General features: G+C 47.7%; 59 protein-coding genes and 1 riboswitch (1 of these 60 running past the window's edge). Of the genes, 4 read left to right on the top strand and 55 right to left on the bottom strand.

Going from position 1 to position 57,671, the window contains the following annotated elements; genetic code table 11:
* The 15 genes from QP794_RS31165 to spoIIE all read right to left on the bottom strand — a co-directional run.
* Positions 1 to 733, bottom strand: partial view of an anthranilate synthase component I family protein gene (locus QP794_RS31165; protein WP_285080634.1) — the 5' end (the start) only. The gene continues 839 nt to the left of window position 1, outside the view; the window shows 733 of its 1,572 coding nt (coding positions 1-733); its start codon is at positions 731 to 733; its stop codon lies beyond the left edge, outside the window.
* Complete coding sequence (locus QP794_RS31160) at positions 730 to 861, bottom strand: hypothetical protein (protein WP_285080633.1); 132 nt, start codon at positions 859 to 861, stop codon at positions 730 to 732. Before QP794_RS31160 ends, QP794_RS31165 begins: the two co-directional genes overlap by 4 nt.
* Positions 862 to 873: 12 nt before the next feature.
* Positions 874 to 1,812: a cysteine synthase A gene (gene cysK / locus QP794_RS31155; protein ID WP_285080631.1), complete on the bottom strand. Its 939-nt coding sequence runs from the start codon at positions 1,810 to 1,812 to the stop codon at positions 874 to 876.
* 338 nt (positions 1,813 to 2,150) lie between these two features.
* The gene (locus tag QP794_RS31150) at positions 2,151 to 3,101 is read right to left on the bottom strand and encodes a peptidyl-prolyl cis-trans isomerase (RefSeq protein WP_285080630.1); all 951 of its coding nucleotides are present in this window, start codon (positions 3,099 to 3,101) and stop codon (positions 2,151 to 2,153) included.
* A 24-nt stretch (positions 3,102 to 3,125) separates the two neighbouring features.
* A complete protein-coding gene (hslO, locus tag QP794_RS31145; RefSeq protein ID WP_285080629.1) occupies positions 3,126 to 4,016 on the bottom strand; it encodes an Hsp33 family molecular chaperone HslO in 891 nt (296 codons plus the stop codon).
* A 95-nt stretch (positions 4,017 to 4,111) separates the two neighbouring features.
* Positions 4,112 to 4,882: a type III pantothenate kinase gene (locus tag QP794_RS31140; protein WP_024633734.1), complete on the bottom strand. Its 771-nt coding sequence runs from the start codon at positions 4,880 to 4,882 to the stop codon at positions 4,112 to 4,114.
* A 6-nt stretch (positions 4,883 to 4,888) separates the two neighbouring features.
* Positions 4,889 to 5,755 (bottom strand): carboxylating nicotinate-nucleotide diphosphorylase, encoded by an 867-nt coding sequence (gene nadC / locus QP794_RS31135; protein WP_285080628.1) that lies wholly within the window; start codon positions 5,753 to 5,755, stop codon positions 4,889 to 4,891.
* Positions 5,752 to 7,371 (bottom strand): L-aspartate oxidase, encoded by a 1,620-nt coding sequence (gene nadB, locus QP794_RS31130; RefSeq protein WP_285080627.1) that lies wholly within the window; start codon positions 7,369 to 7,371, stop codon positions 5,752 to 5,754. Before nadB ends, nadC begins: the two co-directional genes overlap by 4 nt.
* Positions 7,372 to 7,407: 36 nt before the next feature.
* Positions 7,408 to 8,346: a quinolinate synthase NadA gene (gene nadA / locus QP794_RS31125; RefSeq protein ID WP_024633731.1), complete on the bottom strand. Its 939-nt coding sequence runs from the start codon at positions 8,344 to 8,346 to the stop codon at positions 7,408 to 7,410.
* Positions 8,347 to 8,643: 297 nt separating this feature from the next.
* Positions 8,644 to 10,689, bottom strand: coding sequence for an ATP-dependent zinc metalloprotease FtsH (gene ftsH / locus QP794_RS31120; RefSeq protein WP_094938994.1), 2,046 nt, complete (start codon positions 10,687 to 10,689; stop codon positions 8,644 to 8,646).
* A 101-nt stretch (positions 10,690 to 10,790) separates the two neighbouring features.
* Positions 10,791 to 11,330, bottom strand: coding sequence for a hypoxanthine phosphoribosyltransferase (gene hpt / locus QP794_RS31115; protein ID WP_024633729.1), 540 nt, complete (start codon positions 11,328 to 11,330; stop codon positions 10,791 to 10,793).
* 53 nt (positions 11,331 to 11,383) lie between these two features.
* Complete coding sequence (gene tilS, locus QP794_RS31110; protein WP_285080626.1) at positions 11,384 to 12,823, bottom strand: tRNA lysidine(34) synthetase TilS; 1,440 nt, start codon at positions 12,821 to 12,823, stop codon at positions 11,384 to 11,386.
* Between the two features lie 44 nt (positions 12,824 to 12,867).
* Complete coding sequence (locus QP794_RS31105; protein WP_285080625.1) at positions 12,868 to 13,815, bottom strand: serine/threonine protein kinase; 948 nt, start codon at positions 13,813 to 13,815, stop codon at positions 12,868 to 12,870.
* Positions 13,799 to 14,551, bottom strand: a complete 753-nt coding sequence (locus QP794_RS31100; RefSeq protein WP_285080623.1) for a vWA domain-containing protein — start codon at positions 14,549 to 14,551, stop codon at positions 13,799 to 13,801. Before QP794_RS31100 ends, QP794_RS31105 begins: the two co-directional genes overlap by 17 nt.
* Before the next feature lie 85 nt (positions 14,552 to 14,636).
* Entirely contained in the window at positions 14,637 to 17,144 is a 2,508-nt protein-coding gene (gene spoIIE / locus QP794_RS31095) for a stage II sporulation protein E (RefSeq protein WP_024633725.1), read from the bottom strand.
* An 83-nt stretch (positions 17,145 to 17,227) separates the two neighbouring features.
* On the opposite strand from spoIIE, the gene QP794_RS31090 reads away from it, so the two are divergent.
* Positions 17,228 to 17,650 carry a hypothetical protein gene (locus QP794_RS31090; RefSeq protein ID WP_285080622.1) on the top strand — a complete coding sequence of 141 codons (423 nt, stop codon included), beginning with the start codon at positions 17,228 to 17,230 and terminating at the stop codon, positions 17,648 to 17,650.
* Here the strand turns inward: QP794_RS31090 and QP794_RS31085 are convergent.
* The 13 genes from QP794_RS31085 to pth all read right to left on the bottom strand — a co-directional run bounded on the left by QP794_RS31085 (position 17,647) and on the right by pth (position 31,038).
* The gene (locus tag QP794_RS31085; protein WP_024633724.1) at positions 17,647 to 18,174 is read right to left on the bottom strand and encodes a S1 domain-containing RNA-binding protein; all 528 of its coding nucleotides are present in this window, start codon (positions 18,172 to 18,174) and stop codon (positions 17,647 to 17,649) included. The two genes, QP794_RS31090 and QP794_RS31085, sit on opposite strands and share 4 nt — an antisense overlap.
* A 198-nt stretch (positions 18,175 to 18,372) precedes the next feature.
* The gene (locus QP794_RS31080; protein WP_024633723.1) at positions 18,373 to 18,708 is read right to left on the bottom strand and encodes an FtsB family cell division protein; all 336 of its coding nucleotides are present in this window, start codon (positions 18,706 to 18,708) and stop codon (positions 18,373 to 18,375) included.
* A 12-nt stretch (positions 18,709 to 18,720) separates the two neighbouring features.
* Positions 18,721 to 19,290 carry a spore cortex biosynthesis protein YabQ gene (gene yabQ / locus QP794_RS31075; RefSeq protein WP_053778919.1) on the bottom strand — a complete coding sequence of 190 codons (570 nt, stop codon included), beginning with the start codon at positions 19,288 to 19,290 and terminating at the stop codon, positions 18,721 to 18,723.
* Positions 19,287 to 19,571 carry a sporulation protein YabP gene (gene yabP, locus QP794_RS31070; protein ID WP_079347447.1) on the bottom strand — a complete coding sequence of 95 codons (285 nt, stop codon included), beginning with the start codon at positions 19,569 to 19,571 and terminating at the stop codon, positions 19,287 to 19,289. The genes yabQ and yabP overlap by 4 nt, the downstream gene beginning before the upstream one ends.
* Positions 19,572 to 19,750: 179 nt before the next feature.
* On the bottom strand, positions 19,751 to 20,029 hold the full coding sequence (locus QP794_RS31065; RefSeq protein WP_024633720.1) for an RNA-binding S4 domain-containing protein: 279 nt from the start codon (positions 20,027 to 20,029) through the stop codon (positions 19,751 to 19,753).
* Positions 20,029 to 20,301, bottom strand: a complete 273-nt coding sequence (locus tag QP794_RS31060) for an HU family DNA-binding protein (RefSeq protein ID WP_017691362.1) — start codon at positions 20,299 to 20,301, stop codon at positions 20,029 to 20,031. Before QP794_RS31060 ends, QP794_RS31065 begins: the two co-directional genes overlap by 1 nt.
* A 301-nt stretch (positions 20,302 to 20,602) precedes the next feature.
* Entirely contained in the window at positions 20,603 to 22,096 is a 1,494-nt protein-coding gene (gene yabN / locus QP794_RS31055; RefSeq protein ID WP_285080621.1) for a bifunctional methyltransferase/pyrophosphohydrolase YabN, read from the bottom strand.
* 252 nt (positions 22,097 to 22,348) lie between these two features.
* Positions 22,349 to 24,166: a putative polysaccharide biosynthesis protein gene (locus tag QP794_RS31050; RefSeq protein ID WP_285080620.1), complete on the bottom strand. Its 1,818-nt coding sequence runs from the start codon at positions 24,164 to 24,166 to the stop codon at positions 22,349 to 22,351.
* Between the two features lie 190 nt (positions 24,167 to 24,356).
* Entirely contained in the window at positions 24,357 to 24,899 is a 543-nt protein-coding gene (spoVT, locus tag QP794_RS31045) for a stage V sporulation protein T (protein WP_024633717.1), read from the bottom strand.
* A 319-nt stretch (positions 24,900 to 25,218) separates the two neighbouring features.
* On the bottom strand, positions 25,219 to 26,361 hold the full coding sequence (locus QP794_RS31040) for a peptidylprolyl isomerase (protein ID WP_094938998.1): 1,143 nt from the start codon (positions 26,359 to 26,361) through the stop codon (positions 25,219 to 25,221).
* On the bottom strand, positions 26,345 to 29,872 hold the full coding sequence (gene mfd / locus QP794_RS31035) for a transcription-repair coupling factor (RefSeq protein WP_024633715.1): 3,528 nt from the start codon (positions 29,870 to 29,872) through the stop codon (positions 26,345 to 26,347). The genes QP794_RS31040 and mfd overlap by 17 nt, the downstream gene beginning before the upstream one ends.
* 276 nt (positions 29,873 to 30,148) lie before the next feature.
* Complete coding sequence (gene fin, locus QP794_RS31030) at positions 30,149 to 30,379, bottom strand: anti-sigma-F factor Fin (protein ID WP_024633714.1); 231 nt, start codon at positions 30,377 to 30,379, stop codon at positions 30,149 to 30,151.
* Positions 30,380 to 30,477: 98 nt separating this feature from the next.
* Positions 30,478 to 31,038: an aminoacyl-tRNA hydrolase gene (pth, locus tag QP794_RS31025; RefSeq protein ID WP_024633713.1), complete on the bottom strand. Its 561-nt coding sequence runs from the start codon at positions 31,036 to 31,038 to the stop codon at positions 30,478 to 30,480.
* Positions 31,039 to 31,362: 324 nt separating this feature from the next.
* Between pth and QP794_RS31020 the strand changes: the two genes are divergently transcribed.
* Complete coding sequence (locus tag QP794_RS31020; RefSeq protein WP_024633712.1) at positions 31,363 to 31,563, top strand: hypothetical protein; 201 nt, start codon at positions 31,363 to 31,365, stop codon at positions 31,561 to 31,563.
* Positions 31,564 to 31,672: 109 nt separating this feature from the next.
* Here QP794_RS31020 and QP794_RS31015 read toward each other — a convergent pair whose 3' ends face one another.
* The 13 genes from QP794_RS31015 to QP794_RS30955 form a co-directional block, all read right to left on the bottom strand.
* Positions 31,673 to 32,626 (bottom strand): ribose-phosphate diphosphokinase, encoded by a 954-nt coding sequence (locus tag QP794_RS31015; protein ID WP_017691370.1) that lies wholly within the window; start codon positions 32,624 to 32,626, stop codon positions 31,673 to 31,675.
* Between the two features lie 101 nt (positions 32,627 to 32,727).
* On the bottom strand, positions 32,728 to 34,119 hold the full coding sequence (gene glmU / locus QP794_RS31010; RefSeq protein WP_373456374.1) for a bifunctional UDP-N-acetylglucosamine diphosphorylase/glucosamine-1-phosphate N-acetyltransferase GlmU: 1,392 nt from the start codon (positions 34,117 to 34,119) through the stop codon (positions 32,728 to 32,730).
* Between the two features lie 390 nt (positions 34,120 to 34,509).
* Positions 34,510 to 34,794, bottom strand: a complete 285-nt coding sequence (gene spoVG, locus QP794_RS31005) for a septation regulator SpoVG (RefSeq protein ID WP_017691372.1) — start codon at positions 34,792 to 34,794, stop codon at positions 34,510 to 34,512.
* A 188-nt stretch (positions 34,795 to 34,982) separates the two neighbouring features.
* A complete protein-coding gene (gene purR / locus QP794_RS31000; RefSeq protein ID WP_024633710.1) occupies positions 34,983 to 35,810 on the bottom strand; it encodes a pur operon repressor in 828 nt (275 codons plus the stop codon).
* A gap of 98 nt (positions 35,811 to 35,908) precedes the next feature.
* The gene (gene ispE, locus QP794_RS30995; protein ID WP_090905253.1) at positions 35,909 to 36,763 is read right to left on the bottom strand and encodes a 4-(cytidine 5'-diphospho)-2-C-methyl-D-erythritol kinase; all 855 of its coding nucleotides are present in this window, start codon (positions 36,761 to 36,763) and stop codon (positions 35,909 to 35,911) included.
* A gap of 149 nt (positions 36,764 to 36,912) precedes the next feature.
* On the bottom strand, positions 36,913 to 37,086 hold the full coding sequence (locus tag QP794_RS30990) for a small, acid-soluble spore protein, alpha/beta type (RefSeq protein WP_024633708.1): 174 nt from the start codon (positions 37,084 to 37,086) through the stop codon (positions 36,913 to 36,915).
* Between the two features lie 246 nt (positions 37,087 to 37,332).
* Complete coding sequence (gene veg, locus QP794_RS30985; protein WP_024633707.1) at positions 37,333 to 37,608, bottom strand: biofilm formation stimulator Veg; 276 nt, start codon at positions 37,606 to 37,608, stop codon at positions 37,333 to 37,335.
* Positions 37,609 to 37,761: 153 nt separating this feature from the next.
* Entirely contained in the window at positions 37,762 to 38,658 is an 897-nt protein-coding gene (yabG, locus tag QP794_RS30980) for a sporulation peptidase YabG (RefSeq protein WP_285080619.1), read from the bottom strand.
* A 60-nt stretch (positions 38,659 to 38,718) separates the two neighbouring features.
* A complete protein-coding gene (gene rsmA / locus QP794_RS30975; protein WP_285080618.1) occupies positions 38,719 to 39,621 on the bottom strand; it encodes a 16S rRNA (adenine(1518)-N(6)/adenine(1519)-N(6))-dimethyltransferase RsmA in 903 nt (300 codons plus the stop codon).
* A gap of 4 nt (positions 39,622 to 39,625) precedes the next feature.
* A complete protein-coding gene (rnmV, locus tag QP794_RS30970; protein ID WP_024633704.1) occupies positions 39,626 to 40,171 on the bottom strand; it encodes a ribonuclease M5 in 546 nt (181 codons plus the stop codon).
* 155 nt (positions 40,172 to 40,326) lie between these two features.
* Positions 40,327 to 41,511 carry a resuscitation-promoting factor gene (locus QP794_RS30965; RefSeq protein ID WP_285080617.1) on the bottom strand — a complete coding sequence of 395 codons (1,185 nt, stop codon included), beginning with the start codon at positions 41,509 to 41,511 and terminating at the stop codon, positions 40,327 to 40,329.
* Positions 41,512 to 41,784: 273 nt separating this feature from the next.
* Positions 41,785 to 42,038: riboswitch (cyclic di-AMP (ydaO/yuaA leader) on the bottom strand.
* A gap of 241 nt (positions 42,039 to 42,279) precedes the next feature.
* Positions 42,280 to 43,050: a TatD family hydrolase gene (locus tag QP794_RS30960; RefSeq protein ID WP_179132708.1), complete on the bottom strand. Its 771-nt coding sequence runs from the start codon at positions 43,048 to 43,050 to the stop codon at positions 42,280 to 42,282.
* A gap of 329 nt (positions 43,051 to 43,379) precedes the next feature.
* The gene (locus QP794_RS30955; RefSeq protein WP_285080616.1) at positions 43,380 to 44,660 is read right to left on the bottom strand and encodes an HD domain-containing protein; all 1,281 of its coding nucleotides are present in this window, start codon (positions 44,658 to 44,660) and stop codon (positions 43,380 to 43,382) included.
* A 318-nt stretch (positions 44,661 to 44,978) separates the two neighbouring features.
* Between QP794_RS30955 and QP794_RS30950 the strand changes: the two genes are divergently transcribed.
* On the top strand, positions 44,979 to 45,233 hold the full coding sequence (locus QP794_RS30950) for an AbrB/MazE/SpoVT family DNA-binding domain-containing protein (RefSeq protein ID WP_024633700.1): 255 nt from the start codon (positions 44,979 to 44,981) through the stop codon (positions 45,231 to 45,233).
* Positions 45,234 to 45,519: 286 nt separating this feature from the next.
* Here QP794_RS30950 and rsmI read toward each other — a convergent pair whose 3' ends face one another.
* From rsmI to QP794_RS30890, 12 genes are all read right to left on the bottom strand, one after another.
* Positions 45,520 to 46,401 carry a 16S rRNA (cytidine(1402)-2'-O)-methyltransferase gene (rsmI, locus tag QP794_RS30945; RefSeq protein ID WP_285080615.1) on the bottom strand — a complete coding sequence of 294 codons (882 nt, stop codon included), beginning with the start codon at positions 46,399 to 46,401 and terminating at the stop codon, positions 45,520 to 45,522.
* Complete coding sequence (locus QP794_RS30940; RefSeq protein ID WP_285080614.1) at positions 46,402 to 47,181, bottom strand: tRNA1(Val) (adenine(37)-N6)-methyltransferase; 780 nt, start codon at positions 47,179 to 47,181, stop codon at positions 46,402 to 46,404.
* A gap of 85 nt (positions 47,182 to 47,266) precedes the next feature.
* On the bottom strand, positions 47,267 to 47,635 hold the full coding sequence (gene yabA / locus QP794_RS30935; protein ID WP_024633697.1) for a DNA replication initiation control protein YabA: 369 nt from the start codon (positions 47,633 to 47,635) through the stop codon (positions 47,267 to 47,269).
* 28 nt (positions 47,636 to 47,663) lie between these two features.
* Positions 47,664 to 48,464: a PSP1 domain-containing protein gene (locus QP794_RS30930; RefSeq protein ID WP_024633696.1), complete on the bottom strand. Its 801-nt coding sequence runs from the start codon at positions 48,462 to 48,464 to the stop codon at positions 47,664 to 47,666.
* Between the two features lie 117 nt (positions 48,465 to 48,581).
* On the bottom strand, positions 48,582 to 49,553 hold the full coding sequence (holB, locus tag QP794_RS30925) for a DNA polymerase III subunit delta' (RefSeq protein ID WP_285080613.1): 972 nt from the start codon (positions 49,551 to 49,553) through the stop codon (positions 48,582 to 48,584).
* 9 nt (positions 49,554 to 49,562) lie between these two features.
* Positions 49,563 to 50,006 (bottom strand): YaaR family protein, encoded by a 444-nt coding sequence (locus QP794_RS30920; protein WP_024633694.1) that lies wholly within the window; start codon positions 50,004 to 50,006, stop codon positions 49,563 to 49,565.
* A gap of 264 nt (positions 50,007 to 50,270) precedes the next feature.
* On the bottom strand, positions 50,271 to 50,600 hold the full coding sequence (locus tag QP794_RS30915; protein ID WP_017691391.1) for a cyclic-di-AMP receptor: 330 nt from the start codon (positions 50,598 to 50,600) through the stop codon (positions 50,271 to 50,273).
* Positions 50,601 to 50,660: 60 nt separating this feature from the next.
* Positions 50,661 to 51,308, bottom strand: coding sequence for a dTMP kinase (tmk, locus tag QP794_RS30910; protein WP_094939465.1), 648 nt, complete (start codon positions 51,306 to 51,308; stop codon positions 50,661 to 50,663).
* Positions 51,309 to 51,533: 225 nt separating this feature from the next.
* Positions 51,534 to 52,226, bottom strand: a complete 693-nt coding sequence (locus QP794_RS30905) for an LrgB family protein (protein ID WP_285080612.1) — start codon at positions 52,224 to 52,226, stop codon at positions 51,534 to 51,536.
* On the bottom strand, positions 52,196 to 52,624 hold the full coding sequence (locus QP794_RS30900; protein ID WP_285080611.1) for a CidA/LrgA family protein: 429 nt from the start codon (positions 52,622 to 52,624) through the stop codon (positions 52,196 to 52,198). The genes QP794_RS30905 and QP794_RS30900 overlap by 31 nt, the downstream gene beginning before the upstream one ends.
* Before the next feature lie 53 nt (positions 52,625 to 52,677).
* Entirely contained in the window at positions 52,678 to 54,507 is a 1,830-nt protein-coding gene (locus tag QP794_RS30895) for an aminotransferase class I/II-fold pyridoxal phosphate-dependent enzyme (RefSeq protein ID WP_285080644.1), read from the bottom strand.
* A gap of 342 nt (positions 54,508 to 54,849) precedes the next feature.
* Positions 54,850 to 55,035 carry a sigma factor G inhibitor Gin gene (locus tag QP794_RS30890; protein ID WP_024633689.1) on the bottom strand — a complete coding sequence of 62 codons (186 nt, stop codon included), beginning with the start codon at positions 55,033 to 55,035 and terminating at the stop codon, positions 54,850 to 54,852.
* Positions 55,036 to 55,628: 593 nt separating this feature from the next.
* On the opposite strand from QP794_RS30890, the gene QP794_RS30885 reads away from it, so the two are divergent.
* A complete protein-coding gene (locus tag QP794_RS30885) occupies positions 55,629 to 56,153 on the top strand; it encodes a hypothetical protein (RefSeq protein ID WP_024633687.1) in 525 nt (174 codons plus the stop codon).
* 273 nt (positions 56,154 to 56,426) lie between these two features.
* Here QP794_RS30885 and QP794_RS30880 read toward each other — a convergent pair whose 3' ends face one another.
* Both QP794_RS30880 and QP794_RS30875 read right to left on the bottom strand, forming a co-directional pair.
* The gene (locus tag QP794_RS30880; RefSeq protein WP_285080645.1) at positions 56,427 to 56,570 is read right to left on the bottom strand and encodes a hypothetical protein; all 144 of its coding nucleotides are present in this window, start codon (positions 56,568 to 56,570) and stop codon (positions 56,427 to 56,429) included.
* Positions 56,571 to 56,903: 333 nt separating this feature from the next.
* Complete coding sequence (locus QP794_RS30875; RefSeq protein ID WP_024633686.1) at positions 56,904 to 57,341, bottom strand: hypothetical protein; 438 nt, start codon at positions 57,339 to 57,341, stop codon at positions 56,904 to 56,906.
* Positions 57,342 to 57,671 lie beyond the last annotated feature (330 nt).

The raw sequence follows: 57,671 nt of genomic DNA, 5'->3' as shown, positions 1-57,671 counted from the left end.
GCCACCCTTCGGTTTCTCGCTCCGAGTCCGCTGTCTGTGGAGTACGATGGATCTGACTTTTGCGATGCTCCAGTGCCTGCTGTTGATCTTCTGCCTGCGCAAATCCCAGAATATGCAGCCATCGCTGCTTCATGGCTGCTGCTCGTTCTTCTGCTTCCGTGTAAAGTCTGCGAAGATCGGCCTCCGTCTGATTTGGCTGCACAGGCATGTGCACCATACAGAACAAGGCCTGCTGCTCATGATCATATGCCCATACTTCTTCAAAACGCATCCACCAATAATCCGGCAGAGCCGGGTTATCTTCAGCCAAGGTCGGCAGCTTCTCCAGGGATCTGGCTACGTCATAGCTTAGATACCCTGCACAACCACCGCCAAAATCTGGGGCCCCGCTCACCTTTGGTGCGCTGTATGGCGCAGCCCATCTTTTTAATACATCAAGAGGCTTACCGTTGTCTGTTGACGTGGATCCCTCTTTCAGATCGTGAATAACAGCTTCATTCCCTTTACCGGAGATAACGGATACAGGGTGTAATCCAAGGAAGGTGTACCTGCCCCCCTTACCGTTCTCCAGCACCATTGCATAAGGGGATGCCTGCTGCCAGGCCCCTTCCCACGTTAACGGTAAACCGCCATGATACGGCCCCTTATCCGACTTGATCATGTAAGGCATCATGGTCCAGCCTTGTCCTGCCCATTCGGTCCAGTCGGCGTATGTTGTCATCAGGTGTGTCATTGCGGTTTGCCGCCTCCATCTGTCGCTAGTTCTATTGTCTGATAGTATACTAAAGCACCGCTGCTTTTAAAAGCATTCAGCAAAAAATCCTCCACACCCGGCATGCGGGCAAGGAGGACTTGTTTCATCTCTTGTTAATCTTAAGATTCGAAGTTGTAAAGTGGTGTGCTCAGGTAACGTTCGCCGTTACTTGGTACGATAACCACAACACGTTTGCCTGCACCCAGCTGTTTAGCCACTTGCAGACCTGCACGAATGGCTGCACCGGAAGAAATACCGGACAGGATACCCTCTTCCTTCGCTACCTGACGAGCAGTCTCGAATGCATCATCATTTTCAATGTGAATGATTTCGTCATAGATTTCCTGATCCAGAATCTCAGGGATAAAGTTGGCACCGATCCCCTGAATTTTGTGAGGACCTGGTTTGCCGCCTGCCAAGATTGGCGAAGCTGATGGTTCAACGGCAACAATTTTAATCTCAGGGAAGGCTTCTTTCAACACTTCACCTGTACCTGTAATCGTTCCGCCTGTACCGATTCCTGCGATGAAAGCATCCAACGTACCGCCTACAGATTGAATTGCTTCAACAATCTCAGGGCCAGTCGTTTCACGGTGGATCTTCACGTTAGCTTTATTTTTAAATTGATCAGCCATGAAATAGGATGGATTTTCCTTAAGCAATTCCTCAGCTTTTTTAACTGCACCATTCATACCTTCGGCTCCCGGTGTGAGCACAAGCTCAGCTCCGTAGGCGCGAAGCAAGTTACGACGCTCCATGCTCATCGTTTCTGGCATAACAATAACAGACTTGTAGCCTTTGGCTGCAGCCACCATAGCCAGTCCGATTCCGGTGTTACCACTTGTTGCTTCGATGATGGTATCACCTGGTTTCAGCTTGCCTTCTTTTTCCGCTTCTTCCACGATGCTAATCGCGATACGGTCTTTTACGCTTGAACCTGGATTCTGGTATTCCAATTTCACGAACACTTCAGCACTGCCTTCAGGTACAATACGGTTCAGACGAACAAGCGGAGTACCTCCGATAAGTTCTGTTACGTTATTAACTACTTTAGCCATATGAATGCCCTCCTTAGTGGGATGAATACTACTTAAGTCCTGTTGCCATATACATGTGTGGCCGAGCAGCCTCTAGATGTTATAAAAGAACTACGGAAATCCGTTAGTGGGTCCATTCCGCTACAACAAACCGGACAGGGCCTGAGGTTTCCGAAGATTTCTTTGTTCATATAAATCGTTTTATTCCGAGTAAACGAGTAGGTATTTGATTATTTTTATCTTATCAACGTTATACCCTATTGTCAATATGAGTACTCAAAAAAATACTCCGCCTTGGGCCCTAAGGCCGTAGACAGAGTATTTTTATCACGATGCAGCAATACGTGCGCTTGCAGGATTCAGGATGCCGGAATCTCAGCGATGACGACAGCCTCATACTTGTTGCGCAGCCTTTCCTCCACCTGGGGCAGTGGATCAGCCTGGCTCAGAGCCAGCTGCATCCGAATCTCTTCGCGGACCTCTTCTGCAGGTTGCACCTGACGCTCTTGTTTGTCGTTCACTTTAATGATGGCGTAGCCCTCTTCCACCTTCACTGGCCCTGCAATATCGCCAACGTCCAGTTGAGCGGCAAGTTTGAGAATTTCTTCGGACTGGAACGGATCATTCTGCTCAATCCAGCCCAGCCGCCCACCCTCATCGCGAGAGTAGCTATCCGTCGATTCACTGCGTGCAGTTTCTTCAAAGTCTGCTCCCTTGTCGAGCTCATCCAGTACCGATTCTGCTTGTTCCTCTTCCTTCAACACAATGATGGACAGATCGTATTTCTCCGGTGAAACATAGTCTTCATGGTGTTCGTTCCAGTAACGCTCGATATCTGTATCCTTGATCTGGATACCGCTTGTGGCAATTTTCTCAAGCAGAAGTCGGTATCCCGCCACCAACTCAAGATCCTGCCTGGATAAACCGAGCTGGGACTGCATTTCGTCAAAATAAGCCTTCTCCGAGTCATATCCATCCATGGCCGCAGCAATTTCTTTCGCAATTTCCTTGGGACTTACCGTCAGATTACGGTCCACCGCTTCTGCATAGACAGCTTTGCGGTTGAGCATCTGGAGCAGCAATTCACTGCCATAACGCCGTTTCAAAGCCTCAGTCCATTCCTTGTCCGTGATGACCTCGCCATTAATTGTTGCTACAGCACTTCCATCTTCCTGATTGGCATCCTGAGACGAATCTGCCCCATCACGTCCAGTCCGCAAGCCTTGCACAATCATTACCGAACCCATCACCAGCATTCCAAGCGTCAAGACAATTACAGCCGTCCATAACCCTTTTTCCTGTCTTGTCATTCCGCGTCCCGTCCCCGCATAGAATCAGTTCTTGGCTTGCTCTAGAATGGTCTCAAGTTGTTCCTTGTTAAAATCGTAAGCTTCGTTACAGAATTGGCAGACCACTTCAGCCTGGCCTTCTTCCTCAATCAATTGTTCCATTTCAGATTGACCCAGACTGATCAACGTTTTCTCTACCCGCTCACGTGAACACTCACAGTGGAAATGAATATCCATTTCGTCCATGATATGTACATCCGGCAGTACGCGGCGAAGTAACTCCTCCAGTCCATGTCCCTCATCCAGCAGCGATGTTACCTGCGGCATTGTACCGATGGCCTTTTCAATCACGGTAATCTCATCATCCGTCAAACCTGGCAGCAACTGAACAATGAATCCACCGGCTACAATCACCGAATTGTCGGTATCCACCAGTACGCCAACACCTACGGCAGAAGGCGTCTGCTCCGATTTGGCAAAATAGTACGTAAAGTCTTCACCAAGTTCTCCCGAAATAATCGGTACACTGCCGCGATAAGGCTCTTTCAGCCCCAGATCCTTGGTTACGTTCACGAATCCTTCTGTTCCAACCGCGCCAGCAACGTCCAGTTTGCCCATACTATTGCTCGGCAGATGGACATGCGGATTGCTTACATAGCCACGTACTTCACCCTTCGCATTAGCATCGGCAACAACCTGTCCAATGGGACCATCGCCTTTGACCTGAATAGTCAGCTTCTCTTCTTCCTTAAGCATAGCACCCATAATGGCTGCTGCTGTAACCGTACGCCCCATAGCAGCTGTAGCCGTGGGAAACGTATCATGTCTTCTGCGCAGTTCCTCAACCAGTTCCGTCGTCTGCACAGCAAAGGCTCTAACTCGTCCATTCATTGCTGTACCGCGAATTAACCGGTCTTGCTTGTTGTTGTTTTCCAAGTCATTCAGCCTCCTTTGGCGTAATTGCCAGTTATAGAAAAAACGGCATAACATATACGACTGTAACCCCAGCCCGCTGTTTGCCGTCTCTGTTCTTACCTTTCCCGGTTCCGCTCATAAACGATACGCAGCCCTTCAAGCGTAAGCAGCGGATCCACTTCATCGATGCTGCGTGTTTCTTCTGCAATCAGCTTGGCAAGGCCTCCGGTTGCAATGACTCTGGGTTTGGCTCCCATTTCCTCGCGAATACGCTCCACAATGCCGTCCACCTGTCCTGCATAACCATAAATAATGCCGGCCTGCATGGCATGAATGGTGTTGCGACCAATAACTTTCTTGGGCTTCTCCAGTTCAATGCGAGGCAGTTTGGATGCTCGTTCATAGAGCGCTTCGGTTGCGATATGGATGCCGGGTACGATAGCCCCGCCCAGATAATTTCCTTTCTCGTCAATACAGTCAAATGTAGTCGCTGTACCGAAATCGACCACAACGAGAGGGCCGCCATACTTCTCAACGGCTGCTACTGCATTAACAATGCGATCCGCGCCAACTTCACGCGGATTCTCATACCGCAGGTTCAGGCCGGTTCTTATACCAGGCCCAACGAGTAACGGTTTTTTGCCTACGTATTTCTCACACATGGCTTCAATCACATTCACCAGTGGCGGAACCACGGATGAGATGATCACACCTTCAATGTCGCGTGTTGAAATACCCGACATATGAAATAAATTATAAATCAATACGCCGTATTCATCCACTGTCGACTGACGGGATGTGCTCAGGCGAAAATGGTGGAGCAACTCCCGGCCCTGATACACGCCGAGTACGATGTTGCTGTTGCCCACGTCTACCACAAGAATCAAAGAGGTTCACCCCTCTTTCTTTTCGTTTAAATCCAGGCTGATATCCAGGCTCTCAAAAGAGTAGGTTAACCTGCCAACTGAAATTACATCCACTCCGCTCTCAGCAATACCACGAATGGTATTTAGCGAGACGTTGCCCGATGCCTCAACCTTCACATGCGGAGCCTGCTCACGAATAAGAGCAACAGCCTCACGCATCCGATCCGGGTGCATGTTATCCAGCATAATGATATCTGCTCCAGCCTGCAAGGCTTCTCTGACCTGTTCCAGGTTTTCGGTCTCTACTTCAATGGTCATCGTATGTGGAATGACGGCTCGCGCACGCTGTACCGCTTCGGTAATTCCGCCTGCACCCTTAATGTGGTTATCTTTAATCATGACCGCATCATAGAGGCCGAATCGATGATTTGCTCCGCCACCAACCCGCACTGCATATTTTTCAAGCAAGCGGTGTCCCGGTGTTGTTTTACGAGTGTCGACCAGTCGTGTAGAAAGGCCTTCCAACGCATCCACATAAGTACGTGTGCGGGTAGCGACACCCGACAAGCGCTGCAGCAGGTTAAGAGCCAAGCGCTCTCCTGTAAGCAAGCTATGTGTGCTGCCTTCTACCTCAGCCAATATCGTACCATGCGTAACTGTATCACCGTCTTTTACCATCGGTGTGAACACAAGGCTGGGATCCACTACCTGAAACACCAGTTCTGCTACCGTAATTCCTGCAATGATCCCATTGTCTTTGGCATGTATAACAGCTTTGGACTGACTGCCAGCGGGAATCGTCACACTTGTGGTAACATCCCCTGCACCGACATCCTCACGAAGCCAGTTTTTGATTGATTCGATGAGTCCTTCATTATATCCGTTCAGTATCATGACATCAATTCCTCCACAATCGCTTGTTCTCGCTGCTGCAGACTATGCTTCTGCCACACGGCATCGTCACGCTGCGGGAAATCCTCACGGTAGTGGGCTCCCCGACTTTCCTCACGGTGTAATGCTCCCGTGGTAACCAACCAGGCACAGGTCAAAAGGTTGGCATATTCCATCTCTTCTTTGTGAGTAAACTTCTGATCAAAAAATTGCAATTCCTGTTGCAGTTTCTCCATCGCCCCTTGCAGGTTTGCGCCATTTCGGCGCAGTCCCACCTGACGCACCATCATTTTTTGCAGACGCAAGCGTCTTTCGGACACCGGTTTCTGCTCTTCCTGTCTTCCCCTGAGAAAGCTTGTTGATGCGGGAATCGTTGTCTGTACAGGAGCAAGCGGAGGCAGAGACTGAATACGATCAACAATTCTCCGTCCAAATACGATCGCTTCGGACAGAGAGTTACTCGCCAGTCGATTAGCTCCATGTACTCCTGTAGAAGATACTTCCCCGCAGGCAAATAACCTGCCGATACTGCTCTCTCCGCTAAGATCCGTCTTCACTCCGCCCATCATGTAATGTGCAGCAGGAGCGACTGGAATCCAGTCTGTTGTCATATCCAGCCCGTAACGCATGCAAGTCTCATAAATGGTAGGAAACCGATGTTTAATCATCTCTGCCGGCTCATGAGTGATATCCAGATATACAAATGTACTGTTCGTCGATTCCATTTCACTGACGATAGCCCGAGCTACGATATCACGGGGTGCCAGTTCAAGCTGCGCATGATACCGTTCCATGAAGCGCTCGCCTTTCACATTGCGCAAATAGGCTCCTTCGCCACGTACAGCCTCGGACACCAGGAAGCGTGGTGCGCCTGGATAACAAAGGGAGGTCGGGTGGAACTGAATAAACTCCATGTCCCGGACAACCGCTCCGGCTCGATAGGCCATCGCCACACCATCTGCAGTGGCCACTTCCGGATTAGTTGTGTATCGATACAATTGCCCAGCCCCGCCAGAGCATAGTACGGTTGCCTCTGCCTTCACAAATACTTGCGAACCATCAGCCTTCTGAACCAACGCACCTATACATTCTCCCTGCTCTGTAATCAGGTCAATGACAAAATGCTCATCCCACACTTCAACCCCAGGATGTTCATTCGCCTGTGCAGCCAGCGCACGTACAATCTCATATCCCGTTGCATCCCCATTGGCATGCAAAATACGGCGGTGGCTGTGCGCACCCTCCTGCGTCAACGCCAACTCGCCGTTCTCCAGATCAAACAAAGTACCCAGACGAATCAGTTCCTTAACTCCGTCCGGGCCCTCGTTCACCAATGCTTCTACTGCTTCGGAGCGGCATAATCCCGCTCCTGCAACAAGTGTATCCTGCAAATGGTAGGCAGGTGAATCATCCTCAGCAATAACCGCAGCAATGCCCCCCTGCGCATACCGGGTGTTACTTTCCAGTAACGACTTCTTCGTGATCATCAACACACTGCGTTGTTCGCTCGCCTTGATCGCAGTAAACAAACCAGCAATGCCTGAACCAATAACCAGCACATCCGTCTCCACCATCGGCAGCGCGGACAGATCAAAATCCACTAAATATTGCGGTATCATGTTAGTTCACCTGTCTTGGAGCAAGAGTAGCGCATGCTACTTCACCAGTAACATGCGCTCTAGTGATTCTCTGGCTTTATCTGCAACGGCTGGTGGCACGTAAATTTGCGGCTTCATCGTTTCCAGACATTTAACCAGCTTTTTCAAGTTATTAACCTTCATGTTCGGACATACGAGGAACTTGGTAGCAAAGTGGAATTGTTTATCCGGGCTATCCAGACGCAGCTGGTATCCTGTACCATCCTCGGTGCCTACGATAAATTCTTTAGCGGACGAATTTTTACAATATTCCAGAATGGCGGTTGTGCTACCTACGAAATCACCCATCTCGACAACTTCAGGACGACATTCCGGGTGAACAACGAACTCGGCATTAGGATGCTTCGCTCTCATCTCAACCACGTCTTTAACCGTCAGCATATCGTGGGTATTGCAGTAACCTTCCCAGATAATCATTTTCTTGTCTGTATGTTGTTGAACATAATGTCCCAGATTTTTATCTGGCACCCAGATGATTTCATCGGAATCAACAGATTGAATGACTCTGACAGCATTGGCCGATGTACAACAGATGTCGGTCTCCGCCTTGATCTCAGCTGATGAATTGATATACGTTACAACTTTGGCATTCGGGTGCTGTGCTTTCAATTTACGTAAGCCTTCAACGTTCACCATGTCTGCCATTGGGCAGCCTGCACGCTCGTCAGGGATAATCACCGTTTTGTTAGGAGCAAGAATTTTAGCGCTTTCACCCATAAAATGAACCCCACAGAAAACGATAACATCCGCATCCGTTTGTGCTGCTTTCTGAGCCAACAGGAACGAATCTCCCCGGAAGTCAGCGACCTCCTGCACCTCGTCACGTTGATAATAATGGGCTAGAATAATGGCATTCCGTTCCTTCTTCAACTCCATCAGCCGCTCGCGCAGCTCCCGGTTCATCTCAGCCTTGCGCTCTAAAGCCAGAGCTTCCACCTGTGATCCTCTCCTTATCGGGACAGCCTCATACGCTGTTTCATATGGCAAATCCAAGTCGTTATTTTCGCTTGAGAAACGAATCACAAGCGGTTTAACACCTAATGTACACAACGTTCACGACTCTGTCAATAAATGAAAACGACCCAGAACAAGGGCATAACCGCCCATTTCCTACGTAGTACGCCCTAAAGCTCCCGGTTATCATTATCTCTACAATTTGAATCAATCCATAAAAAAAGAGAGCCCGCGGGCTCTCTTTTTCATCTGTCACTATAGACAGATGGTTGTTATACATTAAGATGTTGGCTTCGTCCCACCATCATCCGGGTCATTACTGCTTCCTTTGTCCAGATTCGGAGCTTCGTTAGGAATATCTCCGGCTGGTGGTTCAGGCGTTTCATCTTTGCCTTGGATACGGACGCGTACATCACCGATGTTGTCGATGATCGCTTCTCCGCCTTCGCTAGGCGTGCCTTCTCCATCGTTGCTGTTCTCATCTTTTGGAGTCAGGGCACCTGTCTCGATCAATTGCTTGATCTGATCCATTTCCAATGTCTCCACTTCCAGCAACGTCTGAGCAATCAGATGCACTTCTTTCGAATGCTTAACGAGCAAGTCTTTACACTTCTCATAGCATTCGTTAATGAAGCGTTGCATTTCCTGATCGATCTCGTAAGCAATGGAATCCGAGTAATTCTGTTCGTGACCGATGTCACGACCCAAGAATACCTGTCCCTGCGAACTACCGAACTGCATAGGTCCCAGCTTCTCACTCATACCGTACTCCATAACCATGCTACGGACGATACCCGTCGCTTGTTGGAAGTCACTGTAAGCACCTGTACCGATTTCACCGATAAACAGTTCTTCGGAAACACGACCGCCAAGGAGTCCAGTAATTTTGTCCAGCAATTCTTGCTTGGTAACAAGCATACGATCTTCTTTTGGCAACATGATTACATATCCACCCGCACGTCCGCGCGGAATAATGGTAACTTTATGTACCATATCGGCATGTTCAAGGAAGTAACCTACAATGGTATGGCCTGCTTCATGATAAGCAACAATACGTTTCTCGCGGTCACTGATAACACGGCTTTTCTTCTCCGTACCAACGATGACACGGTCGATCGCCTCGTCAACTTCTTTCATGGAAATATCTCTCCGATTACGACGTGCCGCAATCAATGCCGCTTCATTCAGGAGATTTTCCAAATCTGCACCGGAGAATCCTGTAGTACGCTTCGCAATGATGTCCAGCTTCACATCTTTGGTAAGTGGTTTGTTGCGTGAGTGTACTTTCAGAACAGCTTCACGACCTCTCACGTCAGGGCGATCCACCGTAATTTGACGGTCAAAACGTCCTGGACGCAGCAAGGCAGGGTCCAGAATGTCTGCACGGTTCGTAGCTGCAACGATGATAATACCTTCATTGGCTCCGAAACCATCCATTTCAACGAGCAACTGGTTGAGTGTTTGTTCACGTTCGTCGTGACCACCACCAAGACCAGCACCACGCTGACGTCCTACAGCATCAATCTCATCGATAAAGATGATACATGGGGCGTTTTTCTTCGCATTTTCAAACAAGTCACGCACACGAGATGCACCGACACCGACAAACATTTCAACGAAGTCAGAACCGGAAATGCTGAAGAATGGTACACCTGCTTCACCGGCAACAGCACGAGCGAGCAAGGTTTTACCTGTACCCGGAGGGCCTACAAGCAATACGCCTTTAGGAATTCGTGCACCTACTGCTGCGAATTTACGAGGATCCTTGAGGAAGTCCACGACTTCAACAAGCTCCTGCTTCTCTTCGTCAGCACCCGCAACATCTTCAAACGTAATCCGTTTCTTCTCTTCGTTATAAAGACGGGCACGGCTTTTACCAAAGTTCATTACTTTACCGCCGCCGCCTTGAGCCTGATTAAACAGGAAGAAGAACAGCAGGAACATAATGATCAAAGGAATAAAGGAAGTCAGCAACGTCAACCAGATGCTGTCACCTTTCATAGGCTCCTGATGATATTGGAATTTGTTTGTTTCGCTTGCAACTACAAGCTCACTAATTGCCTCATCCGTAGGAGGAATATACGTTGAGAAATTTTCTGATTTGGCTCCGTCAGGCTTCTCCCTGTATTGACCGGTCACGAGGTACGTCTGACCGTTGAATTGAACCGTCAATTCAGAGACGTTATTGGCCTTGATCGCCGTGCGCAACTGATCATATCTAGGATTATCGGTGGCTTCGCCGCCATTGCTGACGAACTGGACTATCCCCACCACAACTAAAAAAAGAATCAAATAAAAACCAGAATTCCGGATGAACCGATTCATCCCCTACCTCCTCTCGAGACACTTTAATTATTTTAACATAGCCCGACATAGCTTCTCAACAGAAGCCACCAACAGATATGGGCTTGGAACTAGCTTTAGCATTAGTTACTGTAAACTTCCGGTTTCAGAATCCCGATATAAGGGAGGTTCCGGTACTTCTCGGCATAATCGAGGCCGTAGCCAACGATGAATGCATCCGGAATGTCAAAGCCGGTGTAATGGGCTTCAAGTTCGACTTTGCGACCTGAAGGCTTGTCAAATAGCGTAACCACACGGACGGATTCAGCACCGCGGTTCTGCAAGAGTTCGATCAGATAACTGAGCGTGAGTCCACTATCAATAATGTCCTCTACAATTAGAACCTCGCGTCCCTCAACGGATTCATCCAGATCCTTAATGATTTTAACCACGCCAGATGATTTGGTGGAAGCGCCATAGCTCGATACTGCCATGAAATCCATCTCAACAGGTACCGTAATGTTCTTAACCAAATCAGCCATAAATATAAACGCACCCTTGAGCACACAAATGACCAAAGGATTGCGATTTGCATATTCGGCACTTATTGTTGCGCCTAATTCCTTGATTTTACTCTGAATTTCTTCTTCACTGATCAATACTTCCTGAATGTCGTTCTGCAACTGTGCGAACCTCCTAAGTTATACATATGAAAGCCTTACCTGAACCATAACCACTACCCCTGAATCGCTGAATCGCCTACAGTCATGTACAGGATTGCGGAAGTATCCTCCCTGACAGGAGCTACACTAGACCGGCGAACACCCGGTAACCAGATGATATTGCCTGCTCCATCACATACCACGGGAACCCGTGAACGGACAGAAGGGGGAATTTTCTCATCGATGAAAATATTTTTCACCTTTTTGCTTCCGTTTAATCCCATCACTTTCATGGTATCTCCAGGTAACCGTGAACGCACAACCAGCGGCATAAGCAGTTGATCCGCATCAAATGCGGCATGATCCGCCGATTCCGGTACATGATAGTCCTCGGGAATCATCGGAACGAGCCGAACATGCCGGTCGATTTCCGCGAGAGAAAGCTCATAAGTTCCGCTCCATTGAGCAAGACGATATTCGTAAGATTGACCCTGTACGTCAGTCCGTATGCCGAAAGAAATCAGATCATACTCCCGGGTGCAGGCGAGTGTCTGTCCTATATCCAGGCTCCAGGTCGTCGCATCAGGCTGAATAACCTTGCGGCGAATGGTTTCAATACGGGTAAAGTCGACAAAATCACTGTCCAAAGGCAGATAATTCAATATTAGTTTAATCAACCTTCGTTGTAAAGCGACATGTAACTTCAAAAAGGAAGGCACCTCAAAGGTTTGCCTTCCGCCGTTCGCCTGCACTAGACACCTGTATGCGTCATATGCACCTTGTTCCATGAAATCGTCTTCATCACCCACAATTTCGGCAAGTCGATTCAAAGACGGCGTCAACTGTCCATTATATTGCCCCAAAAAAGGAAGCACATCCAAGCGAATGGCATTACGCCGATATTTACGCAGGGAATTGCTTTCATCATTAAAATACAGAAAACCCTGGTTATTACAAGCTTCTACAAGGTCTGTCTTGTTTATACGAAGGCATGGACGAATAAGTTCCACATTTTTTTCTCGCCTTTTAAACTTCATTCCCGCGAGACCGGAAAGACCACTACCACGCAGCAAATGGAGCATTACCGTCTCTGCCTGATCATCGGCATGATGGGCCAGTGCAATGCTCGCCGCATCATATTTGGCTGCCACTTCATGCAAAAACGCATATCGCTTGTTGCGCGCAGCCTCTTGAGGACCTTGACCGGTAAGCTTCATATAAGAAGGTACATCGGCCTTCACCCATTCAAAGGCAATGCCAAGCCGGTGTGCAAGTTCCTTCATCATCTCGGCTTCATGATCGGATTCACTCCGAAACCCATGATGTACATGGGCGCAAATCAATTCCAGCGGGACATGCCTGATACTGATCTCATGCATGATATGCAAAAAAGCTACCGAGTCCGGCCCGCCCGATACTGCGACGACAATCCGATCCCCGGGAACCCATAACTGATGCTCTTCCGCTGCATCCAGCACGTTATTCACCAGCTTGTTCCAGCGTAAAGCCTCCATACCTGTTCCTCATTCCTTACGTTATGTATATGCACGCTCACAGGTCAGAATCGCAGTGCATAGATGAGTACCCCAATAAGTAATATAACGGATACAGCAAATGCATTTTTGAGCCAACGCGGTGTAGTACTTTTGGAACGGCGACGAAGAGGAGAAGGGCGTGCCATCATCTCTTTCCAGACTTTAGCCGCTTGTCCCGCATCCTGAAACTGACCTCGTAATGCCTGAATGGTCCAGTTGCGAAATGGACGCAGGCGTTCGCTGCGCTCCACGAGGGCTGTGAGCTGGTTCACACTTCGAAGTTGTGGTAGTCCTTCTGCAGCCAGCGCTTTGAGTGCATCGGCTTCAAGTACATGAATGAGTAATAACGCAAAAGCAAACACATCATAGGTTCCATCTGCTGTCCGGCTACCGGCATTCCAGAATCCGCGATCATACCATTCCGTGAACTGCTTGACGCTCCGGCCAATGGATGTCACTCCACCGTAGTCGATAAGCTCTACCTGCCCATAATCGGATACCAGTACATTTTGGGGTTTAAGATCGCCAAATACCCATCCAGCCTGATGCAATTGAGCCAGCTTCTGCAAGAGTCTGAGCCCAACCAGAAGTGTCCAGTCCGTTCCCTGTCGCCGAATAAAGTGGTGCAGAGACTCCCCCCGAACGTAACGCATCACATAAAAGGGAATGTCACGACCACGAATGGCGTAGTCATCCACATCTTTCAGATAGGAAGGAATACCGCTCTGCCGAAGGGCCTCATGATTACGCTGTAATTGAAAAGATTTGAGCACATTAATTTCCGATTGCAGATCTACAGGGTCAAATCCCATTTTAAGCGCATAATGTTTGCCATTCTCACCCCGCTGGACAAGAAAAACGATGCCGTTGGCTCCTTTGCCCAGCAGCTTCCGAATCGTATAACGGCTGCGATTCCATTTCCCTATTATGACTGTTCCTGGCGGGAAAGAGGCGTCAGACAACGTTGTCACCGAGCATCCCTTCTCTTTCAATGCGATAGTTCCCTTCTATTTCCTGCTGTCCCTCCAGTGTACCATAACGGTAAAAATCAATCACCCTTTGAATCGCAGGACCTGTCGGCGTCGCTCCCTTCATTTGCAAACGTCCAAATAGCGAACGAACACGGCTCAGATCAACTGTCCAGTCGATATCCATGACAGCTTCTTCTCCGCTATGTCGTCCAGGAAAATGAAAGACGGAAAGATGGCTCTGACCCATACGTGCCTGCAAGCTAAGCATTAAATCCCGAATCCCTTCCTCCACAGCAGCCAGCTTCGGCTTCATACTGGCACTCACGTCAATGAGAAGCACGACCTGAAGTGGCGTTGTCTCGGCCATATCATCCATCACTTCAACAACCTGCGCCCGTTTTGCCGGTTCAAGGTCTGTTACTGTTTTCGGCTCGTGTTCTCCCAAAATTTGTGTTAACTCTCTATTAACCGCCTGTTGAATGGTCTGAACCACCGTTTTTCTTGTCATCATCTGCATCGTATGAGCAAGCTGTCTTGTGCCTACGATCTGACTGATTCCACCTCCGGCTTTGGCAATATCCTCGATCTCCCGACTGCCCAACTCACCAATGGTTCCATAATCAATAACACCGACCACGTTGACCGTAATTCCCTCTTCCCGCGCTTCCGCAGCAGCCAGCACGGGGCTTGTGCCTACATTGGAACAACCGTCGGTGATCAACAAGATTTGTTTCATCCGATATCCCTCCGTTTTGGGTTACTCTCCAACTCTATGACTAGCATTGCCAGAATGAAGAGACTTCAAACAGAGGAATATGCAATTAACTGACGGTGCGCGGACGTTCCATCCGGCTTATTCCAGGTACTCTCAATGTGGCCCACTCCGGGCGATAATGTTCTATTTTGCCTACAATTACAGTCATATCATCATAGATCTCATGCTGCTGATAACGAATAACACTTTCAAGCAGGCAGTCTGCTACCTCCTGAGGATCATCGCTATCAATTTCCTGAATGAGCCGCTTCATCCATAACTCTTTATTGACGGCATATCCCGGCGCATCATAGATGCCATCTGTCATCATAATTAAAACATCCCCTGGCTGAAGCTGTACGGTTACCAGATCCACCTCAATATCTTTGATAATTCCAATCGGCAGATTGCTTGCCGAAACCTGGATAACCTCCTGCCCTCGTTTAATAAAACTTGGAGTCGATCCGATTTTCATAAACGTGGTCTCTGCCGTATATTCATCGATCAGAGCCATATCCACCGTTGCATACATTTCTTCAGGAGAACGCAGCAGCAGAACGGAATTCACCGATTTGATCGCCAGCTTCTCATCCATGCCCGATTGTAACAACTGCTCCAGTATATTTAGCGCAGCACTGCTCTCCATACGTGCCCGTTCCCCATTGCCCATGCCATCGCTAAGCGCAACCGCAAATGTACCATTGCCGAGTTCAACCGTGCTGAAGCTGTCCCCGGACATCACATCTCCCCCTTTGGCAGCAGCAGCAACACCCGTTGTTATTTCAAACGTTTTGGCAGATCCAAAGGTGACTGTCGCCAGCCCCTGGCGAGGATCGAGCATCGTCTCATTCAAGACGGCAATATGCTCGTCCAGTACATCCGAGATCAGCGGAGCGATCATTTTCCGGCATTCGTCAAATCCGCGTGTATACGCATGAACAATCTCAATCTCCACATTCCCCGCTTCCAGATTAATGATTTCAATAGAATGTATGGACAGACCCAACGATTCAAGCGCATCCCGAATCTGTTCCTCCTGCTGCACCATCTCATCACTTTCCCGTTGAATTTCTTTCGCCAGGTCCTCCATCACCTGGGATACTCCTGATAATTGCTCTGCAACCAGCTGTCGACTATCTATAATCTGACGTTTCCATTGCATGTTATGTTGATGCAGACCATACTGGGCGCGCATCACTTCAAGTACCTCCTCCGGTTTCGCACATACCCTGTTCCATTCCACCGGAATCTGCTTGCCTGACATCTCCGGGTTGGCTTCAATGGAACTCATCACATCCGTCATATATTTATAGGTTTGAATAAACTTCGCATCCCAGCATTGGGCCTTCTTAAAGCAACCCGAACAAGTCCCTTCGGCTACGGCATTCATGAAATGCTCCATCCCGCCTTCGTTCTGTACCGGCTCCCCCGCGCCGGACATCTGATCGAAGCTGCGTGACAGCTGGCGGAATACCTGCGAGAAGCGGGTAACCCGTTCTGCGGTGACATCCCGTATTCTCTTCGCATATTCATGCTGCGATTTTGTGTGATCCTGTGTACCAGGAACATATTTGGATATGGCCGTCAGCATGCTTTTTGGCGTCAGCATAAACAGAACGATGGCTGCACACGTTTCCCATAAGGAGTTCATGACATCTCCCGGACCACCCAGATAGATGGATAGAATGGAGGAACCCAGCAGCATACCTAACGCGACCGCAGCACGTTTCCCCTCCCGAAGCATACCCGCAAGCATGCCTGCAAAAGCAAGCAGACTCATCTGATATACCGCCGACATGTCGGCCAAACTCAGAATGAGGCCAGTAATGACCCCAACCGAGGCTCCCAGGGGGGCTCCGCCCACCAGGGCAAAGATCAGAATGAGATACCGGGAGAGCATATGCTCGACGGACAGGGACTGAATCGTCCAGCCCACGGCTCCCGTCATCACGGAGGCCAGCAAGATGATTAAACAGAGGATCTCCTCGTTCTTTAGGTTGAATTTTTTTTTGCGATACGTGAAGATCGGTATGGCTTGTATGAAAACCAGGGTGAGCACGAAGCTGAGTATGGAATCCATGGTCAGCATTAGCATTGCATACCAGCTGAAAGACGGCCCTATCACGACGGCGAATAACTTGACCATAAAAGTAGTCGTAAACACCATCGTTGGCGCATAAGATAATTCAGCGCGGTCATAAGACTCCAGTCCTCTGAACAACAGATAGAAGATGGCGATCTCCGAAGCAACAATCAGTGGTACCGGAAACGGGGCAAAGAGACTGCCTGCCAGCAATGCGGCACCTACCGGAATAATGTAATCCCTGCGCATGAAGGCTATTACCGCAAAGTAAGCAATCGCAAAGGGCGATAATTCATTCAGAATCATGGCCTTGCCCAGCAAAAATCCCATAAAGGTGAGAAGCAGCACCCATTTACGTGCAGCAACGATCTGGACGGCCTTGCGGGAGCTAATCCACTGCTTAAGACGTACTGACAGCTCCTCCCGAGCTTCCGTACCTCCTTTACCAGCTTTCATTCCCGGAAATTGAATGACATTCCACTTTTCCATCATCCTCAAGGCACCCCATTCGATTAATTTAATTTTCGTGTTTCGTTCTCGATGGTTCTGATTATAGATAGAATAGAAGACGTAGTTTGTCAGAATTGGTGGGCAGGCTTCAAAAACTTTACGACAAAAGAAACAGATGCGGCGCGGTGGTGCGGAACCCCCGGCCTTATTGTGGTTTCATCCATTTGGCAGATCCCCCGCCGACAAGGCGCTTGTCTGATTTTGAACCAGAAGCCCTTCGGCTTCGCCACGATATGAGCAGGATACCTGTGGAATGCCACGGAAACCTGTCGGTAAAAAATGGTAGACGACAAATGTTCTTATGTACTTTTTTTCCTGTGCAGAAAAGCTGGGGATATGGAACTTCACTTTACAAAAACGGCTATGAATCCAGTCTATTGTCTATAACTGACCCGTTAAACTCCAAAATTGAAAACAAACGCAAAAAAACCGCCAGCCCCAAGGCTAACGGTTTTTCTTATATTTTAAATCAGGTTGAACCAGATTAAACGCGCTTGGCTCCACGGCCACCACGTTTGCCTTCTGTGTTCTTCTTCAACGAAGAAATCCGTTCTTCGCTATCTTTCAGGAAGCGTGACATTTTATCCTCAAATGAAGGTTTGCCTGCTGCGGGCTTGAAAGAACGGCCTCCGCGGTCACGGTTAAATCCACCACCACCGCCGCCACGACCTTGGCCACCACTTGGGCCTCCGCCGCTGAATCGTTCGCGATCTCCTCCACTGCGTTCCGGTCTAGGAGCTCTTGGGGGTCTGGACTGTGTTTGTTGCTCAACCGGTTTGTCAACAGCTTGCTTAATGGAAAGCCCAATCTTGCCATCCTTGTCAACGTTGATGACCTTAACGGTAACGAGGTCATTAAGCTTCAGGTGGTCGTTGACATCTTTGACATAATTGTCGGCGATTTCCGAGATGTGAACGAGACCCGTGACACCTCCTGACAGATCCACAAATGCTCCAAAATGCGTGATGCCTGTCACCTTGCCCTCTAACTTGGTGCCCACTTCAATTGCCATAGAATAAAATGATCCTCCCTTAAAAATATACAACCCGATTTTTTGAATGCCAAAATCAATGCTGTGCTAATTTAATTATACCTTATGCCGCAAACCAAGGTCAACTGAGCACTACCCCTGAAGGAAGCCTATTTTTTCCGGTATAACGGCTTCAGACATATAGATAACAATCCTTGCTCGATAATGAGCCAAATTACATCAGTTCCCTGACTCTTCAACCTGAATTGGTGTTTCCTCAGGCAGATAGTATCCTTTTTTTCGAGCCAGCTGTCCTATGTATTCGGGATCCTTCAACCGGCTGACTTCATACTTCAACTGATCCAGCTTCTTCTCTGTTTCTTCCTTTGAAGCTTGCTGTGCCGCCAGGTGAGAACTCTTGTCCGAAATTTGTGCAGTCTGCACAAGGAACGTATACCCTGCCCAAATGATAAACACGACCATAAAAGTCATCCAGAGCATGAGACGCCTTTTTGCACCAGCAGATTTTCCTTGGCCTGCTTGTACTTTTGATTTGCTCATAGGTGTTTTACCCATTATCGGACCTCCTTAAAACCAGCGTTTCCACATCGCTGCGATACTTGAACCCGCACGGATCATCCAACGCGGCGTAACCCAATGTTTTAGGATTGGCCTAAACATCCAGCGGAACAACTTGCCGAAAGGTACCAAACATTGCAGCACCAGCTTACCCAGGAATAACAGTATGGCGAGTACAAAACCAATTAATACGCGCACTAGCTTGTAAAGTCCTTTAGCGGGCATAACGATCAGGATGTTAAGGATATGTCCACACCAATGAATCAGCGTTCTTGCGAGTTTAATTAACATTACCACAAAACGCTGAGTTGTAACACTTAAAAGCCAAAAATAGAAGCAAACCCCTATAATCAGCCCCAAAAAGACATAAAACCGCAGCTGTCCGTGGTTCCCGGCATACAGCATCCGGAAGACGAACAGCGCGGAGGCGACCCAATACAACAGATCTAACGTGTGGACGCTCCATCTCGGGAACCGCAGCTGACCGGACAGTACCCGGTAACTGTCGTAGGCCATCCCCATCACGGCTCCCGACATCAGCATCCACATCAATGTGATCCATTGAGTATCCGGACTCATCGGAACATCTTGCCGAACAGGCCTTTACTGTTCTTCGACTGGGAACCGGGGTCCAGGTATTGAAGAGAGCTGACAGTGCCCTCGATGGATAATAAACCGTCCTCCAGGCTTAAGTTTTTGATATGTAAATTGTGCCCCCGGATGGTCAGATGCCCAAGTTCAGTTTGCAGCAAAAATTCCTCACTGTCGAAGCTCTCCACATTGGAGACACCCGTCAGATCCAGCAGTTTCCGATTCTGCATGCTCAGATGATGCTGTTTCGTCTTACTTTGCTCAACCATGGCATGTACCCCTCCTTCTTACCCCTAGCTTATGGATCAAAAGTACAGAATAGAACCAAGGTTGGATGAAACCGAATATCTGGATAAAAGATCAACACAAAAACGCCCTTCCCTGTACGGGAAAGGCGCTTCTCTTCATTTTGCAATGAATGGGTACAAACGTATATCAGGCATCCCTGTTACCAGTTCAGCCCGTTATCCTTGGCGATCGGCTCTTCCTTAACCAAGGTGTAGAGGCTGCTCGCCTCATCCTTCTTGGTACTCTCGGCAAGACGTTCCACCTTCACAGTGACCAGCTTTTGACCGAACTGAACCGTCAGCTCATCGCCCACTTTGACAGCGGCGCTGGGCTTCGCTTCACGTCCGTTCACCAGCACACGTCCCTGTTCAGAGACGTCCTTGGCCACAGTGCGGCGTTTGATCAGCCGGGAGACCTTCAGGAATTTATCAAGACGCATTATTTTACGGCTTCTTTAAGTTTGTTGCCTGCTTTGAACGCAGGAACGGTGGACTCAGGAATCACGATTTCATTCCCTGTTTGCGGGTTACGTCCGGTACGACCGGAACGTTTGCGGGTCTCAAAAGTGCCAAAGCCGATCAGTTGTACTTTGTCTCCGCTGGCAAGTGCATCTGTAATTTCTCCCAAAAAGCCGTTCAATACGGACTCAACGTCTTTTTTAGTCAAACCGCTTTTGGTGGAAATGTTGTTAATCAGATCTGTTTTGTTCATTTTTAAAAGCCTCCCAAATTGAAAAAAAAGTATCTGCGAATCCATGACAACAGATCTGCTGCTGCTGGCTCCGCGCAAGGTTACTACACATGTATTCTGGCTTGGCATCTGAAATCCTGCCTCGGTCTTCGACTTTTTTCACTTTTTGTCGGTCCTGCCCAAGAACAGTCTAAGTCCAGTACCCGAAACACCTCTTCGTTAATCACACGCTTTCTCGTGTAACTGCCCGAGATGCTTCGACAACACGATACGCATGATGCAACTAATGATATCGGATCATCGTCCAAAATGCCAGAGCCCTTTACAATCCAGCCTTCTTCGCTGCCTGCCAGTATTGCTCCATTTCATCAACATTACTGTCTGACGGAGTTCTTCCCTGTTCACGCAGACGCTCCTCGATATACTGGAAACGCTGAATGAATTTTCGATTCGTGGCGGCAAGTGCCTCCTCCGGATCTGTATCAATAAATCTCGCTACATTGGCAGCCGCAAACAATAAATCGCCCAGTTCAAGCTTCCGCTCTTCCGCAGACTGATTATGCTGTACCGCTTCTTTCAGCTCGGCCAGTTCTTCCTCAATCTTGGCAAAGACACCATCCACGTCATCCCAATCGAAGCCGACTTTGGCCGCTTTTTTCTGTAATTTGTACCCTTTCATCAAGGCAGGCAAGTCACGCGGAATACCGTCCAACACGGAAATCTGCTGCAGATCCTGTCCCTTGCGCTTTTTTTCCTCTGCCTTCATCTGTTCCCAGTTTTGCAATGCTTCATTCGCATTCTCTGCCTGTTGTTCGCCGAATACGTGTGGATGACGGAAGATTAGCTTGTCGTTCAATCCTTCAATAACGTCATACACGTTAAACGTGCCAACCTCCTCTTCCATCTGGGAGTGCAGCAAAATCTGCAACAGGAGATCACCAAGCTCTTCCTTCATGTGATCAGGGTCATCTTCATCAATCGTTTCAATGACTTCATAGGTTTCCTCGATCAGGTTTTTGCGAATTGACTGATGGGTCTGCTCCTGATCCCAAGGACAGCCACCTGGACTGCGAAGAATATTCACGATTTCATGCAGTCGTGCGAAGGAGCGTCGACGAAGCGCGTCATCCGTATTTTTTGGTACATATATTAATGATAAATTACCGTACCCTTCAATCCGGTCCAGATCATGCAGCGGTACCTTGTGAATGATCTCCTGTCCCTGTACACCCAAGGCATGTCCAACAAATACCGGATAATCGTCAGGGTAAACGTCCATCAGGCACAGTTTTACGTCGGAAGCGGTAAACACATCATAGACTTGTCCGATCAAGGTATGGAGTTGTGGCTGCACCAGTTCCGTATTCAGACTGCTGGCATCGAGAAGCTGAAAACCTTCAATAGGATCAAATCCAAGACGAATAAACGCTTCATCCAGGAAACTCTCACCGCCCATGACACGAAGCGAAATGCCCATTTGCGGGCAGCGCTCCTTCAACAGGCGTACGCTCGCTTCAGCGACCATGGGATGGCCTGGCACGGCATAAACAATCTCGGTACCCGGCTCGCCTTTACGTGCGGCCTCAATCAGTCGGTCTGCAATTTCGTCGTACACTTCCGGAAAAGAATCCTTCGCCTCATAGATGGCATCAAAGGATGTCATCTCCATTCCTTCCTGCTTCAGATCATTCAATACGGGATGATCCAGTGTGCGCACATACAGCGTCGCTGCATGTTTCATTTTTTTGATGATTCCTACCGTCAGCTGATCTGCATCTCCAGATCCAAGACCGACTACTGTCAAAGCTGCACTCATGTTTATAAGCCTCCATCCGAACTTTCCTGTTCCGACTCTCCATCCTTCGTCAAACCAATGGTAGATGGGCCATACATAAAGCGGAACAGGGCTCTATAATTACACGTATTATACCAGAATTAGACGTTATCCTATAATTGCATTTGCATATGATACGGTCTGACTCATTCAATCTCTGCTGCTCCGCTTTATAATGTGAGAGGCGGGATGAATGGACGGCGTAGCGCTAAGTGGAACAGCGCAACGCAGAGTTTAGCGCAGCACACGCAGTCTGCGCAGCAGCTTGGCCAGCAGCGGCCCCAGCTTGGGCACAGCCGCCAGCTCTGTGGCGGTCAGCAGCCCCGTCCGGGCCGCTAGCAGCAAGAACACGGCTGAGCCTGCGGCTATGCCAAGCAGGCTCACGCCCATCGCGGCCAGCCGGCGATCGGCCGCGATACCGATGCCGCCGAGCAGCGCTTCGGCGGCCCAGGCCGTGCCCGCCGCCGCCAGGCTCATGGCGGCGATTACCAGCGCCGGCTTCGCCAGGACGGCGCCAGGGGTCGGGCGCAGGGCGACAAGCCGCGCCAGCAGCGCCACATTCAGGCCAGCCGCCAGCATGTAGGCGACTGCGCCTGCCAGGGCCGCGCCGCTGATGCCCAGCGCCGGCACAAACATGACGTTCAGCAGCGCCTTGACGCCTGCGGCGGCCAGCATGCTGAACGCGGGTGCGCGCACGGCGCCGAGGCCTTGCAGCAGCGCCGCCGCGATAATGCTGACGGTGCTGCCCGCTGCAGTCAGCGCCATATACCGCAGAGCTTCGGTGCCTGCGGCATCCCCGTACAGCATGCGGTTAATCGGTTCCGCCAGCACCGCCAAACCGGCGGATGCCGCCAGACCGATCAACCAGAACCAGCGCAGCGCGAGGCCTGCTTGCTGCCTCACGGCTCCCGGCCCGCCCTTCAGTCGGGCTTCGGCCATCGCCGGAATAAAGAGCACAGACAGCGACGTGGCAAGCATCGTCACCAGCTGAACCAGCGGTAAGCCCCGGTTATAAATCCCGAAGGACACCATGGATTGAAGCTCATCCAGCCCCTCTCGTCTTAACAATCGCGGCACCGTAAAGGTATCCACCAGATTCATCAATGGCACAGCCAGTGATCCGAGACAGACCGGAATGGCATACATCAGCAATGTTTTGATCCAATCCCGGTTGGATCGGCGCTGTTCAGGAAGAGGGCTGCTGCCTGTGGTGCTGTATTCTTTTGTTCCCTCCACCTGTACAAGTAACGATCCATCTGTTGCAACTTCATTGCTCCAGTTGTCCCTTTTAACGCCGCGAGAAGATTTCTGCATTCCCTCTCCGCCTGGAACAGCTGTCACATCAAGCGGTTTTCCCGTTACCGATTCAGCACCTTGCATAACAGCGGGCCGTTCTCTGTTTTTCCGTCGATGATGGTACACATACCCAAGCATGGTGACTAGCCCGGCTAGCCCGCCTGCCACTGATCCAAGCATGGCTCCAGCCGCTATAGTCTCCAATGAGGCGTCTCGCCCCATGAGCCACAGCAACAGAACAATCATCACGGTGACCCGAACTGTCTGCTCCACCACCTGGGATACTGCTGTAGGCACCATTTGCTGCAAACCCTGAAAATATCCGCGCAGCCCTGTCATCACGGGTACAAACAACAAAGCCATAGAAGCTGCCCGAATGGACGTAACGACACTTCCGTTGCCAATCCAATTGGCAATAAGCGGTGCGCCTGTATACATCAATAAGGCCAGCACCAGTCCTATCCCACCGAGCAGCATCGAGGATAACCGGATAATTCGTCTGCCCTCCTCCGGTCTGCCCAGAGCATTCTGCTCGGCTACGAATTTGGATACAGCCACTGGCAATCCGGCGGCAGCAACAGTAATGATGAGCATATAGAACGGGTATACCGTATTGTAGATGCCAAAAACACCGTCTCCCCCAAGATTCTGTAGCGGTATCTTCTGAAAAGCACCAATGATTTTGGATATAATGGCGGCAAGCCCAAGCACAAATGCACCCTGAAGCAATCTTGAGCCTGTAGACGACTGATTCATAAGTCCCTCCTGCGTATGTCCATGCATTCTTTCCTTCAACGTATACCTAGCTATTATACCTGTCCAAAGGCGCACAGACTAACCCTTCAAGGCATCTTGCCCTTCAGGATATCGCTCAGAAAGTCTACAGCTTTCCTAAAATGCAAAAAACTCCTGTATACCCTCAGGGCACCAGGAGTTGATCTGCTGTTTATTGCTCCATCTGTTTGCCAAGGAAGCCGGCAGCCGTCTCGGACATTTTAATTTCCATCTGAGACATCTTCACCGATTCATCCTTGTTGAAAAGGATAACCGTTCCGATGGGGTCACCACCCGAAATGATCGGGGCAATAACAAACGATGATAACGTCTCGTCATGATCTTTGCTAAGCTCATAAGAACCATTGTTGGTTTCCAAAATTGTCTTTCTATTTTCCATGCAACTCTCCAGCAGTGGCCCTACCTGCTTGTCCAGATACTCTTTCTTGGAGCCACCTGCTACCGTAATAATCGTATCACGGTCAGAGATCATCGTTACATGGCCTGTGCTTTCATACAGCGATTCTGCATATTCTTTGGCAAAATCACCAAGTTCGCCAATTGGCGAGTATTTTTTAAGAATAACCTCTCCATCGCGGTCCACAAAAATCTCAAGTGGATCGCCTTCACGGATACGTAACGTACGGCGGATTTCTTTCGGAATGACCACTCGACCAAGGTCATCAATACGGCGGACAATACCAGTAGCTTTCATTTCACATGTTGCCCCACTTTCTCGAGAAGATTTTTCAACTACTGTTCCTTAATGGGTAGAGGAAAGTCCCAGAACGTTTAGTGTGATATCTTGACAATAGTATTTATCTGTTCCCATTTCCTTATACATACTTTGGAGAATATAGTTGTGTAAACTTCCACAGAAGGCGACCATGTACCCACTTCGCTCCATAGATACAAGGAAAAGCAAGAGGCAGGCCTTAAGTCCCCCTCTTGCTTTTCTGTATAGTTGTCCATATTTGAAGCGTTCAGTGTATCATCCAGACAAACGTATTTGCTGAATGTATGCACTCGCTATCTTATTTACCGCTTGTATCTGTACTTTCATCTGTTTTTGTTTCCTTGTCGGTTCCAGTTGTTCCTTGATCCGTTTTGGTATCTGTACCCGCATCGGTTTTTTCACCCTCAGTACCCTTTTCCGTTCCAGTACCGGTTGTGCCTTCAGTCGTGCCTTCTTCAGCCTTGTCTGTTTTCGGCAGTTTTACTTCTTTTACGATTTTGTCCAGTTCACTGGTCATGAAAGTATCGATCTCAGCAGCAGCCAATTGACTTTTCAGCGTTTCTTTTTGTTCAGCAGTCAATTTCGCGTAGTCCGCTTCTGTACGTTTCTCTACCTTCATAACGTGATAACCATATTCAGTCTCTACAGGATCACTGATTTTGTTCAATGGCAGCGTTTTGGCCGCTTCCTTGAACGCCTCTACCCAGCTGGCTACAGGTGTATCTTCATACAAGCCGCCGTTTTCTGCAGAACCTGTATCTTCGGAGTATTTCTTCGCAATTTCAGCAAAGTCTGCTCCGCCGTCCAATTTTGCTTTCACTTCTTTGGCAAGTTTCAATGCATCTTCTTTTTTACGCTCTTTTTGCGTTTTTGGATCAGTAAAGTTGATCAGTACGTGACGAACGGAAGCCGTCGTGAACTGATCTTTATTTTTCTCGAATTCAGCTTTAATCGCATCTTCAGTAACGCCTGTTTCTTTGTCCTTAATTACCGTCATGATGCGAGTCATGTAATCCTTGATGTTCTGGTCTGTCAGATTCTGAGCTTTCAGCATCTCAGTCCATTGGTCCGCTTGAACCGAAGCTTTCATTTTGTCGAATTGCTCTGTCGCTGTTTTGGCACCCTCGGTTTTGGCTGCATCACTTGCTTTTCCACTCAAATATTCATAAGCAACTTCCTGTTTCACCAGGTATTCCTTGAAATCATCCATATCCATCATTTGTGCATATTCCGGATAGAGGAATTTCATGACCCGTTGCTCCATGTCAAATTCATTGGCTGTAATTGTACCGCCTTCATACGTAGCGACTACAGCACTTGTATCCTTTGGTTCCGTTGTTGCTTCTTCCTTCTTGCCACAAGCGGCAAGCAGTGATAAGGACAGTACTGCTACCATACTCACAGACAGTACCTTCCCTACTTTTTTATACTTTGCTAACATCCTTTAGTTCCCCCTTTGATTTAAAAGCACTTTTCATGGACTCCAGAAATTTCTCTACCAGCTCCATCAGTTGCTTGTCCCCAAGCCCTTTGCCTTTGACATGAATAAGCATATGGGGTCCTTGTTCAAATTGTACACGTCTTTCGAACTGATTTCCAATGTGTGCGATTTTGGAGAGCTCAAAGGCATGTTCACGGCCTTCGTAGAACTTCACTGTAAGATCGTCACCGCGTTGGGAAATTGACTCAATACCGTAGATCTTGCCATAGACTTTCATTCTGGCTACCGCCAGCAGGTTAATCACGGCTTCCGGAAGATCGCCGAATCGGTCAACCAATTCGTCTTCCAGTTCCATCGCATCATCGAAGGAGGCAATAACCGCCACTTTTTTGTAAATCTCAATCTTCTGAATACTGTCATAAATATAATCAGACGGCAAGTACGCATCGATACTGAGATCCAGCGTGGTATTCCACTGATCGGATGGCACCGGCTCTTCGCCGAGCATCGTAACTTTACGTTTGTTGATTTCCTCTGCCAGCATCTGAGAATACAGATCGAATCCGACAGATGCAATGAAGCCGTGCTGTTCAGCTCCGAGCAGATTGCCCGCGCCGCGGATCGACAAATCGCGCATCGCGATCTTGAATCCGGAACCCAGCTCGGTGAATTCCTTGATCGATTGCAGACGTTTCTCAGCGACTTCGGTCAGCACTTTGTCCCGTTGGTACGTGAAATAGGCATACGCAATCCGGTTGGAACGACCCACTCGTCCACGCAGCTGATACAGCTGGGAGAGCCCCATTTTGTCCGCGTCATGCACGATCAGGGTATTTACGTTTGGAATATCCACCCCGGTCTCGATGATGCTTGTGCTGACGAGCACATCATATTCGCCATCCAGGAAGTCCAGAATGGTCTTCTCCAGCTCCGTTTCCGACATCTGCCCATGTCCCACACCAACCCTGGCTTCAGGAACCAACTCGGATATCTCCGCGGCCATCTCCTGAATTCCCTGTACACGGTTATACAGGTAGTAAACCTGACCGCCACGAGCCAGTTCACGTTCAATGGCTTCGCGAACAAGCGCCTGACTGTGTTCAACAACATAAGTCTGGACCGGAAAACGATTTTCTGGTGGTGTCTCGATAACCGATAGATCCCGAACACCCAACATGGACATGTGAAGGGTACGCGGAATCGGCGTCGCTGTCAGTGTCAGCACGTCCACGTTTGTTTTCAGCTTTTTCAGTTTTTCCTTATGCGTTACACCGAAGCGCTGTTCTTCATCTACTATTAAGAGTCCAAGATCCTTGAAGACCAGATCCTGTGATAATAACCGATGGGTACCGATGACGATATCGACGGTGCCTGCCTTAATGCCTTTGGCCGTCTCATTCTGTTCTTTACGTGAACGGAATCGGCTAAGTACATGGATGTTGAATGGATAACCGGAGAACCGCTCACGGAACGTTTCATAATGCTGCTGTGCCAAAATCGTTGTAGGGACTAACACAGCAACCTGTTTCCCTTCAATGGCAGCCTTAAATGCAGCACGAATAGCGACCTCGGTCTTACCGTAACCGACATCTCCACACAATAAACGGTCCATCGGACGATTTTGTTCCATATCCTTCTTGATTTCTTCAATTGCACGCACCTGATCACGTGTCTCATCATAAGGGAACATGTCCTCGAACTCCTGCTGTTCCGCAGAGTCTTTGTCGAAGCCAAAACCTTTGGACGTCTGGCGTTCCGCATAAAGCTTGATTAGATCATCAGCAATATCCTGAACAGATGTGCGGACTTTATTTTTAACCCGTGTCCACTCATTACCGCCCAGCTTATATATTTTCGGCTCTTTCTCTTCTGAACCGACATATTTCTGAATCAGATCAATCTGCTCAATCGGTACAGACAGTTTGTCTCCACCCGCATAGAGAATATGCATGTAGTCCTTGTGAATACCGCCAACCTCAAGTGTACCGATCCCGAGGTACTTACCAATCCCGTGATTTTGGTGAACGACATAATCGCCCACTTTCAGCTCACTATAGGATTTAATTCGTTCAGCATTGTCCACATTTCGAACCGGTTTGCGCACTTTGCGCTGCTTCTGCGAGAACATCTCGCCTTCGGTAACAACAGCCAGATGAATAGAAGGCATTTCAAATCCAGTTTGCAGATTGCCAATCAGCATTTCCGGCTCAGGTATATCATAATCCATCAGTACCCGGCGCATGCGATCAAGTCTTTCCTCACCGTTGGCCAGCATGAGCACCTTAACTCCGGCTTTCTGCCAGCGCTCCATCTCTGCTTTGAGCACGTTCATCTGACCATGGAAGTCCTGCATACCGCGACTGATAAAATTGAGGATGTTCTGCGGTTGGGTATGAGGAACCTGACGCAAAAAGATGGACATAAACAGCGTTTGGAAAGGACGCTCGTATATCAGATCATCTCCATCGGCTGACAGATGCAGGTCTGGAAGGGTCTTCCCATTTTGCATCAAATGCAGATTCCACTCCGACTCATCCCGGTCAAGCTGTTTCGATGTCTCCGCCAGCCTTGCTGGCTCGTCGAGTACAAGCAACGTATCTTCCGGCATGTAGTCGTAGATGGTCTTATTCTCCGGATAGAGCGGTGAAATATATTTATACATTTCAGAGAAATACACATGCTCCCGAAGAAGCTCGATCTCGCGATGGATTTCTTCTCGCAGACGAAGCTTCGCCTGCCGGTCTGTCATTTTCTCCAACTGCTGCTCAAGCAAAATAACAGCTGCATCCGCAGCCTTTTCCATACGTTCGCGATCTGCAATTAACTCTTTGCACGGCAGTACCGTGACTTCGTCAATTCGTTCAATGGAACGCTGGTCTGCCGGATCAAATGTCCGGATGGAATCGATCTCATCGTCGAATAGTTCCACACGATACGCAATGGACGATGTGACTGGATAGAAATCAATAATCCCTCCACGTACACTCATCTCGCCGCGAGATTCTACACGCTCCACGCGTTCATATCCGAGCTTCACCATCTCCAGCAGGAATGAATCCAGCTCAAGCGTGCTGCCTTGTTTAATTGTAATCTGAGCATTAGCCATCACTTCCGGAAGTGGAACATAGCGCCGTACCCCGGAAAAAGGAATAACAACAACGCCCCTGAATCCCTGGGCGCAACGGACCAACACATCAATACGCTGTCCCAATGTTTCTGGACTGGAGACAGCAGCCTCTGCGGCAACAAGTTCGTTGGCAGGATAGAGCAGCACCTGATCAGGTGAAAGCGCTTCCTGTAAATCTTCTGCGATTTTTTGAGCGGAAAACATATTGTGTGTCACAACGAGCAGGGGACGGTTCATTTCCTGATGTAGGGCAGCCAGCATAATCTGACGCGCCGATCCGGATAAGCCCGAAACCAATTGCTCCTTCATGCCGGATGTAATCCCGGTCGTAATGGACCCGAAGTCCGGATCTTTGGAAAAAGCCTGTATAAGTGCTTGTAACAAAAGGGGCACCTCTCTTATAACTTACTTGAGTATCTCACGCCTGCGCGCAGTTCATCATATTAAAATTGGATACAAATCCCTTTTTGTCCTGTTTCATCATAAAGGATTAATCGCTACTTTGCCACATCGGTTTGATGTGGCTGAGCGCGAATTAGGATATAGTCTGGTTTCGTCCCAACTGAAAAGAAGCCTCAGCAGGCTGCCAAGGCTATAAAGGTGGAGCGGTATTCCGCAGCCGCCATCATCTGTCATAAGTTCTTGCTGCAGGCGAGATCGTTATTGAAGCGGGCTCGCAAGCAGGCTCAGCTCAGGATTGAATTCCAGAGCTTCTTTGCAATAATCACATGTAATCCGGACCGTAATATCACCACCGGAATTATACGCTATTATATCCCTCCGCTCGTCGGGGGTCAAGAAATGAAAGCCCAATTGCGCTTCCGTTATTCGGGCAGAATCGATTCGTCCAATAAAAGTACGGCAATGCCTGCACACATAATTCACTGACATGTTTATGCCTCCTGAACATGGTTTATACGTTCAGTATGCCCATTAAGACCGAATCGAACCCGAATCTTGATCATTTTTCCAGCTTCACTTGCAAGGGTTTACCCGTTGAACTTCGCCATCGTTTGCTCAAACGTATGATCCAAACTATACTCCAGTGCATCACAAGTCTGTTCAATGGTTTGATCGAGCGCTTCCTTTTCGTTCTTCATAAACTTCGACAGTACGTAGTCTACAATGGCATGTCCCGGTTCTGGTCGGGATATTCCCATCCGTACCCGGTTAAACTGCTGTGTACCGGTATGCTGAATAATGGATTTGATTCCATTGTGACCACCCGCACTGCCCTGGTATCGCAATCGGACTTTGCCTGTTTCCGTGTCCATGTCGTCATAGACGACAATCAGGTCTTCCAGGCTAACTTTATAAAAATCCATATAGGCCCTTACCGATTCACCGGAAAGGTTCATAAACGTCATTGGTTTAATCAGCACCGTTTTGACGCCACCAATTACACCTTCTCCAATCAGCGCCTTGCATTTGCTCTGCGTTATGGAGATATGATGACGCTCTGCAAGTCGATCGAGTGCCATAAAGCCGATATTATGACGGGTTTTAGCGTAGTTCGGGCCTGGATTCCCGAGGCCGACAATCCACTTCATCTTGTTCCCTCCTTCGGATCAGCCTAAGGTGAAGCATAGACTTCGATTGTTATATTTCATATAATATCAACAAAGTGAGATTCGAATTGGTTATATAATTTGAACGATTATTACACCTAATCACTCCGATTGCAGTACCATCTTTCGATCGCTCTTATCCCCAGATTTTCTTTATTCCCTTGATCCAAGGGGAAAATCCGGTGATAAAGGCGCACGCTCCGCTTCTTCAGATTGGTTCTGCACTCTCCGTTTTGGTGTAAACGTAGTTTCAACTTATATCATGTTTATAGCTTTTATTCATCAACCCAGGAAGGTGAGCGGGTTTTGCGCGAAGACAACGGACAACTGACTCAACATAGCGATTTTATCTATCATCTGGAATATCACGTACCTGTACAGGTATATGACCGCGACACCCATATTGAGATCGGACTAATCACACGTTTCGATAATCAATTTGTCGAAATTGCCGACACTCTTTTTCATCGGCGCCGGTTCCGTTTTATCTCCCGCCCCGGATACTGAAATTCGGCAGGCACCTGTTTTCACTTCCCATATAACGGCACGCCGACAGGGGTTACATTTTCCATTGATCCGGAAAACGTAACCCCTCTACTACTTTATGCAGACATCCTTATTCAATTTCAAACAGCTTGCTGATTGACAATTCCTCATGAACCCGGATAATGGCTTCTCCGAGCAAAGGTGCTACAGACAACACTTTAAGTTTGCTTGTCGGGTTAGCATGCGTAATCGGAATAGTATCCGTTACAATGACTTCCTTCAGCGGTGCATTCTCCAAGCGTTCCATCGCAGGTCCGGACAATACCGGGTGAGTACAGCAAGCGTATACTTCCTTTACGCCGCCTTCCATCAGAGCATTCGCTCCCAGTACAATCGTTCCCGCCGTATCAATGATGTCATCGATCAGAATTGCTGTTTTACCTTCGATGTTACCGATAATGTTCATCACTTCGCTGACGTTCGGCTCTGGACGACGTTTGTCGATAATTGCGAGAGGTGCATTCAGGAAGTCCGCCAGTTTCCGAGCGCGTACTACGCCGCCGTGGTCAGGCGATACAACAACCGGATTTTCGATCTGTTTCGAGCGGAAATATTGAGCCAGAATCGGCACGCCGAGCAGGTGATCGACCGGGATGTCGAAGAATCCTTGAATCTGCATGGCATGCAAGTCCATCGCAATTACACGGGTTGCACCCGCTTTTTCGATCAGGTTAGCAACCAGTTTGGCTGTAATCGGGTCACGCGAACGTGCCTTACGGTCCTGTCTGGCATAACCATAGTACGGAATGACGACGTTAATCGTCTTGGCAGATGCCCGTTTAAGCGCATCAATCATAACGAGCATTTCCATCAGGTTGTCATTAACCGGCAAGCAAGTAGACTGCACAATATAGACGTGACAGCCCCGAACACTCTCAGAGAGTTTCACTTGGATCTCACCATCACTGAAGCTGGTTGTGTGAGATTCACCCATAGGAATTCCGATATAATCAGCAATTTGATGGGCAAGCTTGGGGTTAGAATTGCAAGTAAATATTTTTAATTTCGAATCAAAATAAGTCATAAAATAAAAACCCTCCGTGCTGGTTCATTGGAATCTATAAGCGTCTGCGACATGTCGGCACCCCCCGATGTTCGGAAGGCAATACTTAATATCAATACCCCTTATTCGGGTTTGGCATTTTGTTTCTTGGCTTTGGCACGACCGCGAATTTTCTCCGCATACCCAGGTTTGTTCTCCTGGCGCGGGCGGGCAATCGCAAGATCGTTGTCGGGAACAGAATGGGTAACGGTAGAGCCCGCAACAACATATGCGCCTTTTCCTACCGTGACAGGTGCAATTAGATTGACGTTGCTGCCTACGAAAGCATCATCTTCAATCGTCGTTACAGCTTTATTATATCCATCATAATTCACCGTTATTGCCCCGCATCCAACATTTACGTTTTTCCCAACTTTAGCATCACCAATATAACTGAGATGAGATACTTTGGAGCCTTCATCAATTGTAGCATTTTTCACTTCAACAAAGTCACCAATTTTTACGTTGCGGCCCAGTTTGGTGCCTGGACGTAAATAAGCAAATGGACCTACGGTTGTTTCTGATCCAACCTCGGCCTGAGACAGTACAGAATGCTTGATTGTTACCCCATCCTGAATGGTACTGTCTTCGATATCTGCCTGCGGACCAATATGGCATGCTTCACCAATAGTAGTCATACCTTTGAGTATGGTACCTGGATACAATACTGTATCTGATCCAATGGTAACATCCGCCCCGATATATGTCGATGCCGGATCGATGATCGTAACACCGTTCAACATATGTCTTACCGCCAAACGTTCACGCATGAACGCTTCTGCTTGTGAAAGGGCAAGACGATCATTAACCCCGATGGATTCCGCAATGTCATCTGACATATAGGCTTCTACCACTTCTCCATCATTACGGAAAATGCCAACTACGTCAGTGAGATAGTACTCTCCCTGCGCATTTTGGTTCGTCACTTTCTCCAATGCAGCGAACAGCTTGGCATTATCGAAGCAGTACGTACCTGTGTTGATTTCGTTCACAGCATCTTCCTGCTCCGTGCAATCCTTCTGTTCCACAATGCGCTGTACAGACCCATCTTCTCCGCGAATGACGCGGCCGTACCCTTTGGGATTGTCCAGTTTTGCTGTGAGTACCGTTGCTGCTGCTCCGCGACTCTCATGGAGCTTCATCAGTCCTTCCAGCGTCTCGCTGGTCACAAGTGGTGTATCTCCACAGACAACAATGGTAGACCCTGCTTCACTGCCGAGCAGAGATTTAACCTGCTTCACCGCATGCCCTGTTCCCAATTGTTCAGCCTGAAGCACGTACTCTGCTTTAGAACCCAAAAATGACTGCACCGCTTCGGCTCCGTGGCCGACCACAACGACGCTGCGTTCAACGCCTGCGCGAAGAGCTGCATCCAGCACGTGACCCACCATCGGTTTACCGCATACGGGATGCAGTACCTTGTACAATTTCGATTTCATCCGTTTGCCTTGCCCTGCTGCAAGAACGATTGCCATTCTTTTCAAAATTTACGACCTCCTGTTCTGAAAAACCCATCGTTTTGACCTTACCTGTATATATCCGATGAGTAACGTTCAGCCGGCTTTTGCCGGTCTTGTTCATCGCCTGCTGTCTCTGTAATCACGCGTAACAGCGGACACCAACAAATCGTGACCTATATGTATACGCCGTGTACCTGCGAGCTTAACCGAATCCCATGATTCCTAAGATGCCGCCCTGTTACCAAGCGCACGCTGCGCTTTTTTTTCTTCAACATTTTGCAGCATTCAAGCTGCGTACATGCTCTTCTGTGAATAAACTCAATACTGAATATATCTTATTCCGGTCAAAAAGAAAAGAGAGCCATAAGACATGGCTCTCTTTTCCTTCGAACCCCAATAATGTTCTCAGGCACCTTCTTCAATGACTTCTTCCTCAGTTGCTGCGCGATCATACTCAGTCAAAACAGCTGCTTGAATCTTCTCGCGAGTACCGGAAGAAATCGGGTGGGCGATATCACGGAATTCTCCGTCAGGAGTCCGCTTGCTCGGCATAGCAACAAACATTCCGTTATTGCCATCGATGACGCGAATGTCATGAACGACGAATTCGTTATCGATGGTAATGGATGCGATAGCCTTCATTCTCCCCTCAGAGTTAACACGGCGGAGTCTGACATCCGTAATTTGCATGTGTGTGTTCACCACCTTTTTCCATCAGAACTTGGTGTATAATTCCACACAGCCTATACGAACTCCTTCTTTTTATAACCACAAAAATGTCCTAATTTCAGGAATTTTTTTATTTAATACACAATTCGACAACGTTAGTGCCAGGTCGATGGAAAAGACCCTTTCCCGACATGTAATTCGTCATAATTCTACAGGTCAAAATAGTTGCCAGGCTTGACGGAGATGTGTCTGCTCTTGGCATCAACCGCCGTCAACTTTGCCAGAGATATGTAATCCGTCAGCAGTCGTTCTTCCGAATCAACCGATCCAGATTCTACTAATACGCCTACCCCGGCTACGGTTGCATTAAACTCGGCCAATAGGTCGATCATCCCTTGAACAGTTCCCCCGGCTTTCATAAAATCATCTACAATGAGTACTCTGGAGTGCTCACGCATGGCCCTCCGAGATAGGGACATGGTATGTAGGCTTTTATGGGACCCGGATACATAATTGATACTTACGGCCGATCCCTCCGTAGCCTGATGGTCCCTGCGCACGAGCACTACAGGCAGGTTGAGCTGGGCCCCGGTCGCATAAGCAAGCGGAATCCCTTTAGTCTCGACCGTCATCACCACATCAATATCCATATTGCCAAAGGCCGTTGCAAAAATCTTGCCGGCTTCATTCATCAATGCGGGCTTTCCAAGCAGGTCGGACATGTACAGGTATTCACCAGGGAGTATCCGATCTGGCTGTGCAAGCTGGGTAGAAAGTCGTTCCGCAAAAGCCAGTGCCAGTTCTCTGGACACCTTTGGAATCCACTTCACTCCCCCGGCTGCTCCAGCCAGTGTATGCAGTTCTCCCGAACCACCTTCTTCGAACACTTCCTTGATAATCGCCAAATCTTCACTGATCGACGACTTCGCAGCTCCATAGCGTTCGGCAAATGTAGTCAACGGAATAACCGTATGCGGTCTAGACAATAAGTACTGCGTCATTTCAACCAGCCTTGCGCTTCGTTTTAATTTCTTCACAGAGATCCATCCTCACGATCACGGAAAACATCCAAATCCGAATAATTATTTAAAAATATACCACCTTTATACGTGTTTGTACATTATAAAAGCGAATTTTAAGTTAGCATACGTACGGCATATACTTCTTTACAGAAGCCTCGAAGTCCATTGTAGATCCGTGCAACCTTGGACTCCTTAGAGACCAGGCCAAACACGGTTGGGCCGCTGCCAGACATTAATACTCCGTCTGCTCCGAGCCGTATCATGGCATCTTTCAGATGCTGAACTTCCGGATACAGCTTCAAGGTTACATCCTCAAGCACATTTCCCATCTGCCCGCATACTTCGGCAAAAGATTGATTTCGAATAGCCTGCTCCATTTTGGCAGCACTCGGATGACGAACAATCTTGTCGCTGCGGAAACGTCCATAGACATCGGCAGTGGATACATTAATCGGAGGCTTGGCCAAGATCACCCAGCATTGCGGAGGATTGGGCATCGGTGTGAGCTTCTCCCCACGGCCTGTGGCGAGTGCTGTTCCACCTGTAATGCAGAAAGGCACATCCGAGCCCAGTTCAGCTCCAAGCTCCTGCAGTTCTTGATCCGGGATGTTGAGACGCCAGAGGCGATTCAATCCACGGAGCGTTGCTGCTGCATCACTGCTGCCACCAGCAAGTCCAGCGGCCACCGGAATTTTTTTATCCAGATGAATATGAACTCCGGTTCTCACGTCATAACGCTCTTTAATAAGCCTGGCTGCCTGAAAAGCCAGATTCTTCTCATCCAGAGGGATATATCCCGCCTGACTGGAGATAAAGATCGTGTCACGAGGAAGCTCAGACATCTCCAGTCGATCGGCAAGATCCACCATCGTCATGATCATCTCAACTTCGTGAAATCCATCTCTTCTTTTATGTAAAACGTCTAGCATCAAATTGATTTTAGCAGGCGCTTTTTCGTAAATTTTCAAGGCGTTCACCCGTCCTCACCTTTTCCCTAAGACAACTTAACATATTATATCAAAATGGGGCTGTCAAGTCATTTCTATTCCGCATCCATGGGGAAAAAGCGAGGTCATTCCTGCCGGATTGCCCCGCTCTCCAAACCGATTGAACCGGATTACGATTTGCGTGCCGCCTCTTCCGCAAGTTGAATGGCCCGTTTCACCATATTGCCCGCATCCTTGGCTTTGATTCCGCCCCAGCCTTCTTGCTGAACCGTATCATAGAACCCTAGATCTTTCGCCAGTTCATTCTTGAGTTCATCCGACATTACACTTCTTCTCCGGCTCATTGGATCATCCTCCTCCAAAATGTTTATTCATGATAAGTCCAGTCGTATTCGGGACTATTTGCCCCCAGGCCAAGCTCATTTCCTTTGAGCTACTCCAGGAAAATGCCTTAAACCTGTTCAAATAGTATGCCGCTTCTTCCCCAGACTCATTCCTGATCATATATGGCTTCCAGATGAATTGAGCGTGACTTCCAAAAAATAAAAAAAGCGACCTGCCCGAAGGGCAGAATCGCCGTAAATCGATACTTACGTCTCCATGTAGGGGCTATGCGTCTGGCTGCCTGGATCAAATACCATGACTTCCACCGATTCCGTAAGTATATCAGCATAACTGTAGGATACTCGCTTGAAAGTTTCTTGCTCCTCATCAAGCTTAACAATAAAAACAGAAGGGTACGTTTCTTCCAATACACCCGTACGCTCAATGGTCTTACGGCGGCCACCATTAGCCCGCAGCATAATTTTCTGACCGATATGTGCATCGAGATTGCGTTTGATATCCAATAGCGTATTTTTAGCCATTGTCGACGACCACCTCTTTTCTTGTCCATTATACCGGATTTTACAGTCATTGTCAAATCAAAACTAATTATTATATCAGTATCAAAAAGTTGTTGTCAATGAATTTTTTTACAAAGAAAAAAAGCCCCAAAAAGGGACTTTATTCCGCCATCTTTAGACGGCTGACGGATTCACTTTTAACGTGGATAAATCGTTCAATCCCGGCAGACCTACCCGATAACTTCCCCGTGTCTCAACGCCGCCCACACCCTGGCTACCACTGATCGTGTTATGCAGAACGTCGTTCATGTTAACTGTTTCCCGCACCGACGTGAAGGCTGCCTTGGCTGCCACATAGACCGGGTCAAGGGCATGAATGAGAATTCTGCCTGGTGAACTCGCAAAGTTTGCCCCAGCCCGCAGCAAGGCTTCAAAATGGGACTGACACGCGCCAGCTACAATCGTGAGCGCATCCAGATGACGTTCATATTGCCTAGCCACCTGAATGGCTGATACGAAATTTTGCGAATTCTTGTAGCTTCCCAGACTATATAAGTCATAGGGCTGACGAGTCTTGAGTACCCCGTCATGGCCGGTAATGACGACGATATCGGGACGCACTTTGGGAAGCAGACGATATAAAGTGTCCGCCATGGCAGACTCGTGTACATATTGTCCCTCTGCGGGAACACGAAGTTGCTCATAAAGATTCATGCTTTTCTTCAGATAATTGGGATCGCCATCCAGGTGCAGCACTTTGCCAGGCATCTCGAAATAAGCAGGGTCTTGTTGGACAGACCATTCCGGTACCAAGCCTTCAAGATTACGCTCAGCCTGTTCCATCCGATTCTGCTGCAGGCGCGAAAGCGTCTGATGTGCCTTCACATGGGCCTGCCTTGTCTTGGCACTCTGCGGTTCATAAGGAACCTGTATCAAATCGTCCACAGGGGAATCGGCTAACAGCCGGAACTCGGTCCCTTTAATGATGGCACCGTCCGACTGGAGGCCTTCCACCCGAAAAGTCACATCTCCACCGTATGACTTTCGAACGACCAAGTCTCCGATATTCATCAACATAATCACCTCTACCCCATCGTATGGGCAGAAACCCGGATTGGTTCATCCGAATTTTTACAAAGCTGCGCGTACCCCTGCTTCCCACATTACGGTACTGAGTGTCGCGTATTCCTGCAGACTCAATGTTTCCCCTCGTCTCGAAGGTTGAATGCCAGCCTGCTCCAACAGCTGATCAGCCTGTTCTCTGTTCTCCTTTGTGAAGAAACGAGCTTTCAGATTATTCGAGATCGTTTTTCTACGCTGAGCAAAAGAAGCCTGTACCACTTCGAAGTAATGTGCCTCGTCGGGAATTTCAACCGGAGGCTGCTCACGCACCTTCAGCTTGATTACAGCCGATTCCACATTAGGCTGCGGAATGAAGACTGTAGGCGGTACAATGCAGACCAATTCCGGCATACTGTAGTACTGAACCGCAATGCTCAGACTGCCATAGTCCTTTGATCCTGGTGCAGCAGCCATACGTTCCGCCACTTCCTTCTGGATCATGACCACAATGCTGTCCACAGGCAGCTTCTCTTCGAGCAGCTTCATCATGATTGGCGTCGTTACATAATAAGGCAGATTGGCTACAACACTCACTTTATCTACCGTTCCAAAATCCGTACGGAACAGCTCAGCCAGATCCAGTTTCAGCACATCCCCGTGATGCACACGAACGTTCGGATAAGGCTCCATCACTTCCCCCAGAATCGGCAGCAGTCGCTGATCAATCTCTACAGCCGTTACAGGCCCGGCAACCCGAGCCAGACGTTCTGTGAGTGCACCAATACCCGGTCCGATCTCAAGTGCGCCTTTGGACTCGTCCAAATCAGCTGCATTTACAATTTTGTTCAATATATTTTGATCGATCAGAAAGTTCTGACCCAGGCTCTTCTTGAATGAAAATCCGTGTCTTTGAATAATTTCTTTGGTCCGTTTGGGTGTTGCAATCTCTACGGTTTCTTCCATGCCCTTCATACGCTCACAATCCTTCACGTTCAATTTGCGATAATGCTTCGGAGAACTCTTCCCGGGTAATCTGGAATACACTCAACCGCTTGTGGAACTGCTTGCCGTTGCAATAACCGATGCCCAGCAAATTGCCCATCTCCATGCGACGTGCAGCAGCCTGTGGGTGCACAATCAGTCCCGCCGCAATCAGATCCTCCCAATCGATCAGACTTGGTGCGCCTTCATATGACGTATGCACACGAGCCAGTGCATGACGAATCGCCTCCGGTGAGGCGTTCTCCACTCCGATGTCGCCTTTACGCGTAGCATCCGCCTCCGGAATGAAGGCATGCTTGCAACCAGGTACTTTATTGGCAATGATTTTACGAATACGTTCACCCGCGTGATCCGGGTCTGTCAGTACGATGACACCACGTCTCTCTTGCGCAAGTGCAATCCGCTTTAGAATGCGCTGGTTGATGGCCGATCCACCGGTCTCAATTGTATCTGCCTGAACCGCACGGCGAATGGCTACGGTGTCATCACGGCCTTCCACCACGATCACTTCTTTTATCATGTTCCATTTCTTCCTTTCTAACGCAAAAAGAAGAGGAATATCCTCTTCTCTGCCAAACGGCGGGGGAGACTGAATTCAGACCCCTCCGCCGCATATTCCGCATGAATCATTCATGCTTATATTTTATAGCATTCCCATTTCAAAGTAAAACGATTTTAGTTCGCTTCCGGCTTCACCGGACCAATCACATATACCGTCTTGCCTTTCTTCCGTCCGAAGTTCAGGGCATGCTTCACACTATCATAATACACATCAATTTTGTTGCCTTTAATGGCACCACCGGTGTCTTCCGCACGACGGAAGCCAAGGCCCTCGATATACACCCACCAGCCAATCGGAATGATTTTGGGATCAACCGCAATGGTACGTCCCTCGGTTACCCGAGTGCCTGATGCTGTTTTTGTGCCGATACCGGGCTCTTCAGAAGAGTATGCCGTCATGGATACATTTTTCAATACTTTTGAATATTTAAAAGAATTGCCTGAGACGGTAATTACTTTGCTGCCCGAGGCAGCGGTTTTCTTCGAGTTCGTGGTTGTTGCTGTTTTGGTTGTAGAAGTCTGCGCCGATACCGTCTGAATCACTGGCTCTTTCACAACAGGTTTTGCTTTGGTGCCAACGGCGATAACTTTATCGACGCGATTCGTTGCGATCGATTTACCCACCATTTTTTTGGAGACCAATTCTCCATCCTGGAACACTTTTTCAATATGCTGTACAAGTGTGCCTTCTTTACCGCTCACAACGACACGATTGTCGCCTTTGTATAAGCTAGGGTCAGCCGTTTTGATCACTTTATAAGCGATCGGCTGTTCCACTTCCACCGTACGCTTGGTTACACGCACTACCCGAATTTTCATATCCGCTTCAACAGTGGTTCCCAGCGCAGGATACACTTTGTCTTCACTTGCAATCTGAATACCTGATTTTTTAATCGCATCTTTTACCGATGAATCGGTTGTATACAGAGTCTTGGTGTCTCCGTCTGCCGTAATCTTAACTGGAACTGCCCGCTCAATAACGATGCGGTCTCCATCTGTGATCGCCCCGTTCAAGGGCATGGATACCTGATCGTGAGGGCTGACTGTGATTGACTGCTCCTCCAGCATTTCCTGAAGCATTCCTGTACGAGTCTCTACCGCTTGAGCTTTGCCATCAATAACCAGTGAAATTTGTTTCCCGGCCTGACCGTAAACGACTAACAAGATCATGATTGTAAGCGCAATTGAGAAAATCGCGATCAATGCCATTTGACGCAAGTTCTCATGCTTCCACCGCAACGCGAAAGACTTACTGGATGATCGTGACTCATGGGTCTCTTCTGGTTGGAATGTGCCCACTTCTCCGTCCTCCTTCATAGCCTCGCCGTCTAAAGTAATGCATGATGTCTTTGACGCGACTATACCAAATTTTCTACAGAACACAGATCGGACCAACATAATCCGGTTCTGCACCATGAATCAATCTTCGCAACATGATGTCATCCTCCTGAATACTTACCGTATGATGACAGTATTTCTTTTATTCAAAAACAAAAAAGCCAAAGAAAGAGTTTAAGAGGAACTCTTTCGTGGCTTCCGAATGATTCTGAATATCGGAAATTCATGCACGAGGTTGCCTCTCTTTTTCCGCTTGCGAGGTTAGCTGTCGGGTTCGGGCGAAAGAGAGCCGCCCTATCTCCGGTCACCCGCTCATGGCGGACGCCCTTGAATTCACCCCGAGACCCAAAGAAGAAATCAAATACGGCTTCGCAGATTTATACGCTGCTTTTGGGTCAGCGCATGTTGCGCATCGGCTGAAATCACCGATGTTTAAGCCCTATTGGTTCCCCCGCTCTCCGTTAACGGAGACTCAGCGAGACTGATTCATGAAAGTAATGTTGTTTCATCGGAAAGTGTCCCTTTGTTCATCCCCCGAACATCTGTCCAATTTTCCGCACAACAATTCACTGAAAAGATGATATCCTGTTTCTATGCATGTTGTAAAGCGTTGTTCAAGTACGTTTTTCTAAATATTTGGTTAAAATATTGTAATATTCTTGATTTATTTGGATCAAAAAGCAAATTAACTCCGTCTACCTCACTTTTTCACCCGTTTTGCTCGATATTTTAACGAATCCCAAATCGTTCCATGGCATTTCTGGTCGTTATTGCTGCAATTTCCTCTACCGAAATGCCTTTAATTTCCGCAGCTGCTTCTGCAACCAGACGTACATGCGCTGTCTCATTTCGTTTTCCACGATAAGGGTGAGGTGTCAAATAAGGAGCATCAGTTTCGATGAAAAATCGGTCCATAGGAACCTTCTCAAGTACCTCTTTCGGCTGCTTCGCATTTTTGAACGTGATTGGCCCTCCAAAGGAAAGATGGAAGCCCAAATCCAGGCACATTTTTGCCGTTTCCCAGCTGCCAGAGAACGAGTGCATGACACCGCCTACTTCTCCAGCCTTTTCTTCACGCAGAATCTTTACAATATCCTCATGCGCATCCCGGTTGTGAATGACAATCGGCATATTCAACTCACGAGCCAGTCCAATCTGTTGTCGTAATACGCGATGTTGAACCTCTTTCGGTGAAGTGTCCCAATAATAGTCTAGACCAATTTCACCAATGGCTACCACTTTTTCATGCTTGCATAAAGATGCAATCCATTCCAGATCGCCCTCCTGCATCGTGATCGCATCTACAGGGTGCCAACCTACTGCCGCATATATAAAATCATAGGTTTCAGCCAGCTTCATCGTGGTTGGAATGGTCTCCCGGTTAAAGCCTACGTTAATCATGCGGCCAACGCCTGCATCCACAGCACGCTGAATCATTTCCTCGCGGTCCTCGTCGAATTGTGGAGCATCCAGGTGGGTATGTGTGTCGAACAACATCATTTTGTATTTCTCCCTTCGTGTCGAATGAACGACGATCTCTTCTTTATCCACTCTGCAGATCTTAACCAGAAATAAATATTACTAATTAGATCGTGCTATTATCTATATTTCATTTCATTCGTTCATTGAGCACAACATGTAGAGCGAACGAGTTCTTTCATATCTATATGTTGCTTAATTTTAGTCGGCTGAGTTGTATTCTAATTGCTCTGATTACAAAATTATGTCGATCTACATGTACTCTCCATTAAAGCAGATTACTGTATCATGAAAATAGCTCTTTTAGAAAGCCTTTTGCATCATGACTCATCAACAGCATTGCACACCATTTAATGTGAGAAATAGGGGCGTATATGGGACGGTAATTCATGAACAATCGCATCCACCTTATTTTGCGGATAATACAAGTGATGTTTTCCCCGATGAAGACCACTGATTGAACGGACGATGTCGGACATCTCTGACAACTCATGTAACTTGTCTTGCCGATCAAGCAGCAGAATCTGTTTGTCCGTCGATTCATCCGGACGAAACACATCATACGGATTATCCGATGGAAAATCAATTTCCAGATCATACTCGGGATTGAGACCTGCTACAGTGAAGGCTTCCCGAATCTCTTCAATCATGTTTACGTCGATCTGTTCAATCTCTACATACTTATATAATTTGCGATCTATAAAACGTTCGCATAACTCACTTAGAACAGCATCGTCCTCTTTGCGCCACTGCATAAATGCCGTCTGAATCAAAGCTTCGTCCAGTTGTAAATATTCGTCCACCGATAGATCTCCATCGAATAACTGGGGCAGTGGATCGATCATGAAGCGGAATTGGAAACCTTGCTGTATGAGACTTTTCGCCCGCTTAAATATTTGCCGCAGTATAATTTCCGAACTTCGGGTAACCGGATGAAAGTAAATTTGCCAGTACATCTGGTACCTGGACATCAAGTAATCCTCCACGGCGTGCATGCCCGACTCCTTAACCACGATTCGTCCGTGATATGGACGCAGCATACGCAGGATACGGTCAAGGTCGATCGTCCCATAATTTACACCTGTGAAGTAGGCATCCCGCAGCAAATAATCCATGCGGTCCGCATCCAGTGGACTGGTGACCAAATTAACAACAATGGGCTTTTCATACGTTTTTTGAATAACTGAAGCCACTTTCTCGGGAAAATCGGGAGCATACCGTCTTAAGATCGCCCCTACTTCGGTATCACCTGTAATGATCCGACAAGTCCAATCCTCATGATTCATATCAAAAGCTTCTTCTATAGAGTGAGAGAATGGCCCATGTCCAAGGTCATGGAGTAATGCTGCGCAAAGGGCTACCGTTTTTTCCTCCTTTGGCCAATCTGAATAGTGACTTCTTTCGAACTGGGAAATAATCTTACGCGTAATTTCGTAGACACCCAGGGAATGTGAGAAGCGACTGTGCTCTGCACCGTGGAAAGTTAGAAATGATGTTCCTAATTGACGGATTCGACGTAAACGTTGAAACTCGGGCGTGTTGATCAACTGCCATATAATCGGATCTTGCACATGGATATAATTATGTACCGGATCTTTAAACACCTTTTCTTCCGTTAAACGCTGTTCCATGTCTATTCACTCCTTTAAATATCGTTTGTAGTTGTCGCTTTTAAGTATAATACCACCAAGGATTCGACACGCTTTGACGAATCTTGTCGAATAAGGTAGTTTTGTCGTTTTCCAAATCGACAAAGTTGTCATGGATGTTTAAATACGAAAAATAGCTTCCAATCCCTTACCACTCGTAATCTTATCAAAAACAGCCTTTATTTTAAGCTAATTTTAAGGTTGACTGTTTTGGGAATCGTTGGTATGATGAGTATCATAAAACATAAAATAATGTCGAATAATGACAATGATCGTTAGCTGAGAGGAGCACTGATTATAATGATGAAATCAACAGGTATTGTAAGAAAAGTGGATGAACTGGGACGGGTAGTTATTCCAATCGAATTGCGCCGTACGCTCGGTATTGGTGAAAAAGATGCTCTTGAGATCTATGTTGACGGCGAGCGTATCATGTTGAAAAAATACGAGCCAGCTTGTATCTTCTGTGGCAATGCAGAGAACGTTACTTATTTCAAAGGTAAAATTGTTTGTAACGAATGTATTTCAGAAATTCCTGCACCTGTGACAAAATAAGAACTATCAGGTATAATGGTCTTATTAAATTGTTATTTCTAACCTTTTTATATTCCTTGATCGCCTTCCCGGTGTGAACCCCACCGCTGGAAGGTATTTTTTTGCTTTATTATGGTTTTCATTACCCAATAGATTAAGTTACGAGACTGTTTAGCTCCAAAAAGAAGAGCGGTGACGTTTAAAATAAATTTTTCTTCTCCGCTCTGCTTATTTTCATAATCCGTTAAGGTTGGGTCTAAGGTTCCTTTAAGGTTCCCTATTCCAGTATATATTTGTTGATCCGTTATTAGATTAAAGCATTATACACATCTCGTTTTGTCAAACCACGATCCGTTGCCGTTTTCTTCATCGCATCTTTCCGACTAAGTCCTTCATTCTCATAATGACTTACATGATCCTCCAAAGACAGCAGTTGCCACCAGGCTTCCCGCTCGGCCTTTCGCTCCTCTTCCCTGATGCCTTCTACAAGCAAACAATATTCCCCAAGTGGTGGATGTTCCTCAAGCCAGTCAATGCACTCTTGGATACTGCCTCTTGCGAACTCCTCATGACGTTTCGTCAGCTCACGTGCCAGTACAATCGACCGATCACCCAGAATCTCTTCGAGATAGGCCAAAGTTTTACGAATACGGTGAGGGGATTCATAAAATAGCAAAGTACCGTTGGACTCATTAAAAGCTTCCATCACTTTTCGTATGTCTTTTTTCTCCCGCGGCAAAAAACCGCCGAATGTGAAACGCTCCGTCGGTAAACCGGATACGATTAGAGCTGATAACGCTGCATTGGCTCCAGGAATGGGAATGACCGTAATTCCGGCTTCAAGTGCAAGTTTTACAAGATCGGATCCAGGGTCCGAAATGGCCGGCAGACCGGCATCACTGACGAGCGCCAAATTTTTTCCTTCTATTATATAGCGTATTAGTTCAGGCCCACTGGCTCCCTTATTATGCTCATGGTAACTGAACAACATCGATGGTGTAATTTCAAAATGGGTGAGCAGCTTTCGGGTCTGGCGTGTGTCTTCTGCTGCAATGATGTCACAGCTCTGCAATGTCTTGATTGCTCGAAATGTCATATCGTCCAGATTACCAATCGGTGTTCCTACCAGATATAATTTTCCGGCATCACCTGACTGCTCCGCGTAGCTCTTCTGAATATACAATGTCATCTATAACCCTCCTTCCGTTGTATGTTGTACATGCTGTGCCCCGTAATATATGTCCATAATTTCTTCGCAGTATTTCCCCTCTTCATTGTAAACAATCAGCGGTGGAAGCATGCGTACCTCCGGTTTTCCATCCTTGAGTGCTTCAATCAACACCATATTGGCTTCCAAATGAGCACGGGGATGTACCATCCGAATTCGCTTCGGTTCAAGTTTGTACTCACGCATCAGAGAGATGATCTCGCCTAAACGCTGCGGGCGATGAACCATGGATACTTTACCGCCATTACGAACTAGCCGATTACAGGCCTGAATGACTTCCTCCAGCGTACACCCGATTTCATGGCGTGCCATTGCCTGATGGTTGTTCATCTTGAGATCACTTCCATTCAGCGGCATATACGGAGGATTAACTGTTATGGCATCGTATACCGCATGGCCCGTTTCTTTCACAAGTTCACGCAAATCACCTTCATGAATCGTAATTGATTCCTCCAATGCATTCAGCTGTACGCTGCGACGTGCCATATCCGCTAATCGTGGCTGAATTTCAATGCCCTCCAGACTCGCCTGCGTTCGTGTGGTCAACAGGATGGGAACAACCCCATTACCTGTACACAAATCAAGCACACGACCACGCTTGGGTACTGAAGCAAATCGGGCCAATAATACCGCATCCATTGAAAAACTAAACACTTCATCACTTTGAATAATCTTCAAATTATGAGAGAGCAAATCGTCGATTCGCTCCGAATCTTGCAATTTTACTGACTTTTCTGTCATATGATACACTCATCCTCCGGTACTCTATATCTCAGACAAGGTTCTTAACCTTGAAAAAAAACCGTAGGGGATCCCTACGGTCACTTCATTTATTCAAAAAAGACAGGCAGAACAGACAATCGCCTTCCGTCCGCAAATGTCCATAATAGACATTGCAGATATGGAATCCTTCGTGATACAACCGAGCCAGATTATCATACCCTTCACCTACAACATCTTCACCAGTAGCTGGACCTGCAGGCCTTGCTACGGGAGCGAGCGCCGATGCGATGGGCAAATCTGCCGGGGCTTCACGCTTCAGCAGTTTGCGTAACTGCTCATTCTCGATGGTAAGCCGCTGATTATCCTCAAGCAGCTCTTTAACAATCATTTTTAATTCTCCTAAATCACTGTGCAACTGACCCAATTGGGTTTCCATTTCATGAATGTGCGTAAACAGATTTTTCTTTTCCAAGTTTCCACCCCGAAGCAACCTTTATGGTTTACTTGATAACGACGTCATCCAGCGGAAGTTCTTTGACTTTACTGATGTCGAACAGTTGAACATGGACTGTGCGATTACCGGCATTGATGCCGACAACTTTTCCTTCACCCAAAGAGGTGACGACCAACTTGCCTACAGCCGGCAATTCTTCTCTCACACTTTCATAGTTATCATGCTCAAATTTCAGACAACACATGAGTCTTCCGCACAACCCGGAAATTTTCGTCGGATTCAGTGACAGGCTCTGATCTTTAGCCATCTTGATTGATACCGGCTCAAAGTCTCCCAGCCAGGAAGAACAACATAAAACTCGGCCGCAAGGTCCAATCCCTCCAAGCATCTTTGCTTCATCACGTACACCGATCTGTCTCAGTTCGATCCGTGTCCGGAAAATGCTTGCCAGATCCTTGACCAGCTCCCGGAAATCCACTCTTCCTTCAGCTGTAAAATAAAAAATAATTTTATTGCGATCAAACGTAAATTCCACATCGACCAGCTTCATTTTGAGGCCATGGTCTTTGATTTTATTTAAACAAGTACCGAATGCTTCCTTTGCTGCACGCTTGTTCTCATCTACGACACGGGCATCTGTCTCGCCCGCAACCCGGATGACCTTTTTGAGCGGCAACACCACATCAGACTCGCCTACTTCTTTCTTGCCAACGACAACCTTACCGTACTCTACCCCCCGCGCTGTCTCCACGATAACGCAGTTTTCTTTTTCAATGGGAAGGTCCAGGGGATCGAAGTAATAAATTTTGCCCGCTTTTTTGAAACGGACACCCACTACACTGTACAAAAAATTAACCCCCTCGTAAGCCAATCCCACTTCGTCTGAAGCCCTGTCTTCTTAGGGAACCCGCCGAAGTTATAACCGTTTGCATATGATTGGAACAAAATCTGTCCTCTCCCACTCTTATGCCAAACCGATCAAAAATTGCTCCAGACAAAGCTGGCCATTGACATTGAAACGCAATTTTTTTCTGCATGCTGCGGCCATATCCATGTAGGAAACCCACTGCTCGGTGCTGCGGGTATGAGCCAACTGAGACAGCATGTCCAACTGATCTATAAAAACGATATGTTCATGCCTACCATACTGGACATACAGCATATCCCTGAACCATAAATGGAACAGGCTAAGCATCGTATCCAGGTGTTCTGAGAGTCCGGTTTTAAAAAGCTTCTGCTGTGCAGAGATCAATGATGTACTTCCTCTACCCAGGGACTCCTTCCCTAATTGTAACATTACGTTTCTAATTTCTGCAAACCAATTCTGCTGGAGAATTTCTCTACATGCTTCCAGTCCTGACGCTAAATGGACGGCAGAGCGAGCCAGATTGCCAGGGTGCCCTTCCGCAATCAGTGATTGCAGCATCTCTTCTGGATTCAGTGCACTGAAAGGAACCAATTGAGAGCGTGAACGGATGGTAGGCAGCATTGCCTGTCCGTTATCCGTAATCAATATGCCTACCGCGGGCACTTGAGGTTCCTCCAGAAACTTCAGCAAGCTGTTGGCCGCCTGTACGGTCATCTTCTCGGCTTGTTCGATAATATATACTTTGGGATGCCCAGCCTCTGATCGGTACGAAAAGATACGCTGCAAATCCCGAATTTGATCAATTTTAATGTTATTTCCATCCGGTGCAAGCATAGTTAGATCCGGATGATTTCCATGTTCCACCTTACGACATTCAAGACACTGTCCGCAGGCATCATCTTCAAGCTCTGTACAGAATATCGCTTTGGCAAATGTAACCGCCGTCTGCAATTGTCCACTGCCGGATGGTCCGCTAAACAAATAGGCATGACTTATGGCATGACGTCTCAAACTACTCTGTAACATCTGCTTAGCTGTCTGTTGACCCATAATTTGTTGAAAGGACATACTTCCTCCTCAGAAGCTTAAATTAATAAGCATTCCCCGAATTTCTCCCACTTGCTGTAATAACGTAATCTTGCCTTCCTCTGTTTCCAAAAGCTCGTCCGCCATAGATAATAAGGCAGAGTCAATCTCATCAATTAGCTTGTAACGCTTCCCTCTTCCCCGACGATCCCATCCTCGAGTCTCTTTCATGGACACACCGCGGCGGACCGTTTCCTCCAGAAATCTTTTTACAAGCTGCTTATATGCTTTCAATTCACGAATGGTCATGGAACGAGACAGACGGTCACCCTGCATCTGGATCTCACTTAATCGGCGGGTAAGTTCAGCCTGTGATGCCCGTTCACCCTGGTGATTCATCATATCAGAGAAATTTTTGGATTGAACCGGTTTGGAGCCGGAATCGGAAGAACTGAGTCCACTCTGCATCGGTCGGAATCCAGGGTTGATTTTCATGGAAACGCCTGCTTTCTATCTTAGTAGGCCAATCGCCCATCAGCACAGTGCGCGCTGCGCCTGTGCGTGGAGGAGTCCTTATATGTGCTACATCATACTCTATATATAATAGTAGTTAAATATCACCACATGGATCTGTTCGTTGGTTAGTCAGCCTCTGTCCGAAATAAGATCTTTCCCTGATAGAAAAGCTTTCTTCCGGACAGAGAACGCGATTCTTGATAACAAGAAGGACGCTCCATTGGATTTATGCGTAATGCATCATTAAAAGTGTTCGAATCGATCTACTGGAAGAACAAACACGGTAGCTCCGCCTACTTGAACTTCGACAGGTAGCGGCAGGTAAGAGTCGGTTGTTCCGCTCATCGGAGTGACTGGAGTCACGAGCTGTTCACGAACCTTACAGCTGCTGCGAATGACGTTCATTACGGACTCGACCTGACCATCATCGACACCGATCATAAACGTCGTGTTGCCTGCCTTCAAAAATCCACCGGTACTGGCCAATTTCGTAGCCCGAAAATTTGCTTTGACCAATGCGCTGGATAATCGGTTGCTGTCTTTATCCTGTATAATCGCAACAATCAGTTTCATCCTGCATAACCTCCTTCAGAATAAGCACCTTGTGAAATGCCCTATCTATATATTAGACAATTACTCGCCAAAATCCTTCAAAATCCCTGTCTCAAGCGACAAAATCATTGCTGCTAAAACCTCTTCCGGCTTTTGAGAAGCATCGATGACCTTAATCCTGTCAGGAAATTGCTCCTTCAGTAGAAAATAGCCTTCACGCACCTTGCGGTGGAACTCCAGACTTTCGAGATCCAGACGATTAACCTCACGTCCATCGTGAGCATCAATACGGGCAAGACCTGCTTCCGGCTCAATATCCAGATAGAGTGTGACATCAGGCATCAGCTCACCTATTGCAAACCGATTGATGGCCCATACATTGTCCACGCCAAGACCACGAGCATACCCCTGATAGGCCAAACTGCTGTCGACAAATCGGTCACAGATCACTGTCTTCCCTGCCTTCAATGCAGGCTCCACCTTCTCCGCCAAATGCTGACTGCGTGCAGCTGCATAGAGCAGCGCTTCGGTCCGTGCATCCATTGCCGTATGAAGAGGATTGAGGATGATGGCACGTATTTTCTCCGCAATTTCAATCCCGCCAGGTTCCCGAGTAACTACATATGGTATACCCTGTTCTTCAAAGTAAGAACCTAGCTTGCTGATCATCGTTGTTTTGCCGGACCCTTCTCCCCCTTCCAACGTAATGAATTTACCTCTGCCCTGCATATGCTTCCCTGCTTTCTATATCGATAATTGCTCCTAATTGTGCTGCGATAACTACGGGATCGATCCTCTCTTACTACAGACTATGAATTAGTCTGCCCAGAGGTGTATATTCACGATTACTCCATAGATTGGTTCGAGTTTGGTACAAGCTTCTTACTATAATACTATACATGATCCAGCGTTACCGGTCAGCTATTCTCCAATATTTCCGATAAGGCGGCCTGATCAGCCGTATATCATCCACACCCATAGAGGGAGCATGACAGAACCGGCAATAGCACTGACAATCATGGATACCGAACTCAGCGCTACCGCATTCTCTCCATATTCAAAGGATCTTGCCATGCCCAGTGCATGCGAAGCCGATCCAAGTCCGATTCCATACGCATTTTTGCTGCTTACTCTAGCCCATTTCATTATCATGGGTCCCAATAATATCCCCGAAAATCCGGCTATCATCACAAATAACGAAGTGAAGGATGAATTTCCTCCCACCTGATCCGCTAGTTGAATGGCAACGGGGGTCGTAATGGATTTGGGCAATAATGCAATTACGATATCTTGCGGATAATCTAGCAGCAGCGATATGGCGGCCCCTGTGGACATACCAACGATGCTCCCACCCAAGGTCCCACCCAATATCGGAATTATATTTCGTTTCAGCACATCAAGGTGTTTCGCCAAAGGGAATGCCAGGGAAACTACAGCCGGCCCCAATAACTCCTGTATCCATTTGCCACCAAGCATGTACGTATCGAGCTTTATACCGGAAATGAGCAGGATCAGTACGATCACTGCCGTTGCCGTCAATACGGGCATAAGAATCGGCCACTTCAATTTTCTATATAAATGAGTCGCTGGGACATATATAGCCACGGTCAGGGCAATCATTCCGATTCCGAGGATGAATGTGAGCATGGGATCGCCTCCTTCTTGCCTTGATGCGTCGATCTCCAAGCCATGAGCCATTCACTGATTTTTGCAGACAACAGACAGGTAACTAACGTGCTAACGATCAATCCCAGAACAAGCAGCAGCGTATTAGCTCTAAAAAAATCAAAATGATTGATAATGCCCACTGTGGGAGGGATAAATAATAGCTGCAAGTTCGATTGAAGCCAGGATGATCCTTCTTCACCCCAGCTTATTCTGATCCATCCCAGTTGAATGACGATGAATAGAAGTAGCATCCCGACAATACTTCCTGTTAACGGCAGATGTAGTACAGCCTGAACTAGGTTTCCTATCCAATAGAAACCGTACATCAGTATGACTTGCAGGATTATTCCCGTATATTTTTTTAGCGGAATATCCAAGGTTCGTTCCCTTCTTTCTTTATGTTCAGACAACAATGATGTCCTAACTTGTGTTATTCCCTGATGATTTTCAATGATTGCAGCGAAGTATCGGATACGCCATGGAACCTTGCTCCTTCATCTCTCAGCAGCTTAATACGTGCTGCCATGGACGCGCTTATTCGCTCACCAGCGTACACAAGAGGTATGCCGGGCGGATACGGGATGACCATCTCCGCAGAGCGAAGACCTACACAATTTTCGATGGAGACCTCTGTTGTATCTTCCTCCATAATCGGTTGCAACGTGAACGGAATAGGCTCCGAAAAAGGGGTCCCTTCTTGAAAATTGTTCCACGTGGAAATATAATTTTCAGCCTCTTTTGTATAACGCTGAGATTGCTCATCAAGAGATTGGCTCTGCTCCTGCTCAAGGTTGATTTGCCTTAAAGCCTGCAACAAGTGCTCGGCATCACGCAGCGTCGAGCCAAGACTGAAGAGCAGGACAACGTATCGTTCGTCGCTCATTTCGGGCACGCAGCCGCACGCTTCCAGCTGCTGCTGCAGCCCATAACCGCTCAGCACCCCTGTGCCGTCATAGATGACGGCCTTGAACGGGTCCTGAGCGCTGTACCCCGCGGCTAAAGGCAAAGCCGCCGCGGGCACTGCTTCAGGCCGCCCCGGTGCAGCGGCGGCCTCGGACTTCCCGCCAGCTGCCGGCTTCGCCCCGGCTGGCGACTCTTGCTGCAGCAGCTGTGCCGGCTGCAGCAACCGAAAGCGCGGCAGCTCCGCGAGGCCGCGCTTAAAGGCGTCCACGGCGGCAAGCCCCGCCGTGAAGGCATTCGCGCCCTGCGTATGCAGCAGACGGCGCGCCAGATCAAGCGAAGCCATCACCGGGTACGATGGGCTCGAGCTTTGCACCATAGCCAGACGCTGACGCAGCAGGGACCGGTTTAACCGTGGTCCCTGAACGTGCAGCATGGCTCCCATGGTGAAAGCAGACAGCATCTTGTGGGTCGACTGCACCACACCGTCTGCTCCGCAGGACAGTGCAGAGGCTGGCAGCTCCGGATGCTGCCCATAATGCGCGCCATGCGCTTCATCCACGAGCAGCGGCATGCCGGCCGCGTGGCAAACCTCAGCCATGGGCGTCAGATCAGCGCCCATGCCGTAATAATTGGGCAACGTCACAAGGACTGCCTTTGCCTCAGGATATGCCTGGACAGCAACCTGCACCGTCTCAAGCGACGGCATCACCGCAAGTCCACTCGCAGGATCAACCCATGGCTCCAGGAATACAGCCCTTGCGCCTGCCAGCATCAACCCGTGAATGACGGACTTATGCACATTGCGCTGTACCAGTACAAGGCTGTTCGGTTCATTACATACGGTCAGCAGCAAAGACAAATTACCAGCCGTGCTGCCCCCGACAAGGAAGAAGCTCTCCTCTGCCCCAAAACAATCGGCTGCCAGCTGCTGTGCCTCCAATATTGCTCCTTCTGGATGATGCAAGTCGTCCGTCCCCGAAATTTCCGTCACATCCAGCCGCATCATCTCCAGAAACGCATTCACTGGTACAACAGCTGCTGCAGATCCGTCACTTCCATGCTCGTTCGGAGCCGTCAGCCCGCCAATTTCATTGCCCTCCCTTTGTTCCTCAGCTTGCCTGAAGCACTCTTCCTCATCATGTAATGAAAGTCCCATACCTCGTTTTCTCTTTACCTCACCCTCATTCCGGTGATCGTCAACGACTCCTCTATCTGACTGCTGTTGTTCCGCTTGCTCCAGTAACCTGCAATAGACTTGTCCATTCTTGTGTCCAGGTACATGAAAAGAACGCTGCCCCGAATCACGATACGCAAGCAACGCCTCATATAAAGGTGCGGTATTTGATTTATGCTCCATTGAATAATCATCCTGTACATTCATAAATTTTGATACTGCCGTACCAATGCTCTTTCTATAACAAAAGCGACCTTCCCACTCTTGTTCTTCTCCTACCATCTGCTGCATTCAAAACTTGGAGGTGAAGCACTTCTCATCTCATTATATCAGGAATTGTCCAGCCCCCGTGCAAATCAGCTTTTTCACCAATGGAGCATCCTCATATCCTGTCACAAACAGGTGCTTATCTTGTCCATCCTCCCCTTCTTCTTTCCCCCGATAGAAACAGAAAAAGGCCCCTAGGGCCTCTATGCACATCGATACAAATCAATGTGATGTTTCACGAATATGATTTAACGCGCTTTACGCGTTCTTTTGCACCCAAATCTGCTTCATTTGATGTATAAAATAATTGTACTTGGCATCCTGTGCATCCGTATGAACCATTTCTGCTTCACAAGCGTCACATATAAATTCAGATACAATAAAAATGCCTTCTCTTTTTGTCTGTTCGCAGATAATGCATGTGTGTTCGGCGTGTCCTTCCATCAACCATCCCACCTTGTTTTACGTATTACTATCAGTATTGCACAGTTTCTATTATTTTAAACCTTTTCATAGTGCTTTCTTTCTATAAAATATATATATTCGCCTACCCCTCTATGGGTGTCTGTACCGAAAACAAACATAAGAAAATGCCTTTCGTTCTATACTTCCGTGAGACAGCCTACATTTGGAAGCCCTTTTCCTTGCCCGATTACGCAGCAACAGCCTCGCAGATCTGCAACTTCTTCTATTATATGAAAACCATTTCTGGACGGCCATTACAAGAAACGTACCCGCACTTCATTGCATTTTCCTCTGTGATTTACCACTCCTCCTGCTGCTCCAAAAACTTATATTCTATAATCTTAAAAAAACTTGGATTTTCAGCCGATATATAATACATCACCATTCGGAACCTGACAGCCAGATCGTTCGACGGTATACTTGTATAAGAACAATCTACTTTCATATCTTGTACATCAATCTGGAGCACACACAAGGTTCATATACTCTCTCTGCATCACCTGTCTCCTTATTCATGAAAACGAATACCTTTTGCAAATGAACGTGATCCCAGAAGGAGGATTTGTAATCGTATGATCGCCGAACCGGAGAATAAAGTCACTTTTTATCAATACCGGCTTCTCAAAAAAAAGGCCATTGCCCGCAGCGTGATCTTCAGCTATTTGTGTCTGCCTGTAATTATGCTCCTGTTTAACCTATTGGCATTCTCCTGGACCGGCCTCTTCTTCTTTATCCTGGCAGGCCCGATTACGCTTTGGATTCATTATGTCATTGCCAGAACCATATTACTGTTGGTCCGTACCTCTTATGCCCGGCGCTGGCGATGGAACCTCAAAATGCCGTGGTTCGGCTATATTCCAGATCAGCATTTTAGCTACCGCATGTTCGTCCGGGTCCACCTCAATATGAGCTGGATTGGGCTATGTATCATTACCGTCTGCTTAATATGGTCACCCTTGTCCTTTACCCTATCGCTGATTTTCTGGCATCTGTGGCTGCTTGTACCGCGTCTATATGTTGTTCTTGTGCTCTCACGCGAACGCAAGGACGGACTTATCAAACTAAATGAACAAGATGTTTCCTACTACCTGCAATAATCGTTCTCGTTCTATCCTTCAACTATAACCTTGCCACATGCAATGTATATTGAACCCAGTAATACATAATTGCTAAAGCTCGTCCATATGTTCTACCCAAATCGACGCAACCACACCTTTGACACTCTTCCATACTTACTGCGTTGTACTTCCTATCCTAAAAGGTTATCCACAGTGGATAACCTTTTTTACGTTCCCTCCTTTTCCCCTTATCCACAGCATGGGTATAGTTAAAATGGTTATCCCCAAATAGTATATTTATCTCTGCTCCCGTTACACGCTCTGACGCGTTGAACACCTCTCATCAATACGGGCGAGACCTGCTTCCGGTTCAATATCCAGATAGAGTGTGACATCAGGAATCAGCTCACCTATTGCAAACCGATTGATGCCCTTGAATACATATATGAGGCTCATAACATGCTTAGCTTTCTTTCCGGTGTCTACTCCCCCTCTTCTACTGCTGAGTTACTCTACAGACGACTGAAACCGGCCTAACCGACCTCTAACAAGGACATATTATTGATGCCTCATGTCTTTCTACGTGAGTGATATAACCCTGTTGATCTAAAGCGCCTGGTCAAGTCACCGCCAAAAGAAAACGTCACACGCTCCATGCCTCATCCAATATGGTTCATGACATACACAACTACATACAAAAAAAGCTCCCGATCACTAATCGGGAGCCTTACTATAATACGGACCATTACACCGTTAATTGTTAAACCATTACATCAAAATACAACGCATTCAATCATCATCATCAAGTGATTTTACTGTCGTCTGGGCAGCTTCACTTTTCGGAACCATCACCGTGAAGAACCCATCATGTACAGCTAACTGTACAGTATGCCCTTCTTTAGCAAATACACGTAGGGAACTTGAGTCATTGGATGTACTCTTGGCTTGCTTTTCTGTCCAGCCCCAGCTTTTAATCTCGTCTAGATACACCTCAGGTAAACTAGTGCTCTCACTAATACCAGACAGCGTATATCGAACATAATCCATATCCGAATTGTTTTCAGACTGGTCAGATTTATTCGCTACTTTAGGAACCGGGAAACCCTTCTCGTTTACCGCTCCTTCATAAGAAGTCCATGCAGATCCTGCTTCACCGCATCCTACAAGCACGCCAATCAGACCGAGCAAGAGAAATGAATGAAGAACTAGTCTTCGCCAACTTATCACACACACCCTCCTTTTCACAGCTGCACATTCCAGCTCTGTGGTCAGGTACTTTTAGCATATTTAACATAGTCCTATTATACTGGTTTCGAATGCGTTTTCCGTAACAAAAATGTTACCTTCATTTCAAGACTTTTATATGGCCTCACTTACCCTCATTTGTGAGTCAAATCGTCTGCACTCATCCATTTGGGTCAGCTACCAAAACCAGATATCAACGCATCTTTATCTTAGCTAATCATTCAATCTTCCTTATAAACAAATAAAAACCACCACCGAATAACATCGGCAGTGGTTCTTTGCTTGGCGGCGTCCTACTCTCCCAGGACCCTG

This window comes from Paenibacillus sp. UMB7766-LJ446 (assembly GCF_030226665.1).
Taxonomy (GTDB): Bacteria; Bacillota; Bacilli; order Paenibacillales; family Paenibacillaceae; genus Paenibacillus; species Paenibacillus vandeheii.
Note: the sequence above shows the minus strand (reverse complement) of the source record. Positions and strands in the feature narration are given on the sequence as shown.

What these genes read in the sequence shown, in the direction of transcription:
- tmk (WP_094939465.1), bottom strand. Translation starts at nt 51,308, where the DNA reads ATGCAGGGCAGAGGTAAATTCATTACGTTGGAAGGGGGAGAAGGGTCC.
- QP794_RS30950 (WP_024633700.1), top strand. Translation starts at nt 44,979, where the DNA reads ATGATGAAATCAACAGGTATTGTAAGAAAAGTGGATGAACTGGGACGG.
- QP794_RS31050 (WP_285080620.1), bottom strand. Translation starts at nt 24,166, where the DNA reads ATGAATCAGTCGTCTACAGGCTCAAGATTGCTTCAGGGTGCATTTGTG.
- QP794_RS30920 (WP_024633694.1), bottom strand. Translation starts at nt 50,006, where the DNA reads ATGAAAATCAACCCTGGATTCCGACCGATGCAGAGTGGACTCAGTTCT.
- spoIIE (WP_024633725.1), bottom strand. Translation starts at nt 17,144, where the DNA reads ATGATGGAAAAGTGGAATGTCATTCAATTTCCGGGAATGAAAGCTGGT.
- QP794_RS30940 (WP_285080614.1), bottom strand. Translation starts at nt 47,181, where the DNA reads ATGACAGAAAAGTCAGTAAAATTGCAAGATTCGGAGCGAATCGACGAT.
- QP794_RS31060 (WP_017691362.1), bottom strand. Translation starts at nt 20,301, where the DNA reads ATGAACAAAACAGATCTGATTAACAACATTTCCACCAAAAGCGGTTTG.
- QP794_RS31100 (WP_285080623.1), bottom strand. Translation starts at nt 14,551, where the DNA reads ATGAAACAAATCTTGTTGATCACCGACGGTTGTTCCAATGTAGGCACA.
- rnmV (WP_024633704.1), bottom strand. Translation starts at nt 40,171, where the DNA reads ATGATAAAAGAAGTGATCGTGGTGGAAGGCCGTGATGACACCGTAGCC.
- tilS (WP_285080626.1), bottom strand. Translation starts at nt 12,823, where the DNA reads ATGGAGGCTTTACGCTGGAACAAGCTGGTGAATAACGTGCTGGATGCA.
- yabP (WP_079347447.1), bottom strand. Translation starts at nt 19,571, where the DNA reads ATGGTTGAGCAAAGTAAGACGAAACAGCATCATCTGAGCATGCAGAAT.
- QP794_RS31040 (WP_094938998.1), bottom strand. Translation starts at nt 26,361, where the DNA reads ATGTTAGCAAAGTATAAAAAAGTAGGGAAGGTACTGTCTGTGAGTATG.
- QP794_RS31065 (WP_024633720.1), bottom strand. Translation starts at nt 20,029, where the DNA reads ATGCGTCTTGATAAATTCCTGAAGGTCTCCCGGCTGATCAAACGCCGC.
- QP794_RS30990 (WP_024633708.1), bottom strand. Translation starts at nt 37,086, where the DNA reads ATGAGCCGGAGAAGAAGTGTAATGTCGGATGAACTCAAGAATGAACTG.
- QP794_RS30890 (WP_024633689.1), bottom strand. Translation starts at nt 55,035, where the DNA reads ATGGAAGGACACGCCGAACACACATGCATTATCTGCGAACAGACAAAA.
- QP794_RS30905 (WP_285080612.1), bottom strand. Translation starts at nt 52,226, where the DNA reads ATGCTCACATTCATCCTCGGAATCGGAATGATTGCCCTGACCGTGGCT.
- rsmA (WP_285080618.1), bottom strand. Translation starts at nt 39,621, where the DNA reads ATGAAGGGCATGGAAGAAACCGTAGAGATTGCAACACCCAAACGGACC.
- QP794_RS30915 (WP_017691391.1), bottom strand. Translation starts at nt 50,600, where the DNA reads ATGAAACTGATTGTTGCGATTATACAGGATAAAGACAGCAACCGATTA.
- cysK (WP_285080631.1), bottom strand. Translation starts at nt 1,812, where the DNA reads ATGGCTAAAGTAGTTAATAACGTAACAGAACTTATCGGAGGTACTCCG.
- QP794_RS31080 (WP_024633723.1), bottom strand. Translation starts at nt 18,708, where the DNA reads ATGGGTAAAACACCTATGAGCAAATCAAAAGTACAAGCAGGCCAAGGA.
- yabG (WP_285080619.1), bottom strand. Translation starts at nt 38,658, where the DNA reads ATGAATATCGGAGACTTGGTCGTTCGAAAGTCATACGGTGGAGATGTG.
- QP794_RS30960 (WP_179132708.1), bottom strand. Translation starts at nt 43,050, where the DNA reads ATGATGTTGTTCGACACACATACCCACCTGGATGCTCCACAATTCGAC.
- QP794_RS30880 (WP_285080645.1), bottom strand. Translation starts at nt 56,570, where the DNA reads ATGAGCCTCATATATGTATTCAAGGGCATCAATCGGTTTGCAATAGGT.
- fin (WP_024633714.1), bottom strand. Translation starts at nt 30,379, where the DNA reads ATGTCAGTGAATTATGTGTGCAGGCATTGCCGTACTTTTATTGGACGA.
- nadC (WP_285080628.1), bottom strand. Translation starts at nt 5,755, where the DNA reads ATGATACTGAACGGATATAATGAAGGACTCATCGAATCAATCAAAAAC.
- glmU (WP_373456374.1), bottom strand. Translation starts at nt 34,119, where the DNA reads ATGGCAATCGTTCTTGCAGCAGGGCAAGGCAAACGGATGAAATCGAAA.
- holB (WP_285080613.1), bottom strand. Translation starts at nt 49,553, where the DNA reads ATGTCCTTTCAACAAATTATGGGTCAACAGACAGCTAAGCAGATGTTA.
- QP794_RS30895 (WP_285080644.1), bottom strand. Translation starts at nt 54,507, where the DNA reads ATGGAGCATAAATCAAATACCGCACCTTTATATGAGGCGTTGCTTGCG.
- veg (WP_024633707.1), bottom strand. Translation starts at nt 37,608, where the DNA reads ATGGCTAAAAATACGCTATTGGATATCAAACGCAATCTCGATGCACAT.
- QP794_RS30885 (WP_024633687.1), top strand. Translation starts at nt 55,629, where the DNA reads ATGATCGCCGAACCGGAGAATAAAGTCACTTTTTATCAATACCGGCTT.
- pth (WP_024633713.1), bottom strand. Translation starts at nt 31,038, where the DNA reads ATGAAGTGGATTGTCGGCCTCGGGAATCCAGGCCCGAACTACGCTAAA.
- yabQ (WP_053778919.1), bottom strand. Translation starts at nt 19,290, where the DNA reads ATGAGTCCGGATACTCAATGGATCACATTGATGTGGATGCTGATGTCG.
- ftsH (WP_094938994.1), bottom strand. Translation starts at nt 10,689, where the DNA reads ATGAATCGGTTCATCCGGAATTCTGGTTTTTATTTGATTCTTTTTTTA.
- yabN (WP_285080621.1), bottom strand. Translation starts at nt 22,096, where the DNA reads ATGAGTGCAGCTTTGACAGTAGTCGGTCTTGGATCTGGAGATGCAGAT.
- QP794_RS31160 (WP_285080633.1), bottom strand. Translation starts at nt 861, where the DNA reads ATGAAACAAGTCCTCCTTGCCCGCATGCCGGGTGTGGAGGATTTTTTG.
- QP794_RS31085 (WP_024633724.1), bottom strand. Translation starts at nt 18,174, where the DNA reads ATGGCAATTGAAGTGGGCACCAAGTTAGAGGGCAAGGTGACAGGCATC.
- QP794_RS31150 (WP_285080630.1), bottom strand. Translation starts at nt 3,101, where the DNA reads ATGACAAGACAGGAAAAAGGGTTATGGACGGCTGTAATTGTCTTGACG.
- spoVG (WP_017691372.1), bottom strand. Translation starts at nt 34,794, where the DNA reads ATGCAAATTACGGATGTCAGACTCCGCCGTGTTAACTCTGAGGGGAGA.
- QP794_RS31015 (WP_017691370.1), bottom strand. Translation starts at nt 32,626, where the DNA reads ATGACTTATTTTGATTCGAAATTAAAAATATTTACTTGCAATTCTAAC.
- spoVT (WP_024633717.1), bottom strand. Translation starts at nt 24,899, where the DNA reads ATGAAAGCTACTGGTATTGTCCGCCGTATTGATGACCTTGGTCGAGTG.
- rsmI (WP_285080615.1), bottom strand. Translation starts at nt 46,401, where the DNA reads ATGACATTGTATATTCAGAAGAGCTACGCGGAGCAGTCAGGTGATGCC.
- nadB (WP_285080627.1), bottom strand. Translation starts at nt 7,371, where the DNA reads ATGATACCGCAATATTTAGTGGATTTTGATCTGTCCGCGCTGCCGATG.
- QP794_RS30955 (WP_285080616.1), bottom strand. Translation starts at nt 44,660, where the DNA reads ATGGAACAGCGTTTAACGGAAGAAAAGGTGTTTAAAGATCCGGTACAT.